We start from the raw sequence: 57,671 nt of genomic DNA, 5'->3' as shown, positions 1-57,671 counted from the left end.
CACCGACGGCTCGGCGCCCAGCATGTCCAACTGGGCGCCCAGCGCGTCCAGTTGCTGCTCGCTGATACGCAGGGCGGCCATCGCGGTGGCCGCCGGCTCCAGAATGCGGCGCACCGCGAGGAACTCCAGGACGGTGTCGTCGCGATGGAAGTCCACGACGAAACTCAGCGCCTCCAGGAGGAGTTGAGGGTCGAGGCTCGTGACGTAGGTGCCGTCGCCCTGCCGTACGTCCAGGATGCGGATCAACGACAGGGCGCGCACCGCCTCGCGCAGGGAGTTCCGGGACAGCCCGAGATCGGCGGCGAGCTCGCTCTCCTTGGGCAGGCGGTCGCCGGGGCGCAGCGCGCCGGCGACGATCATCCCCTTGATCTTCTCGATCGCCTCGTCGGTGACTGCCATGGCGGCCCTCCCTGTCGTTCAGACATCCGATGTCTCAGGCCATTATGGGGCCTTCATCAGGGGCTTTACACGACGCGGGAAAGGGGCGGCTCCACCGGCCTGTCGATGTGGAGCCGCCCCCTTGGCCTACGGGCCTACTTGGGCCTGTCTCTTGTCGAGGGCCTACTTCTTGTCGAGCAGGTCCTGGACCTTCGCACGGACCACGTCCGTCGCCAGCCCTCGGATCGTCAGCGTCGTACGCCGCCGCAGCACATCGTCGACCGTCTCGGCCCACTCGGTGTCCCGCGCGTACACGACCTGTGCCCAGATCTCCGGCGCGTCGGGGTGCACCCGCTCGCCGAGCTCGGGGTTCTCGTTGGCGAGGCGGGCGATGTCGAAGGCCAGGGACCCGTAGTGCGTGGCGAGATGCCGTGCGGTGTCGGCGCCCATGCGGGGCCCGGGCGCGGGCCGGTCGACAAGCAGCCGGTGAGCGACCGCGCGCGGATTCGCGACCCCCGGCAGCGGCAGCTTCTTCGGCAGCGTGGAGACCGGCTCGAAGTCCTCACCCAGCGGGTGCCCCGGCAGCGCCTCCAGCTTCTTCATGATCGTGCGCCCGATGTGCCGGAAGGTCGTCCACTTGCCACCGGCCACGGACAGCATCCCGCCCCGCCCCTCGGTGACGACCGTCTCCCGCTTGGCCTTCGCCGTGTCACCGGGACCGCCCGGCAGCACCCGCAGCCCCGCGAACGCGTACGTGATCAGGTCACGGTCGAGCTGCTGGTCCCGTATCGAGAACGCGGCCTCGTCCAGGATCTGGGTGATGTCCTTGTCGTTGACGGCGACGTCCGCCGGGTCGCCCTCGTACACCTCGTCGGTCGTACCGAGCAGCAGCATGTCCTCCCAGGGGAGGGCGAAGGTGATGCGGTACTTGTCGATCGGGGTGGCGAGCGCGGCCTTCCACGGGGAGGTCCGCTTCAGGACGAGGTGCGCGCCCTTGGACAGCCGGATGGACGGGGCCGCGTTCGGGTTCTCCATCCTGCGCAGGTGGTCGACCCACGGCCCGGTCGCGTTCAGCACCAGTCGCGCGTCGACCCCGAACTCGTCACCGGAGAGCCGGTCGCGCAGCTCGGCACCGGTCACGCGCCCCTTGGTGAAGCGCAGCCCGGTGACCTCGGCGTGGTTCAGTACGACCGCCCCGGACTCGACGGCCGCGCGGACCGTCATCAGGGCCATCCGGGAGTCGTTCATCTGGTCGTCGCCGTACACGGCCACGGCCTTGAGGTTCTCGGTGCGCAGCTCGGGCACGTCCTGCGCGGCCTTCGCCGGCGACAGCAGGTGCCCCACGCCGTCGCCGAAGGCCGACAGCGCGGAGTAGGCGAAGACGCCCGCCCCGAGCTTCGCCGCGCCGTGCGGCCCGCCCCTGTACACGGGGAGGTAGAACGTGAGCGGGTTCGCGAGATGGGGGGCCACCTGGCGGGAGACCGCACGGCGCTCGAAGTGGTTCTCCGCCACCAGCTTCACCGCGCCGGTCTGCAAGTAGCGCAGACCGCCGTGGAGCAGCTTGGAGGAGGCGGAGGAGGTGGCACCGGCGAAGTCACCGGCGTCGACCAGCGCCACCCTGAGCCCGGACTGCGCGGCGTGCCAGGCGGTGGATATGCCCAGGATGCCGCCGCCGATCACGAGAAGGTCGTACGACGCCTTGGCGAGCTGCTCCCGGGTCTCGGCACGGGTCGGGTTCGAGCCGGACGCCGGGCGCGTCCCCAGGGCAGGCAGGGCTTGCAGGGTGGACTGACTGGTCATGTCGGGTTCTTACTCCTCATCAGAGCTTCGCTGACAGAGCTTCGGGATCAGAGCTTCCCGGGCTCTCTCGTCAGCTCTCGTCAGTTCTCGTCCTCGAGCCAGCCCATGGTCCGCTCGACGGCCTTGAGCCAGCTCTTGTACTCACGGTCGCGGATGTCCGCGTCCATGCGGGGGGTCCACTCGGCGGCCCGGCGCCAGTTGGCGCGCAGGTCGTCGGTGCTGGTCCAGAAGCCGACGGCCAGACCGGCGGCGTAGGCGGCGCCGAGGCAGGTGGTCTCGGCGACCATCGGGCGCACCACGGGGGCGTCCAGGAAGTCCGAGAGGGTCTGCATCAGCAGGTTGTTGGAGGTCATGCCGCCGTCGACCTTGAGGGCCGCGAGCTCGACGCCGGAGTCCTTCGTCATGGCGTCGGTGATCTCACGGGTCTGCCAGGCCGTGGCCTCCAGGACGGCACGCGCGAGGTGCGCCTTGGTGACGTACCGGGTGAGACCGGCGATCACACCGCGGGCGTCGGAGCGCCAGTACGGGGCGAACAGACCGGAGAAGGCCGGTACGAAGTAGGCGCCGCCGTTGTCCTCGACCGAGAGCGCGAGGGTCTCGATCTCGGCGGCCGTGGAGATGAGCCCCATCTGGTCGCGCATCCACTGCACCAGCGAACCGGTGACGGCGATCGAGCCCTCCAGCGCGTAGACCGGCTTGTCGTCGCCGATCCGGTAGCCGACGGTCGTCAGCAGGCCGGAGTAGGAGTTGATGATCTTCTCGCCGGTGTTCATGAGCATGAACGTGCCGGTGCCGTACGTGGACTTGGCCTCGCCCTCGGCGAAACAGGTCTGGCCGAACAGGGCCGCCTGCTGGTCGCCGAGCGCGGAGGCGACCGGGATGCCGCCGAGCAGGTCGCCCAGCTTGCCGCCGGTGATCTCGCCGTACACCTCGGCGGAGGAGCGGATCTCCGGAAGCATCGACAACGGCACGCCGATGGACTCGGCGATCTTCTCGTCCCACTGCAGGGTGTGCAGGTTCATCAGCAGGGTGCGGGAGGCGTTGGTGACGTCGGTGACGTGGTGGCCGCCGTTGACACCGCCCGTCAGGTTCCAGATGACCCAGGTGTCCATGGTGCCGAAGAGGATGTCGCCGGCCTCGGCACGCTCACGCAGACCCTCGACGTTGTCCAGGAGCCAGCGGGCCTTCGGACCGGCGAAGTATGAGGCCAGCGGCAGACCGGTCTCCCGGCGGAAACGGTCCTGCCCGACGTTGCGGCCGAGCTCCTTGCAGAGGGCGTCGGTGCGGGTGTCCTGCCAGACGATGGCGTTGTGGACGGGCTCACCGGTGTTCTTGTCCCACAGCAGCGTGGTCTCGCGCTGGTTGGTGATGCCGATGGCCTTGATGTCGTCACGGGTGATGCCGGCCTTCTCGATGGCCCCGGCGACGACCTCCTGGACGTTCGTCCAGATCTCGGTGGCGTTGTGCTCGACCCAGCCCGGCTTCGGGAAGATCTGCTCGTGCTCCTTCTGATCGACGGAGACGATACGGCCGTCCCGGTCGAAGACGATGCAGCGGCTGGAGGTGGTGCCCTGGTCGATCGCGGCGATGAACGGTCCGGCGGTGTGGGCGTCGGTCACGATGTGCTCCTGAAGGTTCAACTGGTCAACGGGCTGTACGTACGGCGCGTGCTGAGCGTTCCGTAGGACTGCGGCTCTGGCGGCTCTGGGTGCCCTTAAGCGAATGCGACGTTGTAGACGCCTGCGGCGATGGCGGCGCCGATCAGGGGACCGACCACCGGGATCCAGGCGTAGCTCCAGTCGGAGCCGCCCTTGTTGGGCAGGGGGAGCAGGGCGTGGACGATACGCGGACCGAGGTCACGGGCCGGGTTGATCGCGTAGCCGGTCGGGCCGCCGAGCGAGAGACCGATGGAGACCACGACGAGCGCGGTGATCAGGGCGCCGAGGGTGCCGAGACCCTTGCCGTCGCCGTTCAGGCCCTGGGTGAGCACCGCCAGGACGAGGACGACGGTGCCGATGACCTCGGTGGCGATGTTCTGCGCCGCGTTCCGGATCTCCGGGCCGGTGGAGAAGATGCCGAGCACCGGGCCGGCGCCGGTCTCCCGCGCCTCGACGGCCTTGGCCTTCGTGGTCTCCGCGCCCGGACCGCCGACGATTTCCCTGTCGGTGAGGTGGGCGTGGAACTGGCCGTAGTAGGCGACCCAGACCAGAGCGGCGCCGATCATCGCGCCGAGCAGCTGCCCGCCCCAGTAGGTGGGGACCTGGCTCCAGTCGATGCCGTCGTCCTTGAGCGCGAGCGCGAGGGTCACGGCCGGGTTCAGGTGGGCGCCGGAAAGCGGCGCGGAGGTGTAGACGGCCGTCAGAACGGCAAAACCCCACCCGAAGGTGATGGCGAGCCAACCGGCGTTACGGGCCTTGGAGGCCTTCAGCGTGACGGCGGCGCACACACCGCCGCCGAGCAGGATGAGTATGGCGGTACCGATGGTCTCGCCGATGAAGATGTCGGAGCTGGACACCCGCGACTCCTTTGTCCTTCGTCCAGGGGAAGAGGTTCGGCCCTTGGCGCTGTGACACTGTAGCGCGTATTGCCGGTAAGCGTTCGACAATGTCGACCGATGGACGGGAGTCTTGCTCCGGCGTTACAGGTGCGTCAAGAGTTGTGTTGTCGAAAGCACGATCGTTACTGAGCGATCGGCCCTGTCGATCTCTTCGAGGGCGCGGACAGGGCCGAACGGGCGCGCACGGGAAAGGGCCGGGACGCCCAGTGCGTCCCGGCCCCCTCGTGGCAGCTCAGAACCGCCCGGCGCCCAGGTCCCGCGACACCGCGCGGGCGCAGTCCCGTACCGCCGCGATCAGCTCGGGGCGCAGCTCGCCGTCACGGCAGAGGCGCTCCACGGCGCCGGTGACGCCGACCGCGCCGACGGGCATGCGCCGCCGGTCGTGGATGGGTGCGGCGATGGACGCGACGCCCTCCCAGGTCTCCTCGACGTCGGCCGCGTACCCGCGCGCGCGGGTGATGTCCAGGACGCCCTCGAAGTCGGTCGCCGCACAGACGGTCCGCTCGGTGAAGGCCTTGCGCTCGCCCTCCAGGACCTCGCTGTGCGCCACGGGATCGTACGCCGCCAGCACCTTGCCCAGGGCTGTGGAGTGCAGCGGCTGCATGGCCCCTATCTCCAGGACCTGCCGGCTGTCGTCGGGCCGGAACACGTGGTGCACGATCAGCACGCCCTGCTGATGCAGCACGCCCAGGTGGACGCTCTCACCGCTGGAACGGGCCAGGTCGTCCGTCCACACCAGGGCGCGCGCCCGCAGCTCGTGGACGTCGAGATAGGTGGTCCCGAGCCGCAGCAGTTCGGCCCCCAGCTGGTAGCGGCCGGAGGTGTCGTCCTGCTCGACGAAGCCCTCGTGCTGGAGTGTGCGGAGTATGCCGTGGGCGGTGCCCTTGGCGAGGCCCAGCGACGAGGCGATGTCCGACAGGCCGAGCCGTCGCTCGCCGCCTGCGAGCAGTCGCAGCATCGCGGCCGCCCGTTCGAGCGACTGGATGTTCCGTGCCATCGCCGTCCTGCCCTCCGTCCCCTTCGACCGCCGTACGCGAATGAACTTCCCACGTTCGGCAACAACGTTCGGCAATGTCGAACACTACCGGTCGTTGCCGACCTCCCGCCAATGAACCGGCGACAGCTTTTCGGCCACGCGGGCCACCACGTGTGGTTCACGTGTGTTTACGGTGACGGGCCCGTGCCCGTTCGGCGTTCGCCCCGTGCCCGTTCGGCGTTCGCCCCGTGCCCGTTAGGTGCATGTCCGCTGTTCATCGCGTGCGCGTCAGGTGCCCGTACCGTGCCCGCCTCGCGCCTGTCGTCCGTTCGTCGTCGGAGTAAACCGCACCTCGCCGTGTACGCCACACTCGTCCGCCCCGTGGACGCCCCTGACCGTCCGCGGGCGCGCCGGGCTACCCTGACGGCGTGCGCCTTCCACCGACTTCCATGGGAAGACGCAAAGCCGACAGCCGTCGCACTCCAGGGAGCACCTTCATGGCCTCGTCGCCGCACACGTCCCCTTCGTCCACAGCCTCCGCCGGGCGGGCCCGATCCGACGCACTGCGCCAGGCCCTCGCCACCCGCGTGGTGGTCGCCGACGGCGCGATGGGCACGATGCTCCAGGCACAGGACCCGACCCTGGACGACTTCCAGCAGCTGGAGGGCTGCAACGAGGTCCTCAACGTGACCCGCCCGGACATCGTCCGCTCGGTGCACTCCGCGTACTTCGACGCGGGCGTGGACTGCGTGGAGACCAACACCTTCGGCGCGAACCTCACCGCCCTGGGCGAGTACGACATCGCTGAGCGCACCGCCGAGCTGTCCGAGGCCGGTGCCCGCATCGCCCGCGAGACGGCGGACGGGTACGCCGCACGCGACGGCCGGCAGCGCTGGGTGCTCGGCTCGATCGGTCCCGGCACCAAGCTGCCCACCCTCGGCCACACCACCTTCACCGCCATCCGCGACGCCTACCAGCAGAACGCCGAGGGCCTGCTGGCGGGCGGTGCCGACGCGCTGCTGGTGGAGACCACACAGGACCTCCTCCAGACCAAGGCCTCCGTTCTCGCCGCCCGCCGGGCCATGCAGACCGTCGGGTACGACGTCCCGCTGATCGTGTCGGTGACGGTGGAGACCACCGGCACGATGCTGCTCGGTTCGGAGATCGGCGCGGCGCTGACGGCTCTGGAGCCGCTGGGCATCGACATGATCGGCCTGAACTGCGCGACCGGGCCCGCCGAGATGAGCGAGCACCTGCGCTATCTGTCCCGGCACTCCCGTATCCAGCTGTCGTGCATGCCGAACGCGGGCCTGCCGGTGCTGACCAGGGACGGCGCCCACTACCCGCTCACGGCCCCGGAACTGGCCGACGCCCAGGAGAACTTCGTCCGCGAATACGGCCTCTCCCTCATCGGCGGCTGCTGCGGCACCACCCCCGAGCATCTGCGCCAGGTCGTCGAGCGCGTCCGGGACCTCACCCCCGGCGAGCGCGACCCGCGCCCCGAGCCCGGCGCCGCCTCCCTCTACCAGACCGTGCCGTTCCGCCAGGACACCGCGTACATGGCCATCGGCGAGCGTACGAACGCCAACGGCTCGAAGAAGTTCCGCGAAGCCATGCTGGACGGCCGCTGGGACGACTGTGTGGAGATGGCCCGCGACCAGATCCGCGAGGGCGCCCACATGCTCGACCTCTGCGTCGACTACGTGGGCCGCGACGGCGTCGCCGACATGGCCGAGCTGGCCGGCCGCTTCGCCACCGCATCCACCCTCCCCATCGTCCTCGACTCCACCGAAGTCCCCGTCATCCAGGCCGGGTTGGAGAAGCTCGGCGGCCGCGCGGTCATTAACTCCGTCAACTACGAGGACGGCGACGGCCCGGAGTCCCGCTTCGCCAAGGTCACCAAGCTCGCGCAGGAACACGGCGCCGCGCTGATCGCGCTGACCATCGACGAGGAGGGCCAGGCCCGTACCCCGGAGAAGAAGGTCGAGATCGCCGAACGGCTCATCGACGACCTCACCGGCAACTGGGGCATCCACGAGTCGGACATCCTCATCGACACCCTGACCTTCACCATCTGCACCGGTCAGGAGGAGTCCCGCAAGGACGGCATCGCCACCATCGAGGCGATCCGCGAACTCAAGCGCCGCCACCCGGACGTCCAGACCACCCTCGGCCTGTCGAACATCTCCTTCGGCCTCAACCCGGCCGCCCGCATCCTGCTCAACTCCGTCTTCCTCGACGAGTGCGTGAAGGCCGGTCTCGACTCGGCGATCGTCCACGCCTCGAAGATCCTGCCGATCGCCCGCTTCGACGAGGAGCAGGTGCAGACCGCCCTCGACCTCATCTACGACCGCCGCAGCGAGGGCTACGACCCGCTCCAGAAGCTGATGCAACTGTTCGAGGGCGCCACCGCCAAGTCCCTGAAGGCGGGCAAGGCCGAGGAGTTGGCCGCGCTGCCGCTGGAGGAGCGCCTGGGGCGCCGCATCATCGACGGCGAGCGCAACGGCCTCGAAGCCGACCTCGACGAAGCCCTCCAGGACCGCCCCGCCCTCGACATCGTCAACGAGACCCTGCTGGACGGCATGAAGGTCGTCGGTGAACTCTTCGGCTCCGGCCAGATGCAGCTGCCGTTCGTCCTCCAGTCCGCGGAGGTCATGAAGGCCGCCGTCGCCCACCTCGAACCGCACATGGAGAAGTCGGACGCCGAGGGCAAGGGCACCATCGTCCTGGCGACCGTCCGCGGCGACGTTCACGACATCGGCAAGAACCTCGTCGACATCATCCTCTCCAACAACGGCTACAACGTCGTCAACCTCGGCATCAAGCAGCCGGTCTCCGCGATCCTGGAAGCCGCCGCCGAGCACCGCGCCGACGTCATCGGCATGTCCGGCCTCCTGGTCAAGTCCACGGTGATCATGAAGGAGAACCTGGAGGAGCTGAACCAGCGCGGCATGGCCGCCGACTACCCGGTCATCCTCGGCGGCGCCGCCCTGACCCGGGCCTACGTTGAGCAGGACCTGCACGAGATCTACGAGGGCGAGGTTCGCTACGCCCGCGACGCCTTCGAGGGCCTGCGCCTGATGGACGCCCTCATCGGCGTCAAGCGCGGTGTGCCCGGCGCGAAGCTGCCCGAGCTGAAGCAGCGCCGGGTCCGTGCCGCCGCCGCGCAGACGGTGGTCGAGGAGCGGCCCGAGGAAGGCCACGTCCGCTCCGACGTCGCCACCGACAACCCCGTGCCGACGCCGCCGTTCTGGGACACCCGCGTCATCAAGGGCATCCAGCTCAAGGAGTACGCGACCTGGCTGGACGAGGGCGCCCTGTTCAAGGGCCAGTGGGGCCTCAAGCAGGCCCGCACCGGCGACGGACCGACCTACGAGGAGCTCGTCGAGACCGAGGGCCGGCCCCGGCTGCGCGGTCTGCTGGACAAGCTGCAGACCGAGAACCTCCTCGAAGCGGCCGTCGTCTACGGCTACTTCCCGTGCGTGTCCAAGGACGACGACCTGATCATCCTGGACGACGCCGGCAACGAACGTACGCGCTTCTCCTTCCCCCGCCAGCGCCGTGGCCGCCGGCTGTGCCTGGCCGACTTCTTCCGCCCCGAGGAGTCCGGCGAGACCGACGTGGTCGGCCTCCAGGTCGTCACCGTCGGCTCCCGCATCGGAGAGGAGACCGCCAAGCTCTTCGAGTCCAACTCCTACCGCGACTACCTCGAACTCCACGGCCTGTCCGTGCAGTTGGCCGAGGCACTCGCCGAGTACTGGCACGCGCGGGTGCGTTCGGAGCTGGGCTTCGCCGGGGAGGACCCGGCCGCCATCGAGGACATGTTCGACCTCAAGTACCGCGGCGCCCGCTTCTCCCTCGGCTACGGCGCCTGCCCCAACCTGGAGGACCGCGCCAAGATCGCCGAACTGCTCCAGCCCGAGCGGATCGGCGTACAGCTCTCCGAGGAGTTCCAGCTCCACCCCGAGCAGTCCACGGACGCGATTGTGATCCACCACCCCGACGCCAAGTACTTCAACGCCCGCTAGGCCGGTCACTCAACGTGTGCCGGGGCCGGGGCCGGTAAGTACCCCGGGTTCCCCCGTGCTCGTACGACAAACAAGAGCGCTTCCCCTGGCGGAGTCGTACACTGGTCGATCCACCGCAGGCCGGTTCCCCATCCGGGAACCGGCCTGCTCGCCCCACAAGGAGGTGCGCCGGATGACCACGACGATCCCCGCGCTCGGAACCCGTACGGCCGAAGGCTCCGCTCTTCAGGCCGTGCTCCTCGACATGGACGGCACCCTGGTGGACACCGAGGGCTTCTGGTGGGACGTGGAGGTCGAGATCTTCGCCGGCCTCGGCCACACTCTCGACGAGACCTGGCGCCATGTCGTGGTGGGCGGCCCCATGAGCCGCAGCGCGGGCTTCCTCATCGAGGCCACCGGCGCCGACATCACCCTCGCCGAGCTGTCCGTGCTCCTCAACGACGGCTTCGAGGCCCGTATCGGCCACGCCCTGCCGCTGATGCCCGGCGCGGCCAGACTCCTCGCCGAACTCGCCGCGCACGGCATCCCCACCGCTCTGGTCTCCGCCTCGCACCGGCGCATCATCGACCGCGTCCTGACCTCCCTCGGCCCCCAGCACTTCGCGCTGACGGTCGCCGGCGACGAGGTGGAGCGGACCAAGCCGCACCCCGACCCCTATCTTCTGGCGGCCGCCGGGCTGGGCGCGGACCCGGCCAGATGCGCGGTCATCGAGGACACCGCGACCGGTGTCGCCGCCGCCGAGGCCGCGGGCTGCCATGTGGTCGCCGTCCCGTCCGTGGCCCCCATCACCCCCGCCGCCCGGCGCACCGTCGTGACCTCGCTGGAAGAGGTCGATCTGTCATTCCTGCGCGGGCTGATGGCGGCCTCGGTCAATTGAAAGTGCAATAAATTCCAAGATCGCCGACAGGCCTCGGCCCGGGAAATTCAGTCGGCCGAACAGTCGGCCGGGAATGACTGAATTCCCGCATCTGGGAAGCCCTTTCCGGCTGTGACATTTACCACTCGAAAAGGGCTCCAGGCTACCTTCAGGGGCGCCCAATCCCCGCGTTCAGGGGCGCTCGGCGCGCCCTTGTGTCCCGATTGGTGAAGGGTGCACCCAAACATTCCGTGGGGGCTACACCATTTCCGTTCGCACCCGGTTTCACAGCGTGAGGGGACCCCGACTCCGGTGCGCGCGGGCCACTTCGATCAAGCGGGCTAATCTCGACGCGAGAACATCGCCGTACATTCCGTGACGCGCTCGCACCACCCCGCCGGCACCCGTCTCGGAACACAGCTCAGGAGTAACACGAGCATGAACCGCAAGACCCTGGTGCTGCCGGTCGTGATCGGTCTGCTCGCCCCGGTCCTCGCCGCCTGCGGCGCGACCGACAGCGAGGGCGGCAGCGGCGACACCATCGTCGTCGGCACCACCGACCGGTTCACCGCCTCGACGGACTCCCCGGCCCCCATCGACCCGGCCTACGCCTACGACGTCGGCACCTGGAACATCCTCCGCCAGACCGTCCAGACGCTCCTGGTCCAGTCCCGCGGCGACGGCGAACCCGAACCCGAGGCCGCCTCCGACTGCCGCTTCACCGACACCGGCCACGAGCGCTACGTCTGCACCCTGCGCAGCGATCTGAAGTTCGCCGACGGCAGCCCCATCACCGCCGGGGCCGTGAAGTTCTCCATCGACCGCGCCCGCTCCCTCAAGGCCGACAGCGGCGTCTTCGCCCTGCTGTCCACCATCGACCTCGTCGAGACCAAGGGCGACAAAGAGGTGATCTTCCACCTCAACAGCCCCGACGCGACCCTCCCGTACAAGCTGTCCACACCGGTCGCGGGCATCGTCAACCCGGCCGACTACGACAAGAACAAGCTCCGCGACGGCTTCGAGGTCGACGGCTCCGGCCCCTACACCCTCGACGCCGAGGTCGAGAACAACGAACTGGTCAAGGCCGTTCTCACCAAGAACCCGAACTACAAAGGCCAGTTGGATCCGAAGAACGACCAGGTCGAACTGCGTTCCTTCGCGAGCGCCGACGCCATGGGCACCGCCCTCGAAAACGGCGACATCGACCTGATGACCCGCGGCATGACGCCGGAACAGATCGCCAAGCTCGACGAATCCGACGACAACGACATCGACCTGATCGAGTCCGCCGGCCTGGAGATCCGCTACCTCGCCTTCAACACCGAGGCCTCCCCGGTGAAGAGCACCGCCGTCCGCCGGGCCATGGCCCAGGTCATCGACCGCGGCGAACTGGTCTCCAAGGTGTACGGCTCCCAGGCCGAGCCGCTCTTCTCCCTGGTCCCCGCCGGCATCATCGGCCACTCCGACTCGTTCCTCGACAAGTACGGCGACCCGAGCGCCCCCAAAGCGAAGTCGACCCTGGAGAAGGCCGGCATCACCACCCCGGTGAAGCTCACCCTGCACTACACGACCGACCACTACGGATCGGCCACGAAGACGGAGTTCGAGCTGCTGAAGAAGCAGCTCAACGACAGCGGCCTGTTCGACGTCGACATCAAGGGCACGCCCTGGTCGACGTTCCGCCCCGCCGAAAAGGAAGGCGAGTACGCCGTCTACGGCATGGGCTGGTTCCCGGACTTCCCGGACGCCGACAACTATCTCGCGCCCTTCCTCGACAAGGACAACTTCCTCGGCTCGCCGTACGCCAACAGTGAGATCCGCGGCGAGCTGATCCCCGCCTCCCGCCGCCAGGCCGACCGCCTCACCGCCTCCGAGAGCCTCACCCGCATCCAGGACATCGTCGCCGACGACGTGCCGCTCCTGCCCCTGTGGCAGGGCAAGCAGTACGTCGCCACCCGCGACGACATCACCGGCGCCGAATACGCCCTCAACTCCGCCTCGACGCTCCAACTGTGGGAACTCGGCCGCGGCATGGGCAACTGACCCGACCTCACCCCTACGCGCTGGTCCCCGGGGGAGCCCGGCGCGTCGTAAGACACCACCCGACGACACCAAGGCACTCATACGTGAACATGCGCACCCAGTGGCCCGTCCTCACCATCGCGACAGGGCTGGCCGCCGGCCTGCTGACCGCTTGCGGCTCCGAGACGGGGGGAACCGGCGGCTCCGGCTCCAACGTGGTGATGGGGATGTCCGACGACGTCCTCGCCACCGACCCCGCCTCCGGCTACGACCCCGGGTCCTGGCTGCTCTTCAACAACGTCTTCCAGTCCCTGCTGAGCTTCCCCAACGGCGCCACCGAGCCCGAGCCGGACCTCGCCGAGGAGTGCGACTTCAGGGGCACGGGGACCACGGTCTACGAATGCACCCTCAAGAGCGGCCTGAAGTTCAGCAACGGTGAAGCCCTCACCGCGAAGGACGTCAAGTTCTCCTTCGACCGCATGCTGAAGATCAACGACCCCGAGGGTCCCGCGATCATGTTCCCCATGCTCGACAACGTCGAGACCCCGGACGACAACACCGTCCGCTTCAACCTCAAGTACGCCGACGCCACCTTCCCCAGCAAGATAGCCTCCGGCGCCGGCTCCATCGTCGACGAGAGCTCCTACGACGCCGACGGCCTCCGCGAGGACGGCGAGGCCGTCGGCTCCGGCCCGTACAAGCTGGAGTCCTTCGGCGAGGACGAGGCCGTCTTCACCGTCAACGAGAACTACAAGGGCACCGCCGACGTCGAGAACCAGGGCGTCACCCTCAAGCTCTTCCACGGCGACCAGGACGCCCTCAAGAAGGCCCTCCTGGAGGGCGAGGTCGACGTCACCTACCGCGGCCTCAGCGCCGCCGACATCTCCGACATCGAGACCGACACCTCCACCGCCAGCGGCGTCGACATCGTCGACGGCACCGGCGCCGAGGTGCAGCACCTGGTCTTCAACATGGACGACCCGGTCACCGGCAAGCTCGGCGTCCGCCAGGCCATCGCCCACCTCCTCGACCGCGAGGCCCTCGTCGGCGAGGTCTACCAGGACACCGCCACACCGCTGTACTCGATCATCCCGGCCGGCATCACCGGCCACAACACCGCCTTCTTCGACACCTACGGCGCCCGCCCCTCCAAGGACAAGGCCGAGGCGGCCCTGCGTGCCGACGGCATCACCGGCAAGGTGAAGCTGACCCTCTGGTCCACGCCGTCGCGCTACGGCCCCTCCACCGACCAGGAGTTGGAGGCCATCGCGGGGCAGCTCAACGACAGCGGCCTGTTCGAGGCGACCATGAAGTCCGTCCCGTTCGACCAGTACGAGAAGGACATCGCCGACGGCAAGTACGGCGTGTACGTCAAGGGCTGGATCCCCGACTACCCGGACCCCGACAACTTCACCGGCCCCTTCTTCGGCAAGGGCAACGTCCTGGGCAACAACTACACCAACAAGACCATCACCGGTGACCTCCTCCCGAAGACCGCCGCCCTGCGCGAGCGTTCGTCCACGGAGAAGGAATACGCCCAACTGCAGAACATCGTCGCCGAGGACGTCCCCCTCATCCCCATCTGGCAGGCCAAGCAGTACGCCGTCGTCCGCGACAACGTCTACGGCCTCGAGTACTGCCTGGACGCGTCGACCGTGTTCCGCTTCTGGGAGCTCAGCAAGGGCTGACACCCCCCCCCGAGCGACACCCCCCGTACGACACCGAGGGCGCCCCCTTCACCCGAAGAGGGCGCCCTCGGCGCACAGTTGAGGCATAGACCTCGCCCGGTCTACTGCGCGCCGGGACGCACCAGCCCACTCTCGTACGCGTACACCGCAGCCTGCACCCGGTCACGCAGCCCCAACTTGGTGAGCACATGCCCCACATGCGTCTTGACCGTGGTCTCACTGACGAACAGATCCGCCGCGATCTCCGCGTTCGACAGGCCCCGCGCCACCAGCTTCAACACCTCGACCTCACGGTCGGTCAGCGTGTGCAGCGTGTCCGGCACCGGCTCGTCGCCCGACGGCAGATGCTCCGCGTACTTGTCCAGCAGCCGGCGCGTGATGCTCGGCGCGAGCATCGCCTCACCCGCCGCGACCACCCGGATCGCCTGCACCAACTCGTTCGCCGGAGCGTCCTTCAACAGGAACCCACTGGCTCCCGCCCGCAGCGCCTCCACCACGTACTCGTCCAGATCGAACGTCGTCAGCACCAGCACCTTGGCCGGACCGTCCCGCCCAGGCCCGGTGATCTGCCGCGTCGCCTCCACCCCGTCCATCCGCGGCATACGGATGTCCATCAGAACCACATCGGGCTGCAGCGCCCGCACCTGGTCGAGCGCCTGGAGACCGTCACCGGCCTCCCCGACGACCGCGATGTCCTGCTCCGCCTCCAGAATCATCCGGAAGCCCGTACGCAGCAGGGGCTGATCGTCAACCAGTAGGACGCGGATGGCCACGAAAGTCTCCTTCGGCTAGTCCGGGCCCATTCTGCCTTGCGGCCCACCCACCGACTCGGTCGACCTCACCTGGAGCGGATACGGCGGGGGAGTGCCACCGAATTCCGGACATACCGACTGGTGGTCGCACCAACCGCACAGCTTGGTCGGCCGCGGCCGCCATTCACCCGTCTCGGTGGCCACCCGGATCGCCTCCCACAACGCCAGCAGCTTGCGCTCCACCCGCTCCAGATCCGCAACGACCGGGTCGTACGTCAGCACATCCCCGCTCCCCAGATACACCAGCTGAAGACGGCGCGGCACCACCCGCTTCAACCGCCACACCACCAGGGCGTAGAACTTCATCTGGAACAGCGCGCCCTCCGCGTACTCCGGTCTCGGCGCCTTGCCCGTCTTGTAGTCGACGATCCGCACCTCACCGGTAGGCGCCACATCCACCCGGTCGATGATCCCGCGCAGCCTGAGCCCCGAGTCCAGCTCCGCCTCCACGAACAACTCGCGCTCGGCGGGCTCCAACCGCGTTGGATCCTCCAGGGTGAACCAGCGCTCCACCAACCGCTCCGCCTCGCCCAGCCAACGGGCCAGCCGCTCGCCCTCCGGGTCGTCCGCGAACAGCTCCACGACCTCCGGTCGCGTCTCCCGCAACCGGTCCCACTGCCCCGGCACCAACGACTTGGCCCGCGGCGCCGTCCGCTCCGCCGCCGGCGCGTCGAACAGCCGCTCAAGCACCGCGTGCACCAGCGTGCCGCGCGTCGCCGCCTCACTCGGCTTCTCCGGCAGCCGGTCGATCACCCGGAACCGGTAGAGCAACGGGCACTGCATGAAGTCACTGGCGCGCGAGGGCGACAGCGACGCCGGCGGCGCGGCGGCCCGCACACCGCCACGAACGCCCTCGCCACCCGTCCCACCCGTGCCGCCGCCGGTGCCGTCGCTGCTGTTTTCCATGAGCACAGACCATACGGCCCACCACTGACAGCCACGGGCCCGTCCGACCGACGGCCGGCACACCGCCTCCCGACACCGGTGTGCCTCCTGCGACCTGTGGGAAAGCTGAGAGGGTGCCGAGGCGGAACGCACCGCGGCGACCGCATAGCATCGACCACAGACCCTTCCGCCCGGCCAGCAGGCGCGGAAGACGCTTCGAACGAGGGGACATCGTGGAGACGAGCGGCGGGAGCGGGCAGCCGCGGTCCGGCAGTGACGAGGCGACGGAACGCGCGGACCGCCACGCGACCGACACACCGGCAGAGGAAAGGCCCCCCGCCGGGCCCCGCGCTGCGAACGGCGACCCCGCCCCCGATCCCCACCCCGACGGCGACTCCGCCCCGACGAACCCCGAGGACCCCGAGGCCGCCCAGCAACCCCAGCCGTCCGACCCGTCGTCGACCCAGGACCCGCCCAACCTCAAGAAGACGCCGACGGACGAACCGGAGACCACGACCAACACCGCGCGTCCCCAAGCCCACTCGGACGCCCCCAAGCCACCCGAGCGCCCCAAGGAACCCGGCGGCGGCATCCTCATGGGCCGCCCCTTCGGCGTACCCGTCTACGTCGCCCCCAGCTGGTTCCTCGTCGCCGCCCTCATCACCTGGGTCTTCGGCGGCCAACTCGACCGCGTCCTGCCCGAACTCGGCGGCGCCCGCTACCTGGTCTCCCTCTTCTTCGCCATCGCCTTCTACGCCTCCGTACTCGTCCACGAACTCGCCCACACCGTCGCCGCCCTCCGCTTCAAACTGCCGGTACGACGCATCCAGCTCCAGTTCTTCGGCGGCGTCTCCGAGATCGAGAAGGAATCAGAGACCCCCGGCCGCGAATTCATCCTGGCCTTCGTCGGCCCCCTGCTCTCCCTGGTCCTCGCGGGCGTCTTCTACCTAGCCCTCCAGACCGTCCAGCCCGGCACCGTCCCCGGCGTCCTACTGGCCGGCCTGATGATCTCCAACCTCATCGTCGCCGCCTTCAACCTGCTGCCCGGCCTCCCCCTCGACGGCGGCCGCATGCTCCGCGCCGTCGTCTGGAAGCTCACCGGCAAGCCGATGAGCGGCACCATCGCCGCCGCCTGGGTCGGCCGCGCCCTCGCCGTCTCCGTCCTCATCGGCCTCCCCCTGCTCACCCAGTCCGGCGCCCTCGGCTCCGCCGCCGAGGACAGCGTCGGCATGGACACCGTCATGGACGCCCTGCTGGCCGCCATCCTCGCCGCGATCATCTGGACCGGCGCCGGCAACAGCCTCCGCATGGCCCGCCTGCGCGAACACCTCCCCGAACTCCAGGCCCGCGCCCTCACCCGCCGCGCCGTCCCCGTCGAGACCGACACCCCCCTCTCCGAAGCCCTGCGCCGCGCCAACGAAGCCGGCGCCCGCGCCCTCGTCGTAGTCGACCCCGACGGCGAACCCCTCTCCCTCGTCCGCGAAGCCGCCATCGTCGGCGTCCCCGAACACCGCCGCCCCTGGGTAGCCGTCAGCGGCCTCGCCCAAGACCTCACCGACGGCATGCGCGTCTCCGCGGAACTCGCAGGCGAAGCCCTCCTCGACGCACTCCGAGCAACCCCCGCGACGGAATACCTGGTGGTGGAGGAGTCGGGCGAGATCTACGGCGTACTGTCGGCGGCGGACGTGGAGCGGGCCTTCGTAAAGGCAATGGCAAGGCCGAGCTGAAACGCCACAAGCCCACCGAGACCGTGGTCGGCGCCCCCTCCGGCGACCGGTACGCTGGTCACATGTCCGAACCGACCGGTGCCGCCCGCCGTCGCGGGCCCTTCAAGGTCGGGGACCAGGTCCAGCTCACCGACCCCAAGGGACGCCACTACACGTTCACGCTCGAAGAGGGAAAGAACTTCCACACCCACAAGGGTTCCTTCCCGCACGACGAGCTGATCGGCGCTCCCGAGGGCAGTGTTGTCCGCACCACGGGGAACGTCGCCTACCTGGCGCTGCGCCCCCTGCTCCCCGACTACGTCCTGTCCATGCCCCGCGGTGCCGCCGTGGTCTACCCCAAGGACGCGGGGCAGATCCTCGCCTTCGCCGACATCTTCCCCGGCGCCCGCGTCGTCGAGGCCGGCGTCGGCTCCGGCTCGCTCAGCAGCTTCCTGCTGCGCGCCATCGGCGACCAGGGCATGCTCCACAGCTACGAGCGCCGCGCGGACTTCGCCGAGATCGCGCAGGCGAACGTCGAGCGCTACTTCGGCGGCCCACACCCCGCCTGGCAGCTCACCGTCGGCGACCTCCAGGACAACCTGTCGGACACCGACGTCGACCGCGTCATCCTCGACATGCTCGCCCCCTGGGAATGCCTGGAGGCCGTCTCCAAGGCCCTCGTCCCCGGCGGCATCCTCTGCTGCTACGTCGCCACCACCACCCAGCTCGCCCGGACCGTCGAGTCCATCCGCGAGATCGGCTGCTTCAACGAGCCGACCGCCTGGGAGACGATGATCCGCAACTGGCACATCGAGGGCCTCGCCGTCCGCCCCGACCACCGCATGATCGGCCACACCGGCTTCCTGCTCACCGCCCGCCGCCTCGCCGACGGCGTCGAGCCGCCCATGCGCCGCCGCCGCCCCGCCAAGGGCGCCTACGGCGAGGACTACGCTGGCCCCAACGCCGACGGCGGCACCGCCCGCTGAACCGAAACGCACGACCCCGCGTCCCTTGCTCTTGAGGGGCGCGGGGCTCTGCCGATATGCGGCTCCGCCGCGTGAGCGCGAACAACACACCATTGACGCCCCCGAGTTCCCGACAGCGCCAAAGAACTCGCCCCCGGCGCTTCCCTGTTGATGCGCCACCGGAACGCCACGGGAACCACACACCCCGCCGTTCCACCCCACTGTGACGTGTGGCACCATGCGGGTCACCCCAACCGGCACAGCCCTCTCAGGAGACGCTCCTAGTGCAGCAACCCGCGGTCCCGGAACTGGCACACGCGCACACCCGCCCGATCCACTGGCTCGCCACGGCCACCGCCCTCGCCGGAGTCGTGGCCCTGTCGTCGGCCCTGCAACCCGACGCGGCGAGAGCCGCCCAGTCCGGCCCGGAGGCCGAGTCGGCCCCGGCCGCGGTGGCGGCCCCCGATCCCACCGAGGTGGACCTGCCCCTCGACTGTGGACCCGTCGACCTCGTCATCAAGAACAAGGCCTCCGGAGACCTCGACGGAGACGGCCGCCCCGAAACCGTCGCCGTCGTCCACTGCGACTCCAGCATGGGCACACCACCCGACAGCGTGTACGTCCTCACCCGCTCCACCGACGCCGCGAAACCCCGCGTCGTAGCCACGCTCGTCGCACCCAAGGACCGCAAGACCGTCTCGGACTTCGCTGTCCGTGACGCGGCCGTCACCGCGACGCTGCACGGCTACTCCTCGGCCGGCGTACCCAATTGCTGCCCGGACGTCACCGCCGACGCCAAGTGGCAGTGGAAGAACGGGGCGTTCGTCCGCTCGACACCCGCAGGCACCCAAAGCGTGTGACACCGCACACCCGCAGACCAACGGGATGTGATCACCCGGCAAACCCGGTGTGAGAAAGCAGACACGGCACAACGCGGAGTGTCCGCACGGTCACTCCGCGTCAGGACCGAAGATCTCGACCCTGTCCGAAACCCGACGCACATGGATGCACTCCCCCGGACACTCCTTCGCGGAGTCCACCACATCCGTGAGAAGCGTCAGCGGAACGGGCGTTGTGGCCCCCTGGGCCTGCAACAACTCGTCGTCCGCGCCCTTCACATAGGCCAGCCCGTCGATGTCCAACTCGAACACCTCGGGCGCGTACTGGGCACAGATGCCGTCACCGGTGCACAGGTCCTGGTCGATCCAGACCTCGAGCGCCTCGCCCGCGGCACCGGCCTCCTGCTGCACGGTCATCTCTCCTGCCATTTCTCTCGTCGAGCCGATCGGGAACCATGCAGGCTCTGACGGGTGTTGAACACTTCGACCCTACCTGGGGCCGCTTCCCAACCATGTTCGGTGGGTATTCCCCTGGCGTGAGGGAGAGCGCAAGGGTGAAGATCGGACACACCCCGACCGTCTTTGTGATCTAGGGGTTTCAATCGACACCCACCCAGGTAGGGTCTGGAAGCGTCCAGCTCCCCTTGGAGGAGGTGAGGACCGTGGCAGCCCACGACGACGACATGAACCGCGGCATCCGCCCGGGACGAGGGTCCGACGACCCGGCCGGGCAGATTGCCTACCTTGAGCAGGAGATCGCCGTCCTGCGACGCAAGCTCGCCGACTCTCCGCGACACACGAGGATTCTCGAAGAGCGGATCGTCGAGCTGCAGACCAACCTGGCCGGCGTGTCCGCACAGAACGAGCGGCTCGCCAACACGCTCCGTGAGGCCCGCGACCAGATCGTGGCCCTCAAGGAAGAAGTCGACCGGCTCGCACAGCCACCGGCCGGCTTCGGTGTCTTCCTCACGGCGAACGAGGACGGCACGGCCGACATCTTCACCGGAGGACGCAAACTCCGCGTGAACGTCAGCCCGAGCGTCGACCTGGACGAGCTCCGGCGCGGCCAGGAACTGATGCTCAACGAAGCGCTCAACGTGGTCGAGGCCATGCACTTCGAGCGGGTCGGGGACATCGTCACCCTCAAGGAGATCCTCGAGGACGGCGAGCGCGCCCTCGTGCTCGGGCACACCGACGAGGAACGGGTGGTACGGCTCGCCGAGCCGCTGCTGGACGTCACCATCCGCCCCGGCGACGCCCTCCTGCTCGAACCCCGCTCCGGCTACGTCTACGAGGTCGTCCCCAAGAGCGAGGTCGAAGAACTCGTCCTCGAAGAGGTCCCCGACATCGGCTACGAGCAGATCGGCGGCCTCGGCAACCAGATCGAGATGATCCGCGACGCGGTCGAGCTCCCCTACCTCTACCCGGACCTGTTCAAGGAGCACGAACTGCGCCCGCCCAAGGGCGTCCTCCTCTACGGGCCCCCCGGATGCGGCAAGACACTCATCGCCAAGGCCGTGGCCAACTCACTGGCCAAAAAAGTCGCCGAAGTCACCGGCCAGGCCCAGGGCAAGAGCTTCTTCCTCAACATCAAGGGCCCCGAGCTCCTGAACAAGTACGTCGGCGAGACCGAGCGACAGATCCGCCTCGTCTTCCAGCGCGCCAGGGAGAAGGCCAGCGAGGGCACCCCCGTCATCGTCTTCTTCGACGAGATGGAATCCCTCTTCCGCACCCGCGGCTCCGGCGTCAGCTCCGATGTGGAGAACACCATCGTCCCCCAGCTCCTCGCCGAGATCGACGGCGTGGAAGGCCTGCAGAACGTCGTGGTCATCGGCGCCTCCAACCGCGAGGACATGATCGACCCCGCCATCCTGCGCCCCGGCCGCCTCGACGTGAAGATCAAGATCGAGCGCCCGGACGCCGAAGCGGCCAAGGACATCTTCCAGAAGTACCTCACCGAGCGCCTCCCGCTCCACGCCGACGACCTCGGCGAACACGGCGGCAGCAAGGCCACCACCGTCCAGAGCATGATCCAGACGGCAGTGGAACACATGTACGCCGAAACCGAGGAAAACCGCTTCCTGGAAGTCACCTACGCCAACGGAGACAAGGAAGTCCTCTACTTCAAGGACTTCAACTCCGGCGCCATGATCGAAAACATCGTCGGCCGCGCCAAAAAAATGGCGATCAAGGACTTCCTCGACAAGAACCAGAAGGGCCTCCGCGTCTCCCACCTCCTCCAGGCCTGCGTGGACGAGTTCAAGGAGAACGAGGACCTCCCCAACACCACCAACCCGGATGACTGGGCCCGAATCTCCGGCAAGAAGGGCGAACGGATCGTCTACATCCGTACCCTGATCACCGGAAAGCAGGGCGCCGACACCGGACGCTCCATCGACACGGTGGCGAACACCGGACAGTACCTGTAACAAAGCAGGGCGGCTGCGGGTGCCCTCACCGGGTACCCGCAGCCGACTGTTTTTTCAGGCACAGTCGAAGCAAGGCAATGACGCAAATGATCTCCCCACCAGCGCAGAGCCGTTCTAGGCTCTTTCGTACCGCCGAGTCGCGCAGTGCGGGGACGGGCACCGCACACGCACCGGAGCGCCAGCGGTACTTGAGCAGCGTCCCCGACCGAGGACGCCGCCGGGCAAGGAGGGCCGCATGACCGTACGGCGAGTAATGGGCATCGAGACGGAGTACGGGATCTCCGTCCCCGGCCACCCCAATGCCAATGCCATGCTCACCTCGTCCCAGATCGTCAACGCCTACGCCGCGGCGATGCACCGGGCCCGCCGGGCCCGCTGGGACTTCGAGGAAGAGAACCCGCTACGGGACGCACGAGGCTTCGACCTCGCCCGCGAGGCCGCCGACTCCAGCCAGCTCACCGACGAGGACATCGGCCTCGCCAACGTCATCCTCACGAATGGCGCACGCCTCTACGTCGACCACGCACACCCCGAATACAGCGCCCCCGAGGTCACCAACCCCCTCGACGCCGTCCTCTGGGACAAAGCCGGCGAACGTATCATGGCCGAAGCCGCCGAACGCGCCGCCCAGCTCCCCGGCGCCCAACCCATCCACCTCTACAAGAACAACACCGACAACAAAGGCGCCTCCTACGGCACCCACGAGAACTACCTGATGAAGCGGGAAACCGCTTTCTCGGACATCGTGCGCCACCTCACCCCCTTCTTCGTCTCCCGCCAGGTCTTCGCCGGCGCCGGCCGCGTCGGCATCGGCCAGGACGGCCACGAACACGGCTTCCAGCTCAGCCAGCGCGCGGATTATTTCGAGGTCGAGGTGGGCTTGGAGACGACTCTCAAGCGCCCCATCATCAACACGAGGGACGAGCCCCACGCGGACGCGGAAAAGTACCGCCGTCTGCACGTGATCATCGGCGACGCGAACCTCTCCGAGATCTCGACGTACCTGAAGCTGGGCACGACAGCCCTGGTGCTGTCGATGATCGAAGACGGCTTCATCGCGGTCGACCTGGCCGTCGACCAGCCCGTACGGACGCTGCACCAGGTCTCCCACGACCCCACACTGCAACGCCTCGTCACCCTCCGCAGCGGCCGCACACTGACCGCCGTACAACTTCAGATGGAGTACTACGAGCTGTCGCGCAAGTACGTCGAGGAACGGTTCGGGGCGGACGCCGACGACCAGACGAAGGACGTCCTGACCAGGTGGGAGGACACACTCAACCGCCTGGAGAACGACCCGATGAGCCTCTCCGGAGAACTCGACTGGGTCGCCAAGCGCGAACTCATGGAGGGCTACCGCCGCCGTGACAGCCTCGACTGGGACGCCGCGAGGTTGCATCTGGTCGACCTCCAGTACGCCGACGTACGCGCGGAGAAAGGCCTCTACAACCGTCTCGTCGCCCGCGGCAAGATGAAGCGGCTCCTGGACGAAACCGACGTCGACCGGGCCCGTACGAAGCCCCCGGAGGACACCCGCGCCTACTTCCGCGGGCGCTGCCTGGAGCAGTACGCCGACGACGTCGCGGCCGCCTCCTGGGACTCCGTGATCTTCGACCTTCCCGGCCGGGACTCGCTCCAACGCGTCCCAACCCTCGAACCGCTTCGCGGAACGCGAAATCATGTCAAGGAGCTCCTGGACCGCTGCCGCACAGCAGAAGACCTGGTCAAGGTCCTCTCCGGCAACTGAACCGGGGTTCATCCCCGATCTCCGGGGCAGGGTGGAAACAGCGACGTCCGGGAATCATCGAGGTGGTCCCTGGACGTTGTGGAAACAACGGGGCCAATGTCAGACCCGCCTTGTAGGGTCTGATCATCACCGATCGGCAGGAATGCCGACCTGTCGACCATGTCGGGCAACAGAGCGGGGTGAGGGTTATGGCGACCAAGGACACCGGCGGCGGCCAGCAGAAGGCCACCCGTTCCACTGAAGAGGTCGAGGAGGCGCCCGAGGCGCAGGCTTCGGAGGACCTCAAGGAGCGGCAGGAGAAGCTGAGCGACGACGTGGACTCGGTTCTGGACGAGATCGACGATGTCCTCGAGGAGAATGCAGAGGACTTCGTTCGAAGTTTCGTTCAGAAGGGTGGCCAATAGCCTTTGAATCGAAGGCTATGGGGGAACTTGGCTTGGCAAATGGAGACGGCGTGAAGCGTTGCTCGCGGTGCAAGGAGTCCAAGCCGCGGGCAGCCTTCGCAAGTAACAAGTCGGCTCGTGACGGGCTGCAGGCCTACTGCCGGGAGTGCTGGGCGCAGTATCACCAAGCTCGGCAGTTGGCCAAGGGTAAGAATGTGCGACCGCGTGTGGAGACGCCTGAGGGGCACAAGTTCTGTCGGTGTTGCGGTCAGGTCAAGCCGCACAGTGAGTGGCACCGAAACGCAACCGCATCCGATGGCCTCTCGACAAGCTGCAAAGCTTGTCGGGCTGCCAAGGGGCGTGCAGGCCACTTGAAGCGCAACTACGGCCTGACAGAAGCCGAGCGTGACGAGATGATCGCATCCCAGATGGGGCTCTGCGTGATCTGTTTGAAAGCCCCGGCCGTGCATGTGGATCACTGCCACAAGACGGGTAAGGTCCGAGGCGTACTGTGCTTCAACTGCAATTCGGCCATCGGCAAGTTGGGAGATCATCCCGACGCTGTTCGTCGGGCTGCCGCCTACTTGGAAGGATCCTCGTGGAAGCCAATACTCGTAGCACCGGGCGTCTACCAGCTGCCTTCCTGACGCCTGGGTCGTCGTCCTTCATGGACTTCCTGTCGGACCACCAGCCGGAGCTGTTGCCCGGGAAGAGGCAGCTGCCGCCGACTCAAGGCGTGATCGAGGCCCCGCATGGGACGACGATCGTGGCTGTCACGTTCCCCGGTGGTGTCGTGCTCGCCGGTGACCGCCGGGCCACGATGGGCAACATGATCGCGCAGCGGGATATCGAGAAGGTGTTCCCGGCGGATGAGTACTCGGCTGTCGGGATCGCCGGTACGGCTGGTCTGGCCGTGGAGATGGTGAAGCTGTTCCAGTTGGAGCTGGAGCACTTCGAGAAGGTGGAGGGCGCTCAGCTCTCGCTGGAGGGCAAGGCGAACCGGCTCTCTACCATGATCCGTTCCAACCTGGGCATGGCCATGCAGGGCCTGGCCGTGGTCCCGCTGTTCGCCGGTTACGACGTGGATCGTGAGAAGGGCCGTATCTTCTCGTACGACGTGACGGGCGGCCGTTCCGAGGAGACCGGCTTCGCGGCCACCGGCTCCGGTTCGATCTTCGCGCGTGGTGCGATGAAGAAGCTCTTCCGTGCCGACCTCTCCGAGGGTGACGCCACGACCCTCGTGATCCAGGCCCTCTACGACGCGGCAGACGACGACTCGGCGACCGGTGGTCCCGATGTCGCCCGCCGGATCTACCCCATCGTCACCGTGATCACCGAGGACGGCTTCCGCCGGCTCACCGACGAGGAGTCCTCCGAGATCGCCCGCTCGATCCTGGAGCGGCGTCTGGAGCAGCCCGACGGTCCGCGGGCCGCGCTGCTCTAGCCGATCCAGTCGACGGCCCTCTTATCAAGGTGATCCAGTGACTTCGACAGAAAGGGACGGATAACCGGTGTCGACGCCGTTCTATGTCTCACCCCAGCAGGCGATGGCCGATCGGGCGGAGTACGCCCGCAAGGGCATCGCCCGTGGTCGCAGCCTGGTCGTGCTGCAATATGCCGATGGCATCGTGTTCGTCGGCGAGAACCCGTCCCGTGCGCTGCACAAGTTCAGCGAGATCTATGACCGGATCGGTTTCGCGGCCGCCGGTAAGTACAACGAGTACGAGAATCTGCGGATCGGTGGTGTTCGTTACGCCGATCTGCGTGGTTACACCTATGACCGTGATGACGTGACCGCCCGTGGTCTCGCCAATGTCTATGCCCAGACGCTGGGCACGATCTTCTCCTCGGCGGCTGAGAAGCCGTACGAGGTGGAGCTGGTTGTGGCGGAGGTGGGAGAGACGCCTGAGGGCGACCAGATCTATCGGCTGCCTCATGACGGTTCGATCGTCGACGAGCACGGTTCGGTCGCGGTCGGGGGTAACGCCGAGCAGATCAGCGGCTACCTGGATCAGCGTCACCAGGACGGTATGTCTCTGGCCGAGGCTCTCAAGCTCGCCGTCCAAGCCCTCTCCCGTGACACCAACGGCACGCAGCGGGAGATCCCTGCCGAGCGTCTCGAGGTCGCCGTTCTGGATCGGACCCGTCCGCAGCAGCGTAAGTTCAAGCGCATCGTCGGCCGTCAGCTCGTCCGCCTGCTGGAGGCGGATGGTGCTGCCACGGAGGCCGAGAGCTCCGAGGAGGAGTAGCCCCGCCGTCTGCGAAACCCCGCCCGTGGTGCGCCCCGGCCGACTCAGGATGCTGTTGGTAAATCCGCCTCGCTGGGTCTCATCCAGCGGGGCGGAGTGCTGCGAAGGGCGAAACGCGGGTGCGCGTGAGCGGTCTGCCGGTCAATCGCTGTTGGCGGGCAGGATGCGACGTATGGACATGGAGATGACAGAGCCATTCGCCACGAAAGCCGCCGCAGTTGCTCCTGTCGTGCTGATTGCTGCGGCGATCGAGATAGCCGTGTATCAGCGCACCATGGAGTCCGTCACTCGGCAGATGGCGTAGCACATGCCAGGGGTCTTCGAGGAGGTGATAACGGTCGCCGGTTCGACCTCGGCCCCAACCGCAACCGCCCCGACCAGGGCCTGAGCCCCTCTCGTCACCATCGAGAGGGGCTCTCTCGCGTCGGTTACGCCAACTGGTGCGCCAACGAAGTCACCATCAGCGTGCTGGTGGTTCTGGATGCTGAGGCTCGAAGTATTGGCTTGCTGCGACCGCAGGCCCCGCCTCGACTGCCGCTTGGTAGCACTCGTCCGCTATGCAGGCGAACCGACGCGCACGACGACTGGTACCCGCCTCGACATGCCGTATCCATCCAGCGCGAGCCCCCTCCCAATGATCGCGGGCTGGCTGCCCACGGAAGTGCTCTCCGAGTACGCCACGAAGTTGCCCCTCGGTGGTCCGTCCAAGTTTGAACGAGTTCGCCCACCGCGTGATGATCAAGTTCGTGAAGGCGATTCGCTTCCACTCGTCACGGGTGGTCCCATCACGCGGCGGTTCCCAGCACTCGAGCAGGACTGGATCATGTAGTGAGAAGAGAACGAGATCCCTGTGACCGACTCTGGCGGCCTCTTCTTGAGCAACGCGAGTCTGCCGGGCCTGATAGATCAGTGACACCACTACTCCCGCCAGCGCGAGAGTAGACACGAGGATCGATACGGACCCATAGGTCTGGCTGACGTCGCTCAGCTCCGACCAGTCAGTCCGCTCTGGTGCCACTGCCCGAAGGAAGAATGGGGTGCCAAGTAGAGCCGCTAGAGTCACCAGGGCCATCGCCGCATAGGCCATGCCCGAGATGAAGCGCTCGATGAGCTGGGTTGTTCTTCCAGTCGCGTGCGGACGGAACACGCTGCCCCCGTTTCGAATCACCGCTTTAAGCCATCAGGTCACAGTGACAGAACGCGATGGGGAGGCGACAGAGTGCAAGCTCCGGCTGAGGGGGCACGCCGGGGGCTTCCATGAGATCAGAAGAGCTGTTCTCCAAGCCGCTTCAGAGCCTTCCGCTGCTCGTCGAGGGAGGCGTGCGCGTAGACCTTCATCGTCACCCCGATGTTGCTGTGGCCGACGCTCTGCCGGACGATGTGCGGTTCAGGCGGGCGGAGTTCGCGGAGCATGACGGCGAAGTTCGGGTAGTCCTGGAAGGTCTGGCGATTGCCTACCTTCCGGTAGTGCCACGTCTCGTAGGGGGCTTGCACCTTGGGGTGGTCGGGGTCGACGAGGAGGACGGCCAGGGCCTCCAGCCGGCTTTCCAGCAGGGCCATGTGCAGCTGCTCCGCCGTGCTGGTCTTGCGCCACCACTCCCGCCCCAGGGTGGACGCTGTTAGTTAATTCGGGGCCCGGTTGCTTCGCCCCGCCGCATGCGGCGGGGCGAAGTGCTGCGAAGTGGCTGGTGCGGGTGCGGGCCCGGGCTGTGCCGGTGAGGTGGGCGTCGATGCGGGCAAGGTTGATCGCGGCGCCGGTGAGCTGGTGCTGCAGGCTGGTCTTGGCCAGTCCCTTGTAGCGGGACCTGCGCAGACCGCAGCGCTGGACGCCCTGGGCGATGGTGCCTTCCACACCGGCACGGATCTGGTAGCGCTCTTTCCACTCGTCGGTCTGTTGAAGAGCACGGGTCTGCTGAAGCACGTCGTACTCGTCGCGGGGCCGCAGAGTGAGCTGTCGGCGCTCGGCCGTCGGTGTGCTAAGGCATTCGCTGCGGTGTGTGCAGGGACGGCAGTCCAGGACCGAGAAGGCGACCCGGATCACCGGCATGCGCCGCTGGGAGCTGTGCACGGCCCACGTTTTGCTGGCACGGCCGTTCGGGCAGGTGACGCTCTGGTTGTCCCAGTCGATGGTGAAGGCATCCTGCCCGTAGGCGCCGTCATCACGCGCGGTCTGGACGCTGTTGACCGCCTGGAGCGGGCCATGCAGTTCCACGCCGTGATCGCGGCGGGCGGCGACCATGGCGGGGCTGTTGGCATAGCCGGTGTCGACCCAATGTTCCGCGGGCAGCAGCTCCCGCTGAGCGAGACCGGCATGGACCACAGCCGCCATGCGGTCGTCATTGACCGCGGCGGCGGTGGTGGCCACATTCGTGATCAAGTGCGGGATGTCGGGGCCGCACGTCTCGGTGAGATGGACCCTGTAGCCGTCCCAGTCCAGGTCGCGTTTGGAGCCGGTGCGGGTCTCGGTGTCATAGGGAGTGACCAGGCGTTGTGTGCCTGGCGGGCGGTCTTTTGGGTCCCTGCGCTGCACCTCGCCGTCGACCAGGTGGAAGTGCTGGACCCAGATCTGCCGCAGGGTCTCCACCTGCGGCGGGGCGCGCAGCTGATACGGCGCGTCGGGCGAGGTCACTGCCCGGAGCAGCCGCATGCCGTCGGTCCCCATCCGCCGACCGGTCTCCTCCCGCTTGGAGCGGGCCTTGGGGAAACGCGAGTCCTCGGCCCGAGTGGCGTAGTGCCGGAACCAGTCCGGCTCGGCCACCTGGTCCAGCCACTCGGGAGCGGCCTGGGCCAGCGCGTTCAACGCCGCGCGCAACGTCTCCGCCACCATCTCCAGCCAGCGCAGCTCCCGCGCCGCGGACAGCACATGCGTGGAGTCGGTCCGAGCTTTCCCGCCGCTGGCCAGCAAACCCCTCTCCCGGGCCGCGACCAGGACGCCGTCCAGCACCCGCCGCGCAGCATCTGCCTCGATGAGGCGGTCCCGGAACTCCGACAACACCGAGAAGTCGAAGCCGGGATCGGTCAGCTCCAGCCCGAGCGCGTACTTGAAATCGATCCGCGCCCGCACCGCCTCCGCTGCTTGGCGGTCGGTCAGCCCCTCCACGAACTGCAGCACCAGCACCAGAGCCAGCCGCCCCGGCGACCAGGCGGGCTTGCCCCGCACTGGAAACAGGTCCGCGAACTCCTCATCCGTGAACAACGTCCCCAACTCGTCACGGACCCGGATCGCCAGGCTCCCCTTCGGGAACGCGGCCCGCGCCACCCTCACCGTCTCCACCGGGATCTCCCCTGATCCCTTCGGCTGCATCGACACCCGCACCCACCCCACACGACAACGTCGGCCTTCAAGACCACAACCAGGTCTTGAAGGCCGACGTCACGACGCACCAGGCCCCGAATTAACCAACAGCGTCCGACTCAGGCCGGGGCGCGCGGCGTATCAGAGGGTCGTTCAGCTCGCTGGGCGCCCCGTAGACCCCCGAACCACCAGCTCCACAGGAATATCCCCCTCCGCAGGTGTACGTCCCTCCAGAACGGCCAGCAGGGCCTCCATCCCCCGTTCGCCGAACAGTTCGGCGTCCAGCCGCACGGTTGTCAGCTCGGGGTCGAGTGCTGTGGCGAGGGCGAGGTCGTCGAGGCCGGTGATGGAGATGTCGTCCGGTACGCGCAGCCCCAGGCGTCGCGCGGCCTTGTAGGCGCCGGCGGCGAGTTTGTCGTCGTCGCAGACCAGGGCCGTGGGCCGGGGTCCGGGACGGGCCAGGGCGGTCACGGCGGCGGTGCGGGCCCCGTCGATGGAGATCGGCGCGGCGGTTGTACGCAGGGTCGTCCCTGGCACCGTCGCCAGCCGTGCCGCGAGTTCCCGGGCCCGCACGTCGAAGGTCCAGGAGGGTACGTCGGCGGCGAGGTGAAGGAAGTGGCGGTGTCCCAGTTCGAGCAGGTGGTCGGCGACCTGTCGTACGCCGTCGCGGATGCCGAGGTTGACGGTGGCGGCCCCGAGACTGCCTTCGGGGTCGCTGTCCAGCATGACGAGGGGTAGTTGGTCGCCGCGGATGGCGGTGAGGGCGTCCGCGGCCATGGAGGAGGCGATGACGCCGTCGAGGGCGGCCTGTGCGGAGGCGAAGGGGTCGCGGGCGGGGCCGACGCCCTCGGGGGAGGGGTAGAGGACCACGCCGAAGCCGTGCTGGGCGGCGACGCGGGCGGCGCCGGTGTAGACGCCGGCGAAGAATTCCGTGGTCAGGGCGGGTACCACGAGGAGGACGGTCCGGGTGCGGCCGAGGCGTAGGTTGCGGGCGGCCAGGTTGGGTCGGTAGCCGAGTTCGCGGGCGGCTTCGCGTACGCGTTCCGCGGTGCTCTCGGACACGCGTCCGCGCCATTTGTCGCCGAGGACCAGGGAGACCGCGGCCTGTGAGACGCCGGCGGCTTGGGCGACGTCACGGCTCGTGGGCCGGGTGCTACCTCGTGCCACCGTCGGTCTGCTCCTTCGTCTGAATGTGTCTGGACTCGTGGACAGCGCACATGGTACGTATGAACCGCGACGTTATACGTAACACTTCGCTCGCCCAGACCCCTCGGAGAGGACAGGCATGGCGGCCGGATACCTGGAGATACTCAGGGCGCGGCACGCCGCGCGTCTGCTCGCGGGCACGTTGGTGGGGCGGTTGCCGAATGCCACCGCGGCGATCGCGATCGTGCTCTTCGTGCGTGCGGAGGGCGGTACGTACAGCCTCGCTGGGGCGCTCGCCGCGGTGTACGGGGTCGCGAACGCGGTGGGGCAGCCGTTGCTGGGGAGGCTGGTGGATCTGTACGGGCAGCCGCGGGTGCAGTTGCCCGCGGCCGTCGTCTCGGCCCTCGGTATGACCGTCTTCGCTCTCGCGGGTCTGGAGCCGATTGCGCTGGCGTATCTCGCCGTGATCGTCGCTGGGCTGTTCACGCCTCCTCTGGAGGGTGGTCTGCGGGCTCTGTGGTCCTCGGTCCTCCGTAAGGAGGAGCAGGTGCACACGGCGTATGCGATGGACGCGGTGGCGCAGGAGGTCATGTTCACGGTCGGGCCGCTACTGGTGACCCTGTGCGTGTCGCTGTGGTCCGCGTCGGCGGCGCTGATCGTGCTGAACGTCATCGGGGTGCTCGGTGCCCTCTGGGTGGTCGTGTCGCCGCCTTCGCGGGCGTGGCGTTCGGCGCCGCGTGAGGCGCATTGGCTGGGTGCGCTGCGTTCGCCCGGGATCCTGGCGCTGCTCGGCGCGTTCCTGTTCGTCGGTATCGCGCTCGGTTCCATCACGGTGGCCGCCCTGTCGTACGCGGACGAGAACGGTGGGGACGCGGTGTACGGCTGGCTGATGGCGGGCGTCGGGCTCGGTGCGCTGGTCGGTGGTACGGCGTACGGGGCGCGGCGGTGGAACGGGGTGCCGGAGGGTCGACTCCAGGTGTTGGTGGCGTTGCTGGCGGTCTGTTATGTGCCGTTGATGTTGATGCCGGGACCGGTGGCGATGACGGCGCTGATGGCGCTCGCCGGTGTGTTCCTGGCGCCGGCTATCGCCTGTTCCTTCGTGCTCGTCGACCGGCACGCGCTGCGCGGCACGGTCACGGAGGCGTTCTCGTGGATCGTGACGACGTTCATGGTCGGTCAGTCGCTCGGAGCGGCCGCCGCGGGGCCGGTCGTGGAGTGGGGTGGGACGGTGTGGGGTTTCGTCGTGCCGGGTGCCGCGGGGGCCGTGTCGTTGCTGGTTCTGCTGGCTACGGGGCGTCTTCTCGCTGTTCCTTCTGGGGGTGCGGTGGTTGCGGTCTCATCGGAAAATGATCCAAACCGTGCTGTCGAACCCCGTTTCAGCTCGGTCGATCGGGCGTAATGTTCAGTCATGGACCGCCGCATTTTCGGGCTGGAGAACGAGTACGGCGTCACGTGCACGTTCAGGGGACAGCGCCGTCTGTCTCCTGACGAGGTGGCGCGGTACCTCTTCCGCCGTGTCGTGTCATGGGGCCGCAGCAGCAATGTGTTTCTGCGGAACGGGGCCCGCCTCTATCTCGACGTGGGCTCACATCCGGAATACGCGACACCCGAATGTGACAACGTGACCGAGCTGGTCACTCACGATAAGGCCGGCGAGCGCATTCTCGAAGGACTGCTGGTCGATGCCGAACGTCGCCTGCACGAGGAGGGAATCGCGGGCGACGTCTACCTTTTCAAGAACAACACCGACTCGGCGGGCAACTCGTATGGTTGCCACGAGAACTATCTGGTGGCGCGGCACGGGGAGTTCTCCCGGCTCGCGGACATCCTCATTCCGTTCCTCGTCACGCGGCAGCTGTTGTGTGGCGCGGGGAAGGTGCTTCAGACGCCGCGTGGTGCGGTGTACTGCGTGAGTCAGCGGGCGGAGCACATCTGGGAGGGTGTCAGCTCGGCGACCACCCGTTCCCGGCCGATCATCAACACTCGCGACGAGCCGCACGCGGATGCCGAGCGGTATCGCCGGCTGCACGTCATCGTGGGCGATTCGAACATGTCCGAGACGACCATGCTGCTCAAGGTCGGTGCCACAGACCTGGTGCTGCGCATGATCGAGGCGGGCACGGTGATGCGTGACCTCACCCTGGAGAACCCGATTCGGGCGATCCGCGAGGTCAGCCATGACATCACGGGCCGTCGCAAGGTGCGGCTGGCCAGTGGCCGGGAGGCCTCGGCGCTGGAGGTGCAGCGTGAGTACTACGAGAAGGCCGTGGACTTCGTCGAGCGCCGCGGGATTCGTACGGGCACAGTGGAGCAGGTCCTGGAGTTGTGGGGCCGGACGCTGGACGCGATCGAGGCGGAGGACCTCGACCGGATCGGTACCGAAATCGACTGGGTGATGAAGTACAAGCTCATCGAGCGGTACCGGGCGAAGCACAACATGACGATGTCGCATCCGCGGGTCGCGCAGATAGACCTCGCGTATCACGACATTCACCGCCGTCGGGGTCTGTACTACCTTCTGGAGAGGAAAGGCCAGGCCGCCCGTATCTGCAATGACTTGAAGATCTTCGAGGGCAAGTCGGTTCCGCCGCAGACGACTCGGGCCCGCCTTCGTGGTGACTTCATCCGGCGTGCGCAGGAACAGCGCCGGGATTTCACGGTCGACTGGGTGCATCTGAAGCTCAACGACCAGGCGCAACGTACGGTGTTGTGCAAGGACCCGTTCCGTTCGGTGGACGACCGGGTGGAGAAGCTGATCGCGGGAATGTGACCCGATGCCGGTTGGCCGGCGAAACGTCGCCCTGGGCCGGATTTCCGGCCCAGGGCGACGGCGTGTCCTGCGGTGATCCGTCCCGGGAGCGCGTAGGTCGTAGAGTGGCGGCCATTGCCCCCCACCCCCGATCCCAGTTGGACTGATGAACTACAACACGAAACGACGCGTGGCCGCACTGCTGGCCGTTCCCGCCCTGTTGTTCACCGCCGCGTGCGGATCGGACGACGAGAACAACGGCGAGGCGGCGGGAGGCGTCGCCGAGGTCAAGGGGAAGGTCGGGGCGAAGCCCGAGATCTCTGTGCCCAAGGACGGTCAGCCGTCCAAGGAGACCGTGGTCAAGACGGTCTCGGAGGGCAGTGGAAGCCCGATCAAGGCCTCGGACTTCGTCCGGCTGGACTGGACCGTCGAGAAGTGGGGCGGCGGCCAGGAGCTGAGCGGCACCTGGGCGACGTCGACCGGCGACGAGACGGCCCGTCGGCAGTCCGTCGAGCAGATCGGTAAACCGAGCCAGCAACTGCCCGAGAAGGTCCTCGACGCCGTGAAGGGCAAGAAGCCTGGCAGTCGGATCCTGGTGCAGGGCACCGCGGGTGACCTGATCGGCCAGAATCTGAACACGTCCTCCGGGATCGCCGCGACGGATGTGCTGGTCTGGGTGGTCGACCCGGTCGGTGCCACCACCGTCGACGCCAAGGCCGAGGCCAAGGGCGAGCAGGCGGCCTCCGAGGCGGGCCTGCCCGAGGTCGAGGCCCCGTCGCAGAAGGCGGCGACGATCACCATCCCCGAGGGGGCCAAGGCTCCCAAGGACCTTGAGCAGCAGGTGCTGATCAAGGGCAGCGGCAAGAAGGTCGAGGCGGGCCAGGGGCTCGTCGCCCAGTACACCGGGGTCAAGTGGGAGGACGGGACGAAGTTCGACTCGTCCTGGGACCACGGCGGTGCCACTGCCTTCCAGATCGGCACCGGCTCCGTGGTGGAAGGCTGGGACAAGGGGCTCGTCGGCAAGAACGTGGGCGACCGGGTGCTGCTGGTGATCCCGCCCTCGCTCGGCTACGGCGCGAACCCGAGCAGTGAGCTGGCCAAGAACACGCTGGTCTTCGTGGTGGACATCCTCGGCACGGTCTGACGGGCCGGTCTGTGAGACTGTTCCCGACGTAGGTCACGCAACAAGGAGTGATGAAGTGAGCATCGACAAGCCCGAGATCGACTTCCCGGGCGGCGAGCCCCCGAAGGACCTCGAGATCAAGGACATCTGGGAGGGCGACGGCGAGGAGGCGAAGGCCGGCCAGACCGTCACCGTTCACTACGTGGGTGTCTCCTTCAGTACCGGCGAGGAGTTCGACGCCAGTTGGAACCGCGGTCAGCCGTTCCGCTTCCCGCTCGGTGGCGGTCGTGTCATCAAGGGCTGGGACCAGGGTGTGCAGGGCATGAAGGTCGGCGGCCGTCGTCAGCTGACCATCCCGGCCCACCTGGCCTACGGCAACCAGAGTCCCACCCCGGCGATCAAGCCCGGCGAGACGCTGATCTTCGTGGTGGACCTGCTCGGGGTCTGATCGCCATAGGGGTCTGAATCCTCATAGGGGTCTGACCGTCATAGGGGGCGTGCTCGGGTCGGTCGTGCCGTGACCGGTATCGACCGCCTGGGTTCGCGCCTGTGTCGTCTGGGGTCCATGCCTGTCCGGGCATGGGCCCTCGGCTTTTGCCGCGACGCTTCGTAGCGGTACGGTCATCCGCTAGAAGCACCTTAGGGAAGGGCGTCGATGGCCATTGCCAAGGCCGAGCGGTTGATGAACCTGGCGCTGTGTCTGCTGGGGACGCGCCGGCCGCTCAGCAAGCGCGAGCTGCGGGATTCCATCGAGGCGTATGTCGAGGCCGCCAGGCCGGGTATGGACGCAGCCGGGTCCGACGACTCCTTCAACCGCATGTTCGAGCGCGACAAGGACGACCTTCGCGAACTCGGCCTGGTCATCGAGACGGTGGAGAACCTGGAGGGCGAGGTCGGCTATCAGGCCCGCCGCGACAGCAACAGCCTTCCGCCGATCACCCTCGACGCCGAGGAGGCCGCCGCCCTCGGTGTCGCCGCCAAGGTCTGGCAGCAGGCCCGGCTCGCCGGTGCCGCGAGCGGCGCCCTGCAGAAGCTGCGCGCGGCGGGGCTTCCCGAGGACGTCGACCCGTACGAGGCCCATGGCGCGCTGGAGCCGCGTATCCCCGTGCACGAGGCCGCGTTCGAGCCGCTGATGCTGGCCTGCCGCGACCGCCGCCCGGTCGTGTTCGACTACCGCAAGGCCACCGCCGCCCGCCCCGAGCCCCGCCATGTGGAGCCGTGGGCCCTTGAGTGCTGGCGCGGTCACTGGTACCTCGCCGGCTTCGATCGCGACCGGAGCGCCGAGCGCGTCTTCCGGCTCTCGCGGATCACCGGCAGGGTGCGCAGCCGGGGGAGTGCCTTCACCGTGCCGGTCCCGGACGTCGTCACCGTGCGGGAGACGGTCGCGAGCTGGGCGGGGGAGACCGCGGACCGCTCCGCGCTGATCCGGCTGCGCTCCGGCGCGGGCTACCCGCTGCGGGCCAGGGCGAGTGCCGTGCGGGAACTGGGGGACGGCTGGGACGAGTTGGAGATTCCGTACGGGCACGGTCTGGACGCCTGGCTGGTGGAGTTCGGGCCCGACGTGGTGGTCCTGGAGCCGGCCGAGTTGCGGGCCGATGTGGTGGACCGGCTGCGTGCCGTGGCCAAGGGTTGAGGGGGACGTAAGAACGTGGTGGGAAAGCCGGCGCGGCCGGGGAACGCCATCGACCAGACCCGGCGGATGCTCTCCCTGGTGACATATCTGCGGGAGAGGCCCGGCGCCCGGATCGAGGACGTCGCCCGTGCCTTCGGGATCACCGAGGACGAGCTGGTCTCGGACCTCGATGTGCTGCCCATGTGCGGGACCAGCTTCCGCGGGGGTGACCTGCTCGACATCGACACCGACGGTGAGCGCATCTGGTGGCACAACCCGGCCGCGCTCGGTGCGGAGGCCGCCGAGCCGCTGAGGCTGGCCGCCGACGAGGCGACCGCGCTGCTGGTGGCCGCCCGCGCGGTGGCCACGCTGCCCGGGCTGCGCGAGAGCGACCGGCAGGCGCTGCTGCGGGCCACCGCCAAGGTGGAGACGGCCGCGGGGGAGGCGGCCGGGGCCAGCTCACGGCTCTCGGTGACCTTCGAATCGGAGGGCGGGGTCTTCGCGGACGTCGACCGGGCCATCTCGGAGCGCCGCCGCCTGTGGATCCGCTACTACTCGCCGGCCCGTGACGAGGTCACCGAACGCGAGATCGACCCGATCCGCCTGGTCAGCGTCGGGCACACATACGTCGAGGCCTGGTGCCGGCGCTCCGAGGCACGCCGTACGTTCCGGCTCGACCGGGTCGCCGAGATCAAGATCCTCGACGAGCCGTCCGCGCCTCCCGAGATCGAGCTGCGGGACCTGTCGGAGGCGCTGGTGCAGCCCGCCGCCGAGGACCCGGAGGTCGTGGTGGAGGTCGGTCCGGGCGGGCGCTGGGTCGCCGAGTACTACCCGCACGACAGCGCCGATGAGCTGCCGGACGGCGGGCTCCGTATCTCTCTGCGGACGCCCGACCCCGCCTCGCTGCGGCGCCTCGCGCTGCGGCTCGGGCGCGACGGCCGGATCGTCTCGCCCCCGGACCTCGCGGACAGCGCCCGCCGCGCGGCCCGTGAGGCCCTGGCGGCCTACGACGAGGTCGCACCCGTGTACGACGGGCCGGGCGGGCGTGAGTGAGCCGCGGGGGCTACCCGGAGGCGACGAACGACCACACAAGGGAGGCACGAGGGCTGTGAGCGGCGGTTCGGTTATGTCTGGCGTGCAGGGCGTGCAGGAGATGTCCGTGGCGGTCGCCTTCGCGGGCATGAAGAGGGCGGTCGACGTGGTCTTCAGAGCCGGCTGCCCCGACTGCCGGGCCAATTTCGAGCTGGGCGCGAGCGCCCTCCGCCTCGCCATCGGCGCCACCAGCAAGACCACCTTCTACTCCTTCACCTGCCCCGAGTGCGGCGTCGCCGTCCGCAAACCGGCCGGCGAGCGCATCGTCGAGCTGCTGACCGGCGGAGGGGTCAGGACCTTGCGGCTGCATTCCGCGGGCTAGGGTCTGCCCGGCGGATCAGGCCGGCGGTTGTCCCGGGCGCCTTGTGACCTGAGGTGAGCGGGGCTTGGTGCGTGCAGCTGCAAGGCGGGGGAAGGAGCCGACGCGGAGCGATGGGGGTCCCACCCGCGCGAGCGAAGCCGAGCGTGGGGGAGACTGACGACAACGCGGCAGATGCGCGTGCCAGGCCCCGCGTCGCTGGCATGATCCGCCGGGCAGGCCCTAGGGTCGTCGCCATGTTCTGGGCGATGTTCGCAGTGGCTATCGGGTTCGTGGGTCTCGTCGTGCTGGGGGTGCTCGCCGTACGGGTCTTCGTGGAGGCTCAGCGGCTGGGGCGGCAGGTCGCGGAGTCGGGTCGGCGGATCAATCGGGCGGCGGAGGAGCTGGAGCGGGCGACGGTGAGCGCGGCCCGCTCTGTGGACGCTCTGTGAGTTCCGGTCGAGCCTGCTGTGAGTTGACTGCCGTGTGCGGTATGCGCCACTTCGCCCTGTCACCCTCACGCCATCGGCAGGTACGCTGCCTGTCGCGGCACGGAGAACGAGGCCCGAGTCGCGAATCGGGAGTACGCACGGGGATTGCCTCGCGTTCACCCCTGAGCGTTACGATCGCTGTCAGCACGATCGTTCGGACAGGTGTCCGACCGGTCGGACAGCCCCCACCCGCCGCCTCGGTGAGAAGGTAAAGACATATGTTCGGAAGGCTCGGCCCCACCGAGATCATTCTCATCCTCGTCGTCATCATCCTGCTCTTCGGCGCGAAGAAGCTTCCGGACATGGCGCGCTCGCTCGGCAAGTCCGCGCGCATCCTCAAGAGCGAGGCCAAGGCGATGAAGTCGGAGGGTCAGGACGACACCACCGCCGCGTCCGCGCCGCCGAACCCCGGCGAGGCGCCGGCTCAGCGCACGATCCAGGCCGCCCCCGGTGACGTGACCAGCTCCCGCCCGGTCGCCGAGCCGACGGACACGACCAAGCGCTGACGCAGGGCCGGACAAGTCTTCCGGCCTGCCGCACGAGATGAGGACGTGGGTTGCTCAAGTCTGCCCGCAAGAAGGAGAAGGATCCCGAGGGGCGGATGCCCCTCGCGGAGCACCTTCGTGAGCTCCGCAACCGGCTGGGGAAGTCGATCCTGGCCATCATGCTGGCCGCGGTGGTGGGGTTGGTCTTCTATCAGGAGATCATCAACTTCCTGACCCGGCCCGTCCAGGAGTCCGTCGGCTGCACGAAGGCGTTCACGGAGCTCGCCAAGCAGAGCGATGGTGCCTGCGGCAACATCACGATGTCGGGTCTGATGGGCCCGTTCACGCTGATGATCAAGGTGTCGCTGACGGCCGGTGTCGTCATCGCCAGCCCGGTCTGGCTCTACCAGCTCTGGGCGTTCATCGCGCCCGGTCTGCACCGGCACGAGAAGCGCTACTCGACGGCCTTCGTCGCGGCGGGCTTCCCGCTGTTCATGATGGGCGCCTACTTCTCGTACCACGTGCTGCCCGCGGCCGCCGAGGTCATGCTCGACTTCACTCCCGACAGCGCCGTCAACCTGCTGCCCCTGGACGAGTTGCTGGACCTCGTGACCCGCATGGTGATCGTCTTCGGACTCGCCTTCGAACTGCCGCTGATCCTGGTCATGATGAACATGACCGGCATGGTCACCGGGCGCCGGATGCTGGGCTGGTGGCGGGGCATGATCCTGGGTGTCACCCTGTTCGCCGCCTTCGCCACGCCGACGGTCGACCCGGTGTCGATGCTGGCGCTCGCCGCGCCGATCATCCTGCTCTACTTCCTCGCCACCGGCTTCGCCCTGGCGAACGACAAGCGCAAGCGGCGTCGCGAGGCCCTGGAGCCCGCCGACGACGAAGCCTCCGAACTGGATCTCACCCCCGAGGCCATCGGAGAGGTCGAGGCGGTCTCCGCCAGCCGGGCGCTGCCGTCCCAGGCGGACCCCGAGCACGAGCGGATCAACGGATACGACGACGTCACCTGAGACAAGGGTTGTACGCGGCCGGGGCGCCACGCGGCGCACCCGGCCGCTTCTGTGCGCGGGCAGATATCCGGATAATGATCGTCCTGTTGTCAGTGGGGCCCGGTACGCTCGAAAGCACGATGACAGAGGACCTCTCACCGGCCGAGCGGTATGCGGCAGCACGTAGGCGCGCTGCCGAGCAGGCCACCGCGCTCGCGTCCTTCCGCGAGATGTACGACTTCGGGCTCGACCCCTTCCAGATCGAGGCCTGCCAGGCGCTGGAGGCCGGCAAGGGCGTGCTCGTTGCCGCCCCCACCGGCTCGGGCAAGACGATCGTCGGCGAGTTCGCCGTCCACCTCGCCCTCCAGCAGGGCAAGAAGTGCTTCTACACGACACCCATCAAGGCACTGTCGAACCAGAAGTACGCCGACCTGTGCCGCCGTTACGGCGCCGACAAGGTCGGCCTGCTCACGGGCGACAACAGCGTCAACTCCGACGCCCCCGTGGTCGTGATGACCACCGAGGTGCTGCGGAACATGCTGTATGCCGGTTCGCAGACCCTCCTCGGCCTCGGCCACGTGGTCATGGACGAGGTGCACTACCTCTCCGACCGCTTCCGCGGCGCCGTATGGGAGGAAGTGATCATCCACCTCCCGGAGTCGGTCACCCTGGTCTCACTGTCGGCGACCGTGTCGAACGCCGAGGAGTTCGGCGACTGGCTGGACACCGTGCGCGGCCACACCGAGGTGATCGTCTCCGAGCACCGGCCCGTGCCACTGTTCCAGCACGTCCTCGCCGGGCGGCGGATGTACGACCTCTTCGAGGAGGGCGAGGGCAACAAGAAGGCCGTCAACCCCGACCTCACACGCATGGCGCGCATGGAGGCCAGCCGCCCCTCCTTCCAGGACCGCAGACGCGGCCGTGCCATGCGCGAGGCCGACCGAGAGCGGGAACGCAGACAGCGTTCCAGGGTGTGGATCCCGAGCCGGCCCGAAGTCATCGAACGGCTCGACTCCGAAGGCCTGTTGCCCGCCATCACCTTCATCTTCAGCCGCGCCGCCTGCGAGGCCGCCGTACAGCAGTGCCTGTACGCGGGGCTGAGGCTGAACGACGACGACGCACGGCTCAGAGTGCGCGCCCTGGTCGAGGAGCGCACGGCGTCGATCCCGAACGAGGACCTCCATGTCCTCGGCTACTACGAGTGGCTGGAAGGCCTGGAGCGTGGCATCGCGGCCCACCACGCGGGCATGCTGCCGACGTTCAAGGAGGTCGTCGAGGAGCTCTTCGTGCGAGGCCTGGTCAAGGCCGTGTTCGCCACCGAGACCCTCGCCCTGGGCATCAACATGCCCGCCCGCTCGGTGGTGTTGGAAAAGCTCGTCAAGTGGAACGGCGAGCAGCACGCCGACATCACACCGGGTGAGTACACGCAGTTGACGGGGCGGGCCGGCAGGCGTGGCATCGATGTGGAGGGGCATGCGGTCGTGCTGTGGCAGCGCGGCATGAACCCCGACCATCTGGCCGGACTCGCGGGTACGCGTACGTATCCGCTGCGCTCCAGCTTCAAGCCGTCGTACAACATGGCGGTCAACCTGGTCGAGCAGTTCGGCCGGCATCGCTCGCGCGAACTCCTTGAGACGTCCTTCGCGCAGTTCCAGGCCGACAAGTCCGTCGTCGGGATCTCCCGGCAGGTGCAGCGCAACGAGGAGGGTCTCGAGGGCTACAAGGAGTCCATGACCTGCCACCTCGGCGACTTCGAGGAGTACGCGCGCCTCAGGCGTGAGCTGAAGGACCGCGAGACCGAGCTGGCCAAGCAGGGAGCGGCCCAGCGGCGTGCCGAGGCCGCTGTGGCGCTGGAGAAGCTCAAGCCCGGGGATGTCATCCATGTCCCGACCGGCAAGTACGCCGGGCTCGCGCTGGTCCTGGACCCCGGGCTGCCCGCCGGGCGGTCCAACGGCCACCGGGGCTTCGAGCACCACGACGGGCCGCGTCCGCTGGTGCTGACCGCCGAGCGGCAGGTCAAGCGGCTGGCGTCCATGGACTTCCCGGTGCCGGTCGAGGCCCTGGAGAGGATGCGGATCCCGAAGTCCTTCAACCCGCGCTCGCCCCAGTCGCGACGGGATCTGGCCTCCGCGCTGCGCACCAAGGCCGGGCATCTCGAGCCTGACCGGCACCGCAAGAGGAGGGCCGCCGCCGCCGACGACCGTGAGATAGCGCGGCTGCGGACCGAACTGCGGGCCCATCCGTGCCATGGCTGCAACGACCGCGAGGACCACGCCCGTTGGGCCGAGCGCTACTACCGGCTCAAGCGGGACACCGCGCAGTTGGAGCGGCGTATCGAGGGGCGTACGAACACGATCGCGCGGACCTTCGACCGGATCGTGGCCCTGCTGACCGAGCTGGACTATCTGCGGGGTGACGAGGTCACCGAGCACGGGAAGCGGCTCGCGCGGCTCTACGGTGAGTTGGATCTGCTCGCGAGTGAGTGTCTGCGGGCCGGTGTGTGGGAGGGCCTGGGCCCGGCTGAGCTCGCGGCGTGTGTTTCGGCGCTCGTCTACGAGGCCCGGGTCGGCGACGACGCGATGGCGCCGAAGCTGCCGTCCGGCAATGCCAAGGCCGCGCTGGGGGAGATGGTGCGGATCTGGGGGCGGCTGGACGCGCTGGAGGAGGAGTTCCGGATCACGCAGAGCGAAGGGGTGGGGCAGCGTGAGCCCGACCTTGGCTTCGCCTGGGCCGCGTATATGTGGGCCTCGGGGAAGGGGCTCGATGAGGTGCTCCGTGAGGCGGAGATGCCGGCGGGGGACTTTGTGCGGTGGTGCAAGCAGGTGATCGATGTGCTCGGGCAGATTTCGGCGGCGGCGCCCTCCGGGTCGAGCGTGGGGAAGAGTGCGCGTAAGGCTGTGGAGGGGCTGTTGCGTGGGGTGGTCGCCTACTCGTCGGTGGGGTAGCTGTTCTCTGGCGGCTGACGGGTAGTCGGTGGCTGGTCGCGCCCACGCGGCGGAGCCGCACGTCGATAGAGCCCCGCGCCCCTGGGGATGCTGTCCCTGCTCAGCGGTTCAGATATGAGCGCCAGCTGCCGTACCTCGTGATGTCCTCGGCGTCCGCCAGGGCGCCAGGCTCGCACAGGAAACCTGGGGCATGGGTGCCGTCGGAGAGTTCGATCGTGCCCAGGGTCATGGGGCGGGGAAGGGTCGCCAGTAGGCGGCCCAGGCCTTCTGCGGGGAGGCGCCATACCTCCGTCTCGATGGAGGAGCCGCCCTTGCCTACGTGGACCAGGCCCGGCTTCTGTGGAGTCGTCCGTAGGGCGTGGAGGCGGTAGGCGGGCGCTGTGGTCGTGGTGCGGGTCAGGCGGGCGCCCAAGGACAGGAGTTGAGGGTTCAGCGGCTGGTCCGAGAGGTGGGCGCCTACCACCGCTAGTTGGGTGTACGGCTGGAGCAGGGTCGCGATCCTCGCCAGGCGGGCGTCCGTGAACGCCGGGCCGATCAGCATGACGCCGAAGGGGAGGCCGTTCACCTCCCCCGCTGGGACGGCCACCGCCGCCTGGTCGAAGAGGTTCGTGGAGTTGGTGAAACGGCCCAGGCGGGCGTTCGCGCCCAGGGGGTCGGCGGCCACTTCGGCGAGGGTGGGGTGGCCCGGAGTGGTGGGGAGCAACAGGGCGTCCGCGTCGGCCAGTTCGGTGAGGGCCTGGGTGCGCAGGTCGGCCAGGCGGGCCTGGTCGGTGAAGAGTTGGTGGGCCGGGATGTCGCGGGCGCGGGTGATGATGCCGGCGACGGTGGGATCGAGGGAGTCGACTCCGTCCGCGAGCGCCTTGTCGATGAAGCTCCCCACGGCTGTGTAGCGCTCGGCGACGAACGCGCCCTGGTACAGCATCGCCGCCGCTTCGGTGAACGGGGTGAGGTCGAAGGGGTGGATCTCCGCGCCCGCCGAGGCCAGTTGGTGCACTGCCGCCTCATACGCCTCCGCCCAGCCCTCGTCCAGTTCGCCGAGTTGGTCACGCGGGGGGACGGCGATGCGCCAGGGGCCCTGCGTGCGCTGGGGGAGGGGTGGGAGGGCGCGGGAGGGTGGCGAGACCATGTGGGCCAGGGCCTGTTCGGCCTCCGGGAGGGTGCGGGCGAACACCGTCACGCAGTCGAGGGAGGCACAGGCCGGGACGACGCCGGTGGTGGGGACCAGGCCTCGGGTGGGTTTCAGGCCGACGATGCCGTTGAAGGCGGCGGGGACGCGGCCGGAGCCCGCCGTGTCCGTGCCGAGCGCGAAGTCGACGATGCCGAGGGCTACCGCTACGGCCGAGCCCGAGCTGGAGCCGCCGCTGATGCGGGTGGGGTCGTGGGCGTTGCGGACGGCGCCGTGGGGGGAGCGGGTGCCGACGAGGCCTGTGGCGAACTGGTCGAGGTTGGTGGTGCCGAGGACGATGGCGCCGGCCTCGCGGAGGCGAGCGACGACGGGGGCGTCGGCCTCCGGTGTGTACGCGTAGGCCGGGCAGCCGGCGGTGGTGGGGAGGCCGTGGACGTCGATGTTGCCCTTCACGGCGAAGAGGTGGCCGGCGAGGGGGAGGTGGTCCCCTGCGGTGTGACGTTCGTCGATGGAGCGGGCTTCGGCCTCGACCTCTGGCTGTTGGCGCAGGTCGATCCAGATCTCGGGGCGGTGTACGGCGTCGATGCGGGCGTAGGCCGTACGGACTCTGGTGACGGTGTGCTGCTGGGGCGACATCTGTGCTCCATTGGCTGGGGTGGTGCGGTCGGCTGCGGGCCGGTGGGTGGTGTGTGCCCACCCTCCCCCATTCTCGGCTTCGCTCGAACGGGAGGTGCCCCCGTCGCCCTGCGGAACGACTGCCCACACACCACCGGCGGGCGTTTCAAGGCGTCCGGTGGAACGGTCACCGTGGCGCCAGAACGACCAATGCCGTCCCCGCTTCCACCTGGCTGCCCGGCACCGTCAGGAGGGCGTGGACCACGCCGTCGATCGGGGAGTCGACTCGGGACTCCATCTTCATGGCCTCCAGGGTGAGGAGGGGCTGGCCGGTGGTCACGATGTCGCCTACGTTCACGTTCAGTTGCCATACCGAAGCGGGGAACTCGGCCTCGATCAGATGGCCGCCCTCCGGGATGTCGACCTCCGCGGGCGGCGTCGGCGGTGTGGCGGAGGCCTCCGCCCGGGTGAACTCGCCAGCCGCTTCCCAAGCCGCCCTCTCCGCCGCGAAAGCGGTCTGTTGGCGGGTCCTGAAGTCGGCTATGGAGTCGGCGTGTTCCGTCAGGAACGTCTCGTACTCGGCGAGTGAGAAGACACCCTCCTCCACGCGTGGTACGAAGCGGCCCGACACGATGTCCGCCCGTAGGTTCAGGAGTTCCTCCGTGTCGACCGGGTACCACTTGATGCGGTCGAAGAAGCGCAGCAGCCAGGGGGAGCCCGGTTCGAAGGCGCCGCGTTGCTGCCAGGGGGACCAGACCTGCGTGGTGCGGCCGACGAACTGGTAGCCGCCGGGGCCCTCCATGCCGTAGACGCAGAGGTAGGCGCCGCCGATGCCCACGGAGTTCTCCGCGGTCCAGGTGCGGGCCGGGTTGTACTTCGTCGTCACCAGGCGGTGGCGAGGGTCGAGGGGGGTGGCCACCGGGGCGCCCAGGTAGACGTCGCCCAGGCCCAGGACCAGGTACTCCGCGTCGAAGACCGTGTCGTACACGTCGGCCACCGACCCCAGGCCGTTGACGCGGCGGATGAACTCGATGTTCCACGGGCACCAGGGCGCGTCGTCGCGGACGCCCGCCATGTAGCGGGCGATGGCCTCGCGGGTCGCGGGGTCGTCCCAGGAGAGGGGAAGGTGGATGGTGCGGGAGGGGACGACCAGTTCGTCCGCCGGAGGGAGCGCCGCCACGATCCGCCGTATCTCTGTGAGGAGTTCGGACGGGGGCAGGGTCGCCGGGTTCGTCTGGATCTGGAGGGAGCGGATACCGGGGGTGAGGTCGGTGACGCCGTCGATGGCGGCTTCCGCCACCGCCTCCATCAGGGCGTGCACCCGCATGCGCAGGGCGAGGTCGAGTTGCATGGGGCCGAACTCGACCAGGAGGTTGTCGTCGCCGCTGCGGCGGTACGTCACATCGCCGTCGCGGGCCAGTACGCCGCCGTCGACGATCGCCGGGCGGGGCGAGGTGTCGTCGGACACCGGCCGGAAGCGGACCGTGTCACCGGGGCGGAACTGGCCGAGCTTCCAGCGTTCCGTGGAGATCACCGTGGCCGGGCAGACGAAGCCGCCCAGTGAGGGGCCGTCGGGGCCGAGCAGGACGGGCATGTCGCCGGTGTAGTCGACGGCGCCGACCGAGTACGGGGTGTCGTGGATGTTGGAGGGGTGCAGGCCCGCCTCGCCGCCGTCGGAGCGCGCCCAGCGCGGCTTCGGCCCGACCAGCCGTACACCGGTGCGGGCCGAGTTGAAGTGGACCTTCCAGTCGGCCGCGTAGAACTCGTGGATGTCGTCCTCGGTGAAGAACTCCGGTGCCGCGTGCGGGCCTTCGAGGGCGGCCACCTGCCAGACCGAGCCGAACTCAGGGCGCGCGTCCACCGGGACGGGTGAGCCCTCGGTGACGGCTCCGCCGTGCAGGACGTCGCCCGTCCGCAGGGCGCGGCCGCCGTGCCCGCCGAAGCGGCCCAGGGTGAAGGTGGCCGCGCTGCCGACGAACGACGGGACGTCCAGGCCGCCGCCCGCGAAGAGGACGTAGGCGCGGAGTCCGTGTTCCGCTGGGGCGCCGACGGCGAGTACGGCTCCGGCGGGCACCGTCACCGGCTCCCACTGCCGTACCGGTGAGCCGTCCACGGTCACGGGGGCGGGGGCGCCCGTCACACAGACGGTCGTGGTGTGGGTGAAGCGCAGCGACGGCCCCTGGAGGGTGCACTCGAGCCCGGGGGCGCCGTCGGAGTTGCCGAGTGCTCGGTTGCCCAGGCGGAAGGACAGGTCGTCCATGGGGCCGCAGGGTGGGACGCCGACCTGCCAGTAGCCGGTGCGGCCGGGCCAGTCCTGGACGGTGGTGAGGGTGCCGCCGGAGACGACCTCGATGCGCGGGGTCGGGTCGCTCACCGACGCCAGGGTCGCCGTGGAGTGGGTGGCCTGCTCGAAGTCCTTCCGCGCGAGCGCCGCCCGGACCAGTCCCAGGTTCGTCTCGATGCCGTCGACGCGGGTCCTGGCCAGCGCCTCGTCGAGCCGCCGCAGCGCGTGGGCGCGGTCCGAGCCGTAGGCGACGACCTTCGTGAGCAGCGGATCGTACGACGTGGTGACCTCGGTTCCCGTCTCCACCCAGCCGTCCACGCGCACACCCTGCGGGAACTCGACCCGGGTCAACAGGCCCGCGCTCGGCCGGTGTTCGCGGGCCGGGTCCTCGGCGTAGACGCGGGCCTCGACGGCGTGACCACGCGGTGTGCCCGGGGCGCGTACGACGTCGCGGTCGCCGCAGGCCAGGCGCAGCATCCAGGCGACGAGGTCGACGCCGTAGATCTCCTCCGTGACCGGATGCTCGACCTGGAGGCGGGTGTTGACCTCCAGGAAGTACGCCTCCTCGCGCCCGGCGTCGTACACGAACTCGACGGTTCCGGCGGAGCGGTAGGCGACCGAGGCGCACAGGTCGCGGGCGGAGGCGGCGAGTCGCTCGCGGACGTGGGCGGGCAGGCCCGGGGCGGGGGCTTCTTCCACGACCTTCTGGTGGCGGCGCTGGAGGGAGCAGTCGCGGTCGCCGAAGGTGACGACGCGGCCCTCGCCGTCGCCGAAGACCTGCACCTCGACATGGCGGGCGCGTTCGACGAGGCGCTCAAGGTACACGCCTGCGCTGGAGAACGAGGCGGCCGCTACGCGTTGCACCCGCTCCCAGGCCTCGGTCAGTTCATCGGCGGATCGACATGCCGACATACCGATACCGCCTCCGCCGCCGGTGGCCTTGAGCATCACCGGCCAGCCGATGGCCGCGGCCCGGTCGAGCGCCTCGTCGAGTGAGGCCAGCAGTCCGGTGCCGGGGAGGAGGGGGACGCCCGCGGCCTCGGCGGCCGCCCGTGCCGTGTGCTTCGCGCCGAACAGCTCCAGCTGCTCGGGGGTCGGCCCCACGAACACGATGTCCGCGTCCACGCAGCGGCGGGCGAAGGCCGCGTCCTCGGAGAGGAAGCCGTAGCCGGGATGGATCGCCCCCGCGCCCGTGTCCTTGGCGGCCTTCAGGACCAGGTCCGTATCGAGGTATGACTCCTTCGCGGGCGCCGGGCCGAGCCGTACCGCCTCGTCCGCGAGCCGGACATGGGGTGCGGCGCGGTCGGCGTCGGAGTACACCGCGACCGTACGCAGGCCGAGGTCGCGGGCGGTACGGATGATGCGTACGGCGATCTCGCCCCGGTTGGCGACCAGCAGGGTGTCGAAGGTCATGCGCCGCCCGCCTGGGTGATCGTCATCTCCACCGCCGTCGGGTCGAAGCCGTTGCAGGGGTTGTTGATCTGGGGGCAGTTGGAGACGAGGACGAGTACGTCGCGTTCGGCGCGCAGGGTCAGGGCGAGGCCCGGGGCGGAGATGCCGTCGACGATGCCGAGGGTGCCGTCCTTCTCGACGGGCACGTTCATGTACCAGTTGATGTTCGAGACGAGGTCGCGTTTGCCCAGGCCGTACTTCGCTCCCTCCGCGAGGAAGTTGTCCACGCAGGCGTGCTGCGACCAGGTGTGGTGGCCGTACCGCAGGGTGTTCGACTCCTTGGAGCAGGCGCCGCCGACCGTGTCGTGCCGGCCCACGTCGTCGGCGACCAGGGTCATCAGCGCAGTGTGCTCGTTGGACATCAGCACGCTGCCGGTGGTGAGGAAGATTCCGCCCTGCGCGTGGATGGTGTCGGGGGCGCTGTAGCGGACGGATGTGTCGTGGGCGTCGTACACGAGGAAGTCGACGGCCTGGTTGCCGTGGAGATCGGTGATGGTGAGTGTGCCGCCGGCGCGGATTACGGACGACCAGGCCGCCCTGGCCGGAACTATGGTCTTCATGCGATCCCCCTCGCGGCGAGGAACTCGGCGGTGTTGAGGAAGGCGCGGCGGCCCTCGGGGGTGGTGTCCCACAGGGCGTCGCCGGGCCGGGTCGGCTGGGCTCGCCAGGCGAGGACCTCCAGCGCGGTGCTGACGTACTGCGGGCGCGGATCGACCGGATGCGGCACGTTGGCGATCAGTACGGTCACGTCCTGCTCGGCGCGCAGGGTCACGCTGCCGCCGGGGCCGGCGGAGCCGGTGAAGTCGAGGGTGCCGTCGTCGCGTACCCGCACGCCCTGGAAGAAGGAGAGCGAGGGCGGCAGATCGCGCGGGTCGAGTCCGTTCTTGGCGGCGGCGAGCTTGAACAGCTCGCGTCCGGCGGGGGAGGGCGACTGCGGGGTGCCGTCCCCGTACCGCTCGGTGTTGCGTACGAGGGTGGAGCTGCCGCACAGCGCGTCGTGCCGGCCCGAGGTGTCGGAGACGACCGAGGCGAGGACGCGGCCCTGGTCGGACAGGAGCAGGACGCCCCCGCCGAGGTAGGCGTTCCACTGAACCTTGACCGTGTCCGCGACGTTCAGCCGCTCCCAGGGCCGGTCGGCGTGGTGCAGCAGCAGATGCGCGCAGGCGTCGCCGTGCAGGTCGGTCAGGCGGAACTCCGTGCCGCGGGCCAGCACCCTGTGCGTGTAGTTGCCGCCCGCCACCGTCTCCGCCCACACCAGGCGGCTCGCCTCGCAGGGCGGTTCCGGCCAACTGCTCGCCGGTACGACGGGCATCGCCTCGGTGCGGGTGCCCTCCTGCGCCCTGGCGTGATCACGTGCTCCGTACGTCGTCGCTGTCGCCATCGCGGGACCTCCGGGTGCTCCGGTGATTTCTGTCGCTCGACAGAAATTAGGGGCGGGCAGGGTCGGGGCCGTGTCCCGGGGGTTCCGGGCCGGTTACCGAACACTCACGGGGCCGTGCCCCGAACGGTCACCAGGGTCGCGCCCGGGAAGGGGTGCGGGGAACCCGTACGACCAGCCACATCGGATCCGCGCGTACCTACCTTCCAAAGGCCCCTTCACCCCATGTGCGAGGATCGAACACATGGGAAGCGCAGGTGGCGGCGGCACGGGCGGGCGAAGGGTCGGCAGGCCCAGGGCTTCGCAGCGGCCCGACACCGGCCTCTCTCCCCGTGACGAACTGCTCGCGGCCGCCGCCGAGTTGTTCACGACCCACGGCTACGCGGCCACCTCCACCCGCGCCCTGGCCGACCGGGCCGGCATGCGGCAGGCGTCGATGTACCACTACGTCTCCGGCAAGGAGGAACTCCTCGCCGAGTTGCTGGAGTCGACGGTCACCCCCTCGCTGACCCTGGCCCGCCGCCTACTCGCGGACGATGCGACCCCGGCCGAGGACCGGCTGTGGGAGCTGTGCCGCACCGACGTCCAACTGCTCTGCGGCGGCCCGCACAACCTCGGCGGGCTCTACCTCCTCCCGGAGGTCCGCACCGAACGCTTCGCCGGCTTCCATGCCGTACGGGCGGAACTCAAGGACGCCTACCGGCAGTTGATCGCGGCCACGGCAGCGGGCGCGGCGCTCGCCAAGAGTGAGCTGGACCTGCGTACGGACCTGGTGTTCGGCCTGATCGAGGGTGTCATCCTCGTCCACCGCTCCGACCCCGACCGCCCTGTGTTCGCGTTCGCCGACGCCACGGCGGACGCCGCGCTGCGGATCGCCGGGATCTGAGGGCGGGGCGCGGCTCTCACCTGTGCCTTTGCGTCCCGTCTCACCCTGTCAAGGGGCGGCCCTCATACGCTTGTACGTCATTACGCAACGCGTTCGAATGACTGCCCTGCGTGTAAACGACCAGAGCGTACTCCTGTCGCCAGGGTGATTTCAGGCGGTTGCTGAATATGACACAGCGATGATCCGGTCGGACTAAGCTCGCCCGCAGCGCACCGAGTTGGGGTGTAATCGTGCGCTTGTTCCAAAAAATAACGAAGACGCAGTTTGATCTGCGGAAGAACCATCAGCAAGTCCCCAATAAGTCCCTGACCTTCAGCCGATCTGTCTATAGAGGGCATACATGGTGAGTGTTCAATCGCCTCCCGGTGGCCGTGAACTTCCCGACGTGCGCGTGCTGTTGCTACCGGCGATACTGATGGCCGCGGCGACCGGGACCACCGTCTCCCTGGTGACGGGTTCGGTCCGGCTCGCCGTCGGCTTGTGCGGAACGGTCGCGACGCTCCTACTGGTCGCGGTCGCGGTCATCGCGGTGCGCGGCCGCCGTCGTACAGTCCGCGAACTCCGCGCCGAACAAGGGCGGCGGACCGCTGGTCTCGAACAGCGCATCGCCGCCCACGACCAGGAGTTCACCCGGCTGGGCAAGGAGATCCTGCCCGCCGCGCTGTACCGACTGCGCGGCGGAGAATCCCCCCAAGAGGTGATTCGTCATGTTGTCGACGGTGACGCCGAGTGGCGCGAACTTCCCAAGTCCCAGCGTGACTTGCTGTACACGGTGATCGACATCATCGACCGCGAGGAAGCGATGCGCGACTCCTCGCAGCGCTCCTTCGTCAACATCGCCCGACGTGTCCAGGCGATCGTGCACCAGCAGAACAAGGAACTCCGGGAGATGGAGGAGGACCACGGGCGCAACCCCGAGGTCTTCGACGACCTGCTGCGCATCGACCACGGCACCGCGCTGATCGGCCGGCTCGCCGACTCCATTGCCGTCCTCGGCGGCAGCCGCCCCGGCCGTGTGTGGCCCAAGCCGGTCCCGCTCTACAGCTGCCTGCGCGGCGCCATGTCCCGCATCCTGGAGTACCGCCGCATCGAGTTGCACTCGATCGCCAAGGCCAACGTCAACGGCGTCTCCGTCGAACCGGTCATCCACGCCTGCGCCGAACTCCTCGACAACGCCACCCGCTACTCGCCGCCGCACACCAAGGTGCACGTCACCGCCATCGAGGTACAGACCGGCATCGCCATCGAGATCGAGGACGGCGGCGTCAGCCTCAGCGAGGAGTCCCGCGCCAAGGTCGAGGACATGCTCATCAAGGCCCAGCGGGGCGAGGACATCCAGGACATGGGCGGCAGCCCGCGCCTCGGCCTCGCCGTCGTGGGCCGGCTGTCCACGATGTACGACATGAAGATCTCGCTCAGGCAGTCCGCCTACGGAGGGGTCCGTGCCGTAGTCGTCGTACCACGCAACATGCTCACCGAGGAGCCCGCCCCCGGTCTCGCCCACGGCATCGGCGCCGCCGCCGTGCCGACCATGGACACTGGAGGCGTCGAGGGCCCCGACCGCAAGCCCAAGCGCCGCCGCCCGACCACCGGACCGCGGATCCCGAGCTCCGCGGAAGAGATGGCACCGGGCATGGAGGACGACACCCCCGTCGTCACCGAGTGGACGGCCAACGGCCTGCCGCAGCGCCGCAGCCGGATGACCATCCCGCTCAGCCAGCGATACGCCGAGGCCGCCGCGGCCGAGGCAGCGGCCGAAGCCGCGATGGCCGCCGCGCCTGTGTGGCAGCCCGAGCCCGAACCGAAGAAGGAACTGCCGCCTCCGGGCTTGTGGGTCGAGGCGTTCATGGAGGGACTCAAGCGCGACCCGGATCCCAATGCAATCACCAGGAACCCGGACGACCCGGCCGAGTCCAACGCGTCCACCGCTTCCACCGCGAACAACGAGTCGGCCCGCAGCGAGGCCGACGACGAGGGGGACCTCAAGTGATCCAGCAGCGAGCCAATTTCGACTGGATGCTCAAGGATCTGGCCGACGGCGTGCCGGGCATCCAGCAGATCGTGGTGCTCTCCGCCGACGGCCTGCGCATCGCCCGCCACGGCGGTGACCCGGACGCCGCCGACCGGGTCGCCGCGGCCTGCGCGGGACTCCAGAGCCTGGCCGGCGCGGTCGCCAGTGAGATCCCGCAGAGCGACGGCGAGATGCGGATGGTCATCATCCAGATCAACGGCGGCTACTTCTACCTCATGGCCGCCGGATCCAACGCCTATCTCGCGGTGCTCGCCAACGAGATCGCCGAGCCCGGTCTGATGAGCAACCGTATGCGCGACCTCGTCGACCGCATCGGCTCCCATCTGACCAGTCCGCCGCGGCGGAACGGGCAGACCGTATGATTCCTCCGCAACGCCGACGACGCCACCCCACACAGGAGCCACCTCCGCCGCCACCCCTGAAGCTGGAGGGACCCAAGGACGGAGAGGGGGAGCGTCCACCCGAGCGGCTGTACATCCTCACCGGAGAGGACGGCGAGCGGGCCCCGATCGACCTCGTCACGTTGATCGTGGCGCGCGCCGATCCACCGCGCTCCGCCGCTCCGGAACAGTCGGCGCTGCTCCGGCTCTGCCAGTCTCCCCTGTCCGTGGCCGAGATCTCGGCCTATCTCAACCTGCCGATCAGCGTGGTGACCGTCCTGCTCACCGAGCTGCTGACGGCCGAACTGGTACAGGCACGCGCACCGGTCATCCGGCAGGCGCGAGCAGACCGTTCCCTCCTCGAAGCGGTGATGCATGGACTTCAAAAGCTCTGACACCATCACGGGTCCACGGACCGAGGACCACCTGCCGCTCACCGCACAGGCCGCGGCGAAGATCGTGATCGTGGGCGGTTTCGGAGTCGGCAAGACGACCATGGTGGGGTCCGTCAGCGAGATCAAACCGCTGACGACCGAGGAGACCATGACGCAGGCCGGCATCGGAGTCGACGACAACTACGGCTCCAAGTCCAAGACGGCCACCACCGTGGCCATGGACTTCGGCCGCATCAGCATCACGGACCAGCTGGTGCTCTACCTGTTCGGCACCCCCGGGCAGGAGCGCTTCTGGTTCCTGTGGAACGGACTGTTCGAGGGCGCCCTCGGCGCGGTCGTCCTGGTCGACACCCGTCGGCTGGAGGTCAGCTTCGACGTCATGGGTCGCCTGGAGGAGCGCGGTGTGCCCTTCGTCGTCGCGGTCAACGACTTCCCGGACGCGCCCCGCTACACCCTCGACGAACTGCGCCAGGCGCTCGACCTCGCGGAGGAGATCCCCATCGTCCGCTGCGACGCACGGCGCCGGGCGTCCAGCCGGGACGTCCTGATGACGCTGATGAGCTTCCTGCACTCCCTGACGATGTCGGCGGCGTCGACATGAGCCCCGCGCGGGCTCCGCGAGTTCCCTGAGCCACACACCGTACGAGTCCCACGACCGGGAGCCGTGTTGTCCCGCACGCCAGTCCCCTCCCGGTCTCTCACCAACTCTCCAGACATCGGATCCACTTCAGTTCGGAGCGACATTCGTGACGCCTGAAACCCACTCCCCGACCAGTACGGACGACCCCACGCCCGGTCCGCCCCCCGGTTGCCCCGCCCACGGCCATGGCCCCGGCGGCGTGCGCCGGCTGTACGGCCCGGAGGCGGAGGACCTGGGAGCCGTGTATGAGAAACTCCGCGCCGAACACGGTGCGGTGGCCCCGGCACTGCTCCACGACGACGTGCCCATCTGGGTGGTGCTCGGCCACGGCGAGAACCTGCACATGGTGAGCACCCCCTCGCAGTACTGCAAGGACAGCCGGCTGTGGACCCCCATGCAGGACGGCACGGTCAAGCCCGACCACCCGCTCATGCCGCACTTCGCCTGGCAGCCCATCTGCTGCCACGCCGAGGGCGACGATCACCTGCGGCTGCGTGGGGCGGTCACCGGCGCCATGTCGACGATCAACTACCGGAGCATCCGCCGCTACATCAACCGCGCGACCCAGCACCTCGTCAACAAGTTCTGCGAGGAGGGCACGGCCGACCTGGTCAGCCAGTTCGCCGAGCACCTGCCGATGGCGGTGATGTGCGAGATCCTCGGCATGCCCGAGGAGTACAACGACCGGATGGTGCAGGCTGCCCGCGACATGCTCAAGGGCACCGAGACCGCGATCGCCAGCAACCAGTACGTCATGGATGTCCTGATGCGGCTCACCGCCCGCCGCCGGGCCGAGCCACAGGACGACTTCACCAGCCACCTCATCAACCACCCGGCGGGGCTCAACGACGAGGAGATCGGCCAGCACCTGCGTGTCGTCCTGATCGCCGCCTACGAGGCCACCGCCAACCTCCTCGCCAACGTACTGCGCGTGGTGCTCACCGACCCGGGCTTCCGCGCCCAGCTGAACGGCGGCCAGATGACCGTGCCCGAGGCGGTCGAGCAGTCCCTGTGGGACGAGCCGCCGTTCAGCACCGTCTTCGCCTACTTCGCCAAGCAGGACACCGAGCTGGGCGGTCAGCGCATCCGTCAGGGCGACGGGCTCCTCCTCGGTATCGCACCGGGCAACATCGACCCCCGCGTCCGCCCCGACCTCAAGGCCAGCATGCAGGGCAACCGCTCCCACCTGGCCTTCAGCGGTGGCCCCCACGAGTGTCCGGGCCAGGACATCGGCCGTTCCATCGCCGATGTCGGCGTCGACGCGTTGCTGGCCCGTGTACCGGACATCCAACTCGCCTGTGAGGAGCACGAGCTGCGTTGGCGGTCGTCCGTCGGGAACCGGCACCTCGTGGAACTGCCGGTGAAGTTCGAGCCGAAGACCCCGGAGGAGGTCATGGAGCGGCCCACCGTCAAGCCGGTGCCGCCGCAGCGCCCGAACAACTGGCAGGTCAGCACGGAGCAGCCACAGCCCACGGCTCCGGAACCCGCCATCCCGGCCGACGAGCCCACGCCGACGTCGGTGCCCGAACCGGCCCGCCGACCAGGCCTGTACCGGCGTCTCCTGCGCCGGTGGCTCGGCAAATGAGCCGACCCGGGACCGGGGCTACCCCGCCCACTCCTCGTACGAGGACCAGGCCCACAACACCCGCGGGCTGACGAACCGGTGCTCGCGCCCCGTGACCGGATCGGTGAACTCCAGGGCCCGTGCCAGTAGTTGGAGCGGGCGCCGGAAGTCACCGGTCGGCACGGGGCCGGTCACCACCGGATAGAGGGGATCGCCGAGGATCGGCACCCCCAACGCGCTCATATGCACCCTAAGTTGGTGCGTCTGCCCGGTACGCGGTATCAGCCGGTACCGGGCACGCCCGTTCCGGTGCTCCAGCAGCTCGACCCGGCTGACGGCGTTGGGCTCGCCCTCGATTTCGCGGGCCGCCATGACCCCGCGCTCCTTGACGATCCGGCTGCGCACAGTGCGGGGCAGGACCAGCACGGGGTCGTACGGCGCCACGGCCTCGTACTCCTTCGCCACCCGCTTGTCCCGGAACAGCGACTGGTACACGCCGCGCTCCTCGGGCCGCACGGTGAACAGCACCACCCCGGCCGTGAGCCGGTCCAGCCGGTGCGCCGCGCCCAGCGTCGGGATGCTCAGCTGCCGCCGCAGTCGCGCCAGGGCCGTCTCGGCGACATGGCTGCCGCGCGGCGTGGTGGCCAGGAAGTGCGGCTTGTCGGCCACCACCACGTGCTCGTCCCGGTACAGGACGCCGACCTCGAACGGCACCTGCTCCTCGTCGGGCAGCTCCCGGTGGAACCACACGAACATGCCCGGCACGTACGGCATGTCCCGCGGTACCGGACGCCCGGTGACGTCCACGATCCGCCCCGCGTCGAGCATTCCGTCGATCACCCCGGGCCCGGCCGCGAGCCGCGCCACGAGATGATCCCGCACGGTCGCCCACGCGTCCCCGGCCGGCAGCCGCACCCGCACTGGGGCCACACCGTCGCGCTGCGGCAGGGGAGAGGGCGGGGGCGGGGTACGGCGTCTCATCACGATCAAGCATACGAGGGGCGTGGCGTGCCAGACCCGCCCTCCATCGCCCGGCCGTTCTTGCACCGCAGGTCAGAGAGCCATCCTTCGACCAGGTCTACGCAACCGCTGTGGCTGCGTTGTGGCGGTCCCCGCACTGTGGGCAGACACCGGCGGCGACCGAGTAGTGCACGTCGGCCTTGATTCGGTCATGGGTGGGACCATGAGGCCCTGTCTTGGGGGTGGGACGTCCTGCGCGATGGTTGTGTCGTCCGGTGAGGGTGTGCCATTCGAGATTTCCCCGCATCCAGTGCCGCAGCCCGGCGAGGTAGCGGGCGAGTTCGGGCGAGGCGTGACGCGCGACGTCGGGTTCTAGACGCAGATACTCACGCATGAGGCGGTCGTGGAGTTCGCCGGTCGCGCACATACTCCGTTCGAGAGACCATCCGTGGCGTGCGGAGAGCACGGTGGGCAAGCTGTGGCTGCCGATGTCAGCGCTCTCTTTGGCGACCGAGTACAGATCGTTCACCAGCATGATCATCAATGAGGCGGCGAGCGACAGAGACCGGACACCGGGCTCTTCCCAGTCGCGGACGGGCAATTCGTAGCCGCCGACGACATCGATCAGCACCAGGCAGGCCATGGCCCCGTTGTACTTGCGATGAGCCAGGTACTCAGCGGGATCGGGAACGTGCCCGGCGATACGCCAGGAGTTTTCCGCCGCCATCGCCAAGAACGTGGCGATCGTCTCGTGGCGCAGACGGCCTACTTGTGCCGGCGCGCCCAAGCGTGTGATGTGTTCTGCGGTCGCGCGGAGCGCACGCGCAACTGGGTCACTGCCGACAAAGCCCTCGATCGAGGGGCAGTCGGGCAGCCGGGGGCCGTTCTCCAGCGCGGTCAACGACCCAGCGAGCCGTGAGGCGCTCATGGCGAGGCGGACGCCTTCGATGCCCTCGTCGCAATAGTGATCGTCCGCGGCGAACAGGGCGGTCATGTTGCAGGCCGCGAGCATCAGGTGATCGTGGTCGACCGCGTCAGGGTGCGTCATCGCCGCGAACGTGCCGAACCGGTAGCCGTTGAGCTCAGTCCGCTGCGCCGGGAAAAGATCAAGGCTCAGCGCCCAATCAGCGATCTCCTCGTCCGCCCTGCGCGCCGCCGTCTCGTCGTACGTGACCGGAAAGGGGCACAACACACTCGGCACTGACAAGTCCCGTGTGGAGGTGTCGCTATTCATGCCCCTCATGGTGCGATGCGCGGGTCCCTTTGGGGAATGGCTGGTTCTGGCCACAATGACAACGGTTCCCAAACCCTTTCCCCTCGCAGCAGCACCGACGGCCCTAGGGCGCGTATCTGGTTTCGATCAATCTGGCGGATCCGGCCCGCGCGGTGTGGCGGATCCGGT

47 protein-coding genes and 1 pseudogene (1 of these 48 running past the window's edge) are annotated in these 57,671 nt (G+C 68.7%); 30 read left to right on the top strand and 18 right to left on the bottom strand.

Annotated elements, in window-relative coordinates; translation table 11 throughout:
* From F3T56_RS03915 to F3T56_RS03895, 5 genes are all read right to left on the bottom strand, one after another.
* A protein-coding gene (locus F3T56_RS03915) for a FadR/GntR family transcriptional regulator (protein WP_149823258.1) crosses the window boundary here: on the bottom strand, window positions 1–399 show its 5' portion. 273 nt of this gene lie to the left of the window's left edge; the window shows 399 of its 672 coding nt (coding positions 1–399); its start codon is at window positions 397–399; its stop codon lies off the left edge, out of view.
* A 162-nt stretch (window positions 400–561) separates the two neighbouring features.
* Window positions 562–2,178 carry a glycerol-3-phosphate dehydrogenase/oxidase gene (locus tag F3T56_RS03910; protein WP_149823257.1) on the bottom strand — a complete coding sequence of 539 codons (1,617 nt, stop codon included), beginning with the start codon at window positions 2,176–2,178 and terminating at the stop codon, window positions 562–564.
* Window positions 2,179–2,258: 80 nt separating this feature from the next.
* Window positions 2,259–3,797, bottom strand: coding sequence for a glycerol kinase GlpK (gene glpK, locus F3T56_RS03905; RefSeq protein WP_149823256.1), 1,539 nt, complete (start codon window positions 3,795–3,797; stop codon window positions 2,259–2,261).
* 95 nt (window positions 3,798–3,892) lie between these two features.
* Window positions 3,893–4,693 (bottom strand): MIP/aquaporin family protein, encoded by an 801-nt coding sequence (locus F3T56_RS03900; protein WP_149823255.1) that lies wholly within the window; start codon window positions 4,691–4,693, stop codon window positions 3,893–3,895.
* A 274-nt stretch (window positions 4,694–4,967) separates the two neighbouring features.
* On the bottom strand, window positions 4,968–5,732 hold the full coding sequence (locus F3T56_RS03895; RefSeq protein ID WP_149823254.1) for an IclR family transcriptional regulator: 765 nt from the start codon (window positions 5,730–5,732) through the stop codon (window positions 4,968–4,970).
* A gap of 476 nt (window positions 5,733–6,208) precedes the next feature.
* Here F3T56_RS03895 and metH point away from each other — a divergent pair, with 476 nt between their 5' ends.
* The 4 genes from metH to F3T56_RS03875 all read left to right on the top strand — a co-directional run bounded on the left by metH (window position 6,209) and on the right by F3T56_RS03875 (window position 14,305).
* Entirely contained in the window at window positions 6,209–9,739 is a 3,531-nt protein-coding gene (gene metH, locus F3T56_RS03890) for a methionine synthase (protein ID WP_149823253.1), read from the top strand.
* Between the two features lie 172 nt (window positions 9,740–9,911).
* Window positions 9,912–10,616, top strand: a complete 705-nt coding sequence (locus F3T56_RS03885; protein WP_149823252.1) for an HAD family hydrolase — start codon at window positions 9,912–9,914, stop codon at window positions 10,614–10,616.
* A gap of 417 nt (window positions 10,617–11,033) precedes the next feature.
* Window positions 11,034–12,638, top strand: coding sequence for an ABC transporter substrate-binding protein (locus F3T56_RS03880; protein ID WP_149823251.1), 1,605 nt, complete (start codon window positions 11,034–11,036; stop codon window positions 12,636–12,638).
* Between the two features lie 83 nt (window positions 12,639–12,721).
* Entirely contained in the window at window positions 12,722–14,305 is a 1,584-nt protein-coding gene (locus F3T56_RS03875) for an ABC transporter substrate-binding protein (RefSeq protein WP_149823250.1), read from the top strand.
* A 101-nt stretch (window positions 14,306–14,406) separates the two neighbouring features.
* Here the strand turns inward: F3T56_RS03875 and F3T56_RS03870 are convergent, their stop codons facing one another.
* Both F3T56_RS03870 and F3T56_RS03865 read right to left on the bottom strand, forming a co-directional pair.
* Window positions 14,407–15,078 carry a response regulator gene (locus F3T56_RS03870; RefSeq protein WP_149823249.1) on the bottom strand — a complete coding sequence of 224 codons (672 nt, stop codon included), beginning with the start codon at window positions 15,076–15,078 and terminating at the stop codon, window positions 14,407–14,409.
* Window positions 15,079–15,093: 15 nt separating this feature from the next.
* A complete protein-coding gene (locus tag F3T56_RS03865; protein WP_149823248.1) occupies window positions 15,094–16,023 on the bottom strand; it encodes a RecB family exonuclease in 930 nt (309 codons plus the stop codon).
* A gap of 212 nt (window positions 16,024–16,235) precedes the next feature.
* Here F3T56_RS03865 and F3T56_RS03860 point away from each other — a divergent pair, with 212 nt between their 5' ends.
* The 3 genes from F3T56_RS03860 to F3T56_RS03850 all read left to right on the top strand — a co-directional run bounded on the left by F3T56_RS03860 (window position 16,236) and on the right by F3T56_RS03850 (window position 19,533).
* Entirely contained in the window at window positions 16,236–17,729 is a 1,494-nt protein-coding gene (locus tag F3T56_RS03860; protein WP_149823247.1) for a site-2 protease family protein, read from the top strand.
* A gap of 62 nt (window positions 17,730–17,791) precedes the next feature.
* Entirely contained in the window at window positions 17,792–18,694 is a 903-nt protein-coding gene (locus F3T56_RS03855; protein ID WP_149823246.1) for a tRNA (adenine-N1)-methyltransferase, read from the top strand.
* A 263-nt stretch (window positions 18,695–18,957) separates the two neighbouring features.
* Window positions 18,958–19,533 carry a hypothetical protein gene (locus F3T56_RS03850; protein WP_149823245.1) on the top strand — a complete coding sequence of 192 codons (576 nt, stop codon included), beginning with the start codon at window positions 18,958–18,960 and terminating at the stop codon, window positions 19,531–19,533.
* Window positions 19,534–19,623: 90 nt separating this feature from the next.
* Here F3T56_RS03850 and F3T56_RS03845 read toward each other — a convergent pair whose 3' ends face one another.
* Window positions 19,624–19,929 (bottom strand): ferredoxin, encoded by a 306-nt coding sequence (locus tag F3T56_RS03845; protein WP_149823244.1) that lies wholly within the window; start codon window positions 19,927–19,929, stop codon window positions 19,624–19,626.
* Window positions 19,930–20,174: 245 nt separating this feature from the next.
* On the opposite strand from F3T56_RS03845, the gene arc reads away from it, so the two are divergent.
* The 6 genes from arc to prcA all read left to right on the top strand — a co-directional run bounded on the left by arc (window position 20,175) and on the right by prcA (window position 26,320).
* Window positions 20,175–21,941 (top strand): proteasome ATPase, encoded by a 1,767-nt coding sequence (gene arc, locus F3T56_RS03835; RefSeq protein ID WP_149823242.1) that lies wholly within the window; start codon window positions 20,175–20,177, stop codon window positions 21,939–21,941.
* Window positions 21,942–22,176: 235 nt separating this feature from the next.
* The gene (dop, locus tag F3T56_RS03830; RefSeq protein WP_342786896.1) at window positions 22,177–23,688 is read left to right on the top strand and encodes a depupylase/deamidase Dop; all 1,512 of its coding nucleotides are present in this window, start codon (window positions 22,177–22,179) and stop codon (window positions 23,686–23,688) included.
* 188 nt (window positions 23,689–23,876) lie between these two features.
* Entirely contained in the window at window positions 23,877–24,092 is a 216-nt protein-coding gene (locus F3T56_RS03825; RefSeq protein ID WP_030606474.1) for a ubiquitin-like protein Pup, read from the top strand.
* Between the two features lie 17 nt (window positions 24,093–24,109).
* Complete coding sequence (locus F3T56_RS03820) at window positions 24,110–24,718, top strand: endonuclease VII domain-containing protein (protein WP_149823241.1); 609 nt, start codon at window positions 24,110–24,112, stop codon at window positions 24,716–24,718.
* On the top strand, window positions 24,670–25,515 hold the full coding sequence (gene prcB / locus F3T56_RS03815; protein WP_149823240.1) for a proteasome subunit beta: 846 nt from the start codon (window positions 24,670–24,672) through the stop codon (window positions 25,513–25,515). The genes F3T56_RS03820 and prcB overlap by 49 nt, the downstream gene beginning before the upstream one ends.
* Window positions 25,516–25,582: 67 nt before the next feature.
* Window positions 25,583–26,320: a proteasome subunit alpha gene (gene prcA, locus F3T56_RS03810; protein WP_149823239.1), complete on the top strand. Its 738-nt coding sequence runs from the start codon at window positions 25,583–25,585 to the stop codon at window positions 26,318–26,320.
* A 460-nt stretch (window positions 26,321–26,780) separates the two neighbouring features.
* On the opposite strand, the gene F3T56_RS49980 is transcribed toward prcA, so the two are convergent.
* The 4 genes and pseudogenes from F3T56_RS49980 to F3T56_RS03795 form a co-directional block, all read right to left on the bottom strand.
* A complete protein-coding gene (locus F3T56_RS49980) occupies window positions 26,781–27,392 on the bottom strand; it encodes a DUF6082 family protein (protein WP_425473542.1) in 612 nt (203 codons plus the stop codon).
* 191 nt (window positions 27,393–27,583) lie between these two features.
* Window positions 27,584–27,733 (bottom strand): hypothetical protein, encoded by a 150-nt coding sequence (locus tag F3T56_RS46870; protein WP_216372922.1) that lies wholly within the window; start codon window positions 27,731–27,733, stop codon window positions 27,584–27,586.
* A gap of 247 nt (window positions 27,734–27,980) precedes the next feature.
* A pseudogene (locus F3T56_RS03800) lies at window positions 27,981–29,630 on the bottom strand (IS1182 family transposase); the annotation flags it as partial.
* A gap of 138 nt (window positions 29,631–29,768) precedes the next feature.
* The gene (locus F3T56_RS03795) at window positions 29,769–30,782 is read right to left on the bottom strand and encodes a LacI family DNA-binding transcriptional regulator (RefSeq protein ID WP_149823237.1); all 1,014 of its coding nucleotides are present in this window, start codon (window positions 30,780–30,782) and stop codon (window positions 29,769–29,771) included.
* A 118-nt stretch (window positions 30,783–30,900) separates the two neighbouring features.
* Between F3T56_RS03795 and F3T56_RS03790 the strand changes: the two genes are divergently transcribed.
* From F3T56_RS03790 to F3T56_RS03740, 11 genes are all read left to right on the top strand, one after another.
* On the top strand, window positions 30,901–32,160 hold the full coding sequence (locus F3T56_RS03790) for an MFS transporter (protein WP_149823236.1): 1,260 nt from the start codon (window positions 30,901–30,903) through the stop codon (window positions 32,158–32,160).
* Between the two features lie 9 nt (window positions 32,161–32,169).
* On the top strand, window positions 32,170–33,531 hold the full coding sequence (gene pafA, locus F3T56_RS03785; protein WP_033531667.1) for a Pup--protein ligase: 1,362 nt from the start codon (window positions 32,170–32,172) through the stop codon (window positions 33,529–33,531).
* 145 nt (window positions 33,532–33,676) lie between these two features.
* Window positions 33,677–34,654 (top strand): FKBP-type peptidyl-prolyl cis-trans isomerase, encoded by a 978-nt coding sequence (locus F3T56_RS03780; protein WP_149823235.1) that lies wholly within the window; start codon window positions 33,677–33,679, stop codon window positions 34,652–34,654.
* A 55-nt stretch (window positions 34,655–34,709) separates the two neighbouring features.
* On the top strand, window positions 34,710–35,081 hold the full coding sequence (locus F3T56_RS03775; protein WP_149823234.1) for an FKBP-type peptidyl-prolyl cis-trans isomerase: 372 nt from the start codon (window positions 34,710–34,712) through the stop codon (window positions 35,079–35,081).
* A 207-nt stretch (window positions 35,082–35,288) separates the two neighbouring features.
* Window positions 35,289–36,266 (top strand): helix-turn-helix transcriptional regulator, encoded by a 978-nt coding sequence (locus F3T56_RS03770; protein ID WP_149823233.1) that lies wholly within the window; start codon window positions 35,289–35,291, stop codon window positions 36,264–36,266.
* 15 nt (window positions 36,267–36,281) lie between these two features.
* Window positions 36,282–37,298: a helix-turn-helix transcriptional regulator gene (locus F3T56_RS03765; protein WP_149823232.1), complete on the top strand. Its 1,017-nt coding sequence runs from the start codon at window positions 36,282–36,284 to the stop codon at window positions 37,296–37,298.
* A gap of 73 nt (window positions 37,299–37,371) precedes the next feature.
* Window positions 37,372–37,659, top strand: a complete 288-nt coding sequence (locus tag F3T56_RS03760) for a hypothetical protein (protein ID WP_149823231.1) — start codon at window positions 37,372–37,374, stop codon at window positions 37,657–37,659.
* Between the two features lie 233 nt (window positions 37,660–37,892).
* Window positions 37,893–38,087, top strand: coding sequence for a hypothetical protein (locus F3T56_RS03755; protein ID WP_149823230.1), 195 nt, complete (start codon window positions 37,893–37,895; stop codon window positions 38,085–38,087).
* A gap of 257 nt (window positions 38,088–38,344) precedes the next feature.
* Entirely contained in the window at window positions 38,345–38,632 is a 288-nt protein-coding gene (gene tatA / locus F3T56_RS03750) for a Sec-independent protein translocase subunit TatA (protein WP_149823229.1), read from the top strand.
* 50 nt (window positions 38,633–38,682) lie between these two features.
* Window positions 38,683–39,633 carry a twin-arginine translocase subunit TatC gene (gene tatC, locus F3T56_RS03745; RefSeq protein WP_149823228.1) on the top strand — a complete coding sequence of 317 codons (951 nt, stop codon included), beginning with the start codon at window positions 38,683–38,685 and terminating at the stop codon, window positions 39,631–39,633.
* Window positions 39,634–39,707: 74 nt separating this feature from the next.
* Window positions 39,708–42,557, top strand: coding sequence for a DEAD/DEAH box helicase (locus tag F3T56_RS03740; protein ID WP_149823227.1), 2,850 nt, complete (start codon window positions 39,708–39,710; stop codon window positions 42,555–42,557).
* A gap of 100 nt (window positions 42,558–42,657) precedes the next feature.
* On the opposite strand, the gene atzF is transcribed toward F3T56_RS03740, so the two are convergent.
* The 4 genes from atzF to F3T56_RS03720 form a co-directional block, all read right to left on the bottom strand.
* Window positions 42,658–44,319: an allophanate hydrolase gene (atzF, locus tag F3T56_RS03735; protein WP_149823226.1), complete on the bottom strand. Its 1,662-nt coding sequence runs from the start codon at window positions 44,317–44,319 to the stop codon at window positions 42,658–42,660.
* 166 nt (window positions 44,320–44,485) lie between these two features.
* Window positions 44,486–47,995 (bottom strand): 5-oxoprolinase/urea amidolyase family protein, encoded by a 3,510-nt coding sequence (locus F3T56_RS03730; protein ID WP_149823225.1) that lies wholly within the window; start codon window positions 47,993–47,995, stop codon window positions 44,486–44,488.
* Window positions 47,992–48,594: an urea amidolyase associated protein UAAP2 gene (locus F3T56_RS03725; protein ID WP_149823224.1), complete on the bottom strand. Its 603-nt coding sequence runs from the start codon at window positions 48,592–48,594 to the stop codon at window positions 47,992–47,994. Before F3T56_RS03725 ends, F3T56_RS03730 begins: the two co-directional genes overlap by 4 nt.
* Window positions 48,591–49,415 (bottom strand): urea amidolyase associated protein UAAP1, encoded by an 825-nt coding sequence (locus tag F3T56_RS03720; protein WP_149823223.1) that lies wholly within the window; start codon window positions 49,413–49,415, stop codon window positions 48,591–48,593. Before F3T56_RS03720 ends, F3T56_RS03725 begins: the two co-directional genes overlap by 4 nt.
* A gap of 241 nt (window positions 49,416–49,656) precedes the next feature.
* Between F3T56_RS03720 and F3T56_RS03715 the strand changes: the two genes are divergently transcribed.
* The 6 genes from F3T56_RS03715 (at window position 49,657) to F3T56_RS03690 (ending at window position 55,330) form a co-directional block, all read left to right on the top strand.
* Complete coding sequence (locus F3T56_RS03715) at window positions 49,657–50,298, top strand: TetR/AcrR family transcriptional regulator (RefSeq protein ID WP_149823222.1); 642 nt, start codon at window positions 49,657–49,659, stop codon at window positions 50,296–50,298.
* Window positions 50,299–50,638: 340 nt separating this feature from the next.
* Window positions 50,639–52,288, top strand: a complete 1,650-nt coding sequence (locus F3T56_RS03710) for a sensor histidine kinase (RefSeq protein WP_149823221.1) — start codon at window positions 50,639–50,641, stop codon at window positions 52,286–52,288.
* Entirely contained in the window at window positions 52,285–52,692 is a 408-nt protein-coding gene (locus F3T56_RS03705; RefSeq protein WP_149823220.1) for a roadblock/LC7 domain-containing protein, read from the top strand. The genes F3T56_RS03710 and F3T56_RS03705 overlap by 4 nt, the downstream gene beginning before the upstream one ends.
* Window positions 52,689–53,105 (top strand): DUF742 domain-containing protein, encoded by a 417-nt coding sequence (locus tag F3T56_RS03700; protein WP_149823219.1) that lies wholly within the window; start codon window positions 52,689–52,691, stop codon window positions 53,103–53,105. Before F3T56_RS03705 ends, F3T56_RS03700 begins: the two co-directional genes overlap by 4 nt.
* Window positions 53,086–53,706 (top strand): GTP-binding protein, encoded by a 621-nt coding sequence (locus F3T56_RS03695; RefSeq protein ID WP_149823218.1) that lies wholly within the window; start codon window positions 53,086–53,088, stop codon window positions 53,704–53,706. Before F3T56_RS03700 ends, F3T56_RS03695 begins: the two co-directional genes overlap by 20 nt.
* 145 nt (window positions 53,707–53,851) lie before the next feature.
* Complete coding sequence (locus F3T56_RS03690) at window positions 53,852–55,330, top strand: cytochrome P450 (RefSeq protein ID WP_172638792.1); 1,479 nt, start codon at window positions 53,852–53,854, stop codon at window positions 55,328–55,330.
* Window positions 55,331–55,348: 18 nt separating this feature from the next.
* On the opposite strand, the gene F3T56_RS03685 is transcribed toward F3T56_RS03690, so the two are convergent.
* Together F3T56_RS03685 and F3T56_RS03680 are read right to left on the bottom strand one after the other, a co-directional pair.
* Window positions 55,349–56,290, bottom strand: coding sequence for an RluA family pseudouridine synthase (locus F3T56_RS03685; protein WP_149823217.1), 942 nt, complete (start codon window positions 56,288–56,290; stop codon window positions 55,349–55,351).
* A gap of 97 nt (window positions 56,291–56,387) precedes the next feature.
* Window positions 56,388–57,503 (bottom strand): terpene synthase family protein, encoded by a 1,116-nt coding sequence (locus F3T56_RS03680; protein ID WP_246203393.1) that lies wholly within the window; start codon window positions 57,501–57,503, stop codon window positions 56,388–56,390.
* Window positions 57,504–57,671 lie beyond the last annotated feature (168 nt).

Source organism: Streptomyces tailanensis, from assembly GCF_008386495.1.
Lineage (GTDB): Bacteria > Actinomycetota > Actinomycetes > Streptomycetales > Streptomycetaceae > Streptomyces > Streptomyces tailanensis.
The sequence above is the reverse complement of the archived record's forward strand: the minus strand, read 5'-3'. Positions and strand labels throughout refer to the sequence as shown.

What these genes read in the sequence shown, in the direction of transcription:
- pafA (WP_033531667.1), top strand. Translation starts at nt 32,170, where the DNA reads ATGGACCGCCGCATTTTCGGGCTGGAGAACGAGTACGGCGTCACGTGC.
- F3T56_RS03820 (WP_149823241.1), top strand. Translation starts at nt 24,110, where the DNA reads ATGGGGGAACTTGGCTTGGCAAATGGAGACGGCGTGAAGCGTTGCTCG.
- F3T56_RS03845 (WP_149823244.1), bottom strand. Translation starts at nt 19,929, where the DNA reads ATGACCGTGCAGCAGGAGGCCGGTGCCGCGGGCGAGGCGCTCGAGGTC.
- F3T56_RS03885 (WP_149823252.1), top strand. Translation starts at nt 9,912, where the DNA reads ATGACCACGACGATCCCCGCGCTCGGAACCCGTACGGCCGAAGGCTCC.
- atzF (WP_149823226.1), bottom strand. Translation starts at nt 44,319, where the DNA reads ATGTCGCCCCAGCAGCACACCGTCACCAGAGTCCGTACGGCCTACGCC.
- F3T56_RS03770 (WP_149823233.1), top strand. Translation starts at nt 35,289, where the DNA reads ATGGCCATTGCCAAGGCCGAGCGGTTGATGAACCTGGCGCTGTGTCTG.
- F3T56_RS03910 (WP_149823257.1), bottom strand. Translation starts at nt 2,178, where the DNA reads ATGACCAGTCAGTCCACCCTGCAAGCCCTGCCTGCCCTGGGGACGCGC.
- F3T56_RS03725 (WP_149823224.1), bottom strand. Translation starts at nt 48,594, where the DNA reads ATGAAGACCATAGTTCCGGCCAGGGCGGCCTGGTCGTCCGTAATCCGC.
- F3T56_RS03720 (WP_149823223.1), bottom strand. Translation starts at nt 49,415, where the DNA reads ATGGCGACAGCGACGACGTACGGAGCACGTGATCACGCCAGGGCGCAG.
- F3T56_RS03825 (WP_030606474.1), top strand. Translation starts at nt 23,877, where the DNA reads ATGGCGACCAAGGACACCGGCGGCGGCCAGCAGAAGGCCACCCGTTCC.
- F3T56_RS03895 (WP_149823254.1), bottom strand. Translation starts at nt 5,732, where the DNA reads ATGGCACGGAACATCCAGTCGCTCGAACGGGCGGCCGCGATGCTGCGA.
- F3T56_RS03740 (WP_149823227.1), top strand. Translation starts at nt 39,708, where the DNA reads ATGATCGTCCTGTTGTCAGTGGGGCCCGGTACGCTCGAAAGCACGATG.
- tatA (WP_149823229.1), top strand. Translation starts at nt 38,345, where the DNA reads ATGTTCGGAAGGCTCGGCCCCACCGAGATCATTCTCATCCTCGTCGTC.
- F3T56_RS03760 (WP_149823231.1), top strand. Translation starts at nt 37,372, where the DNA reads ATGTCTGGCGTGCAGGGCGTGCAGGAGATGTCCGTGGCGGTCGCCTTC.
- F3T56_RS46870 (WP_216372922.1), bottom strand. Translation starts at nt 27,733, where the DNA reads ATGCTCCGCGAACTCCGCCCGCCTGAACCGCACATCGTCCGGCAGAGC.
- F3T56_RS03780 (WP_149823235.1), top strand. Translation starts at nt 33,677, where the DNA reads ATGAACTACAACACGAAACGACGCGTGGCCGCACTGCTGGCCGTTCCC.
- F3T56_RS03700 (WP_149823219.1), top strand. Translation starts at nt 52,689, where the DNA reads ATGATTCCTCCGCAACGCCGACGACGCCACCCCACACAGGAGCCACCT.
- dop (WP_342786896.1), top strand. Translation starts at nt 22,177, where the DNA reads ATGACCGTACGGCGAGTAATGGGCATCGAGACGGAGTACGGGATCTCC.
- F3T56_RS03710 (WP_149823221.1), top strand. Translation starts at nt 50,639, where the DNA reads ATGGTGAGTGTTCAATCGCCTCCCGGTGGCCGTGAACTTCCCGACGTG.
- F3T56_RS03685 (WP_149823217.1), bottom strand. Translation starts at nt 56,290, where the DNA reads ATGAGACGCCGTACCCCGCCCCCGCCCTCTCCCCTGCCGCAGCGCGAC.
- F3T56_RS03695 (WP_149823218.1), top strand. Translation starts at nt 53,086, where the DNA reads ATGGACTTCAAAAGCTCTGACACCATCACGGGTCCACGGACCGAGGAC.
- F3T56_RS03755 (WP_149823230.1), top strand. Translation starts at nt 37,893, where the DNA reads ATGTTCTGGGCGATGTTCGCAGTGGCTATCGGGTTCGTGGGTCTCGTC.
- F3T56_RS03865 (WP_149823248.1), bottom strand. Translation starts at nt 16,023, where the DNA reads ATGGAAAACAGCAGCGACGGCACCGGCGGCGGCACGGGTGGGACGGGT.
- metH (WP_149823253.1), top strand. Translation starts at nt 6,209, where the DNA reads ATGGCCTCGTCGCCGCACACGTCCCCTTCGTCCACAGCCTCCGCCGGG.
- F3T56_RS03715 (WP_149823222.1), top strand. Translation starts at nt 49,657, where the DNA reads ATGGGAAGCGCAGGTGGCGGCGGCACGGGCGGGCGAAGGGTCGGCAGG.
- F3T56_RS03880 (WP_149823251.1), top strand. Translation starts at nt 11,034, where the DNA reads ATGAACCGCAAGACCCTGGTGCTGCCGGTCGTGATCGGTCTGCTCGCC.
- F3T56_RS03855 (WP_149823246.1), top strand. Translation starts at nt 17,792, where the DNA reads ATGTCCGAACCGACCGGTGCCGCCCGCCGTCGCGGGCCCTTCAAGGTC.
- F3T56_RS03680 (WP_246203393.1), bottom strand. Translation starts at nt 57,503, where the DNA reads ATGAATAGCGACACCTCCACACGGGACTTGTCAGTGCCGAGTGTGTTG.
- F3T56_RS03790 (WP_149823236.1), top strand. Translation starts at nt 30,901, where the DNA reads ATGGCGGCCGGATACCTGGAGATACTCAGGGCGCGGCACGCCGCGCGT.
- F3T56_RS49980 (WP_425473542.1), bottom strand. Translation starts at nt 27,392, where the DNA reads ATGGCCCTGGTGACTCTAGCGGCTCTACTTGGCACCCCATTCTTCCTT.
- F3T56_RS03730 (WP_149823225.1), bottom strand. Translation starts at nt 47,995, where the DNA reads ATGACCTTCGACACCCTGCTGGTCGCCAACCGGGGCGAGATCGCCGTA.